Consider the following 57370-nt stretch of genomic DNA (forward strand, 5'->3'; position numbering starts at 1 on the left):
CCCCGGCCCCCTGGGTTTTTACGACCCCCGGGGGCGGGGGGGCCGGCCCCCGCGCCCCCGCCCGGGTGCTACCCCGCCCGGGCGGGGGCCCGACCCCTGTTGGCCCCCCCCCGCCTCTCCTACGTTTTCGCGTGGGCTGGTGCCCGTGCTGATCGCGGTGCGGCTCGCGTGTCGCCATGGTCCCGTTCGCGCAGTTCCCCGCGCCCCCTATAAACGCGGACCTCGACTAAACGCGGACCTCGACCGACTTCGCCACCCGGTCGTGCAGGCCGCGGCCGTCGCGGTCCCAGATCAGCGCCGGGATGGCGACGCACAGCAGCACCGAGCGGGCCAGCACCCGGCCGAATCCGACGCGTCCGCCGGCCTCGGAGACGACCCGCAGGCCGAAGAGGCGCTTGCCGGGCGTGCAGCCGATGGTGCCGACCGTGAGCACGCTCATGGCGAAGAAGATGAGCAGCGCCCAGTTCCCCGTCGCCTGGTTGTAGCCGTGCGTGACCAGGCCGTATGCGATCAGCATGCACAGCGCCCAGTCGACGACGAGGGCTCCGATGCGACGGCCGGGGCGCGCGATGGAGCCGGGTCCGTGCTCGGGCAGGCCGAGCTGTTCACCGCGGTAACCGAAGTCGGCGCCCGCCTGTTCCATGGCCTCACGAGGCCCGGACAGCCACGATCCCATTGCTTCCCTGTTGTCCACGCGTCAACGGTACTGCGCCTCGCTCCTGATGCGGTCCCGGCCCCCGCTCCGGTTAACTTGGGCGAAACAAATGGGTCATGCTTGAGAAATCACGCCTGCATATCGTCGGGTCCCAGCGTGTGCCACCGCACTGGTCGCGCGATCGAGCTGCCAAGAGCTGCAACCCCGCCCCTCCCCGGGTGGGAGTAGGAGGAGTTGGATGTTCCAGAACGCCGATGACGCCAAGAAATTCCTCGCGGACGAGGACGTCAAGTTCGTCGACGTTCGCTTCTGCGACCTGCCGGGTGTGATGCAGCACTTCACGGTGCCGGCGGAGGCGTTCGACCCCACGGAGGAGCTGGCCTTCGACGGCTCGTCGATCCGCGGCTTCCAGGCCATCCACGAGTCCGACATGGCGCTGCGCGCGGACCTCTCCACCGCTCGTGTGGACCCCTTCCGCCGCGACAAGACGCTGAACGTCAACTTCTTCATCCACGACCCGATCACGGGCGAGCAGTACTCCCGTGACCCGCGCAACGTGGCGAAGAAGGCCGAGGCGTACCTCGCCTCCACCGGCATCGCCGACACCGCGTTCTTCGGCCCCGAGGCCGAGTTCTACGTCTTCGACTCGGTGCGCTTCGAGACCTCCGCGAACCGCTCGCTGTACGAGATCGACTCCGAGGCGGGCGCCTGGAACACCGGCGCCGTCGAGAACAACCGCGGTTACAAGGTCCGCTACAAGGGCGGTTACTTCCCGGCCCCGCCGGTCGACCACTTCGCCGACCTGCGCGCCGAGATCTCCCTCGAGCTGGACAAGCAGGGCCTCAAGGTCGAGCGCCAGCACCACGAGGTCGGCACGGCCGGCCAGGCGGAGATCAACTACAAGTTCAACACGCTGCTCGCCGCGGCCGACGACCTGATGCTCTTCAAGTACATCGTGAAGAACGTCGCCTGGCGCAACGGCAAGACCGCGACCTTCATGCCGAAGCCGATCTTCGGTGACAACGGCTCGGGCATGCACGTCCACCAGTCCCTGTGGAACGGTGGCGAGCCCCTCTTCTACGACGAGCAGGGCTACGCGGGCCTCTCGGACATCGCCCGCTACTACATCGGCGGCATCCTCAAGCACGCCCCGTCGCTGCTCGCCTTCACCAACCCGACGGTGAACTCGTACCACCGCCTGGTGCCCGGCTTCGAGGCCCCGGTCAACATGGTGTACTCGCAGCGCAACCGCTCCGCGGCCATGCGTATCCCGATCACGGGCTCGAACCCGAAGGCCAAGCGCGTCGAGTTCCGCGCGCCGGACCCGTCCTCGAACCCGTACCTCGCCTTCTCGGCGCTCCTGATGGCCGGCCTCGACGGCGTCAAGAACAAGATCGAGCCGGCCGAGCCGATCGACAAGGACCTGTACGAGCTGGCTCCCGAGGAGCACGCCAACGTCCAGCAGGTCCCGACCTCGCTCCCCGCGGTCCTCGACGCCCTGGAGGCGGACAACGAGTACCTGCAGGCCGGCGGCGTCTTCACGTCCGACCTGATCGAGACGTGGATCGACTACAAGCGCACGAACGAGATCGCCCCGATCCAGCTGCGCCCGCACCCGCACGAGTTCGAGCTGTACTTCGACATCTAAGCCGTCCCGTAACCCCGGACGCGCTCGTCGTCGAGGGCCCGGTCTCCCCCATCAGGGAGGCCGGGCCCTCGGGCGTTTCGGGAGGCGGTGGGTCATGTCGGGGGCGGGTGAAGCTCGCCGGGCGGGAAACGGGTAAACGCCTTAAACTCGGGCAAGTCGCACACGCTGACAAGCCTCGGAGGAGTGCCGTCATGAGCAATCTGTTCGTCGTCGCCTATAACGACCTCGCCACCGCCGACCAGGTCCGCAACCGGCTTCTGGAGATGTCCAAGGAGCACCTCGTCGAGCTCGAGGACATCGTCGTCGTCGAGCGTCGGGAGTCCGACGGGAAGATCAAGCTGCATCAGGCCGTGAACCACACCGCGATGGGCGCCACGGGCGGCGCGCTGTGGGGCAGTGTCATCGGCATGCTGTTCCTCGTGCCGTTCCTGGGGGCCGCCGTGGGCGCCGCGGCGGGAGCCGCCGGCGGGGCCGTCACGGACACCGGGATCAACGACAACTTCATGAAGGAACTCAGCCAGAACCTGCGGCCCGGCGCCGCCGCGCTGTTCGTCCTCGTCAAGCAGGCCGCCAAGGACAAGGTCGTGCCCGAGATCGCCACGTACGGCGGTCAGCTGGTGCAGACCTCGCTGAGCAACGACGACGAGGAGGCGCTGCGCGAGATGCTGCAGAAGAGCCAGTCGAAGGCCGAGGCGCCTGCCTAGGCGTAGGCGTCGGTCACTGGGCGAGGAGTTCGGGCAGTCGGCCCTCGGTGACCTCGCGGGCCACGTCGGCCAGCTTGCGCCGGTGGGAGCGCGCGTAGCCGCGCAGGCCCGCGAACGCCTCGTCCAGTGACAGTCCGTGCCGGGCGGCGAGGATGCCCTTGGCCTGCTCCACGACGACCCGGCTGGACAGCGCGTGCTCCAACTGGCCCGCGAGGAGCTGCGTCTCGCTCAGTTCACGCTGCAGCGTGAGGGTGTGCCCCGCGACCTCGGCGAAGCGCCGGACCAGAGCGAGGGCCTCCTCGTCCAGCGACTTGTCCGGCGCGGTGAACAGCACCAGCGCACCGATCTCCCCTTCCCTGCCGTGCAGCGGAAGCGCGGTGGCCCGGCCGAAGCCGAGGGCCTGGGCCCGGGGGGACCAGCGCGGCCAGCGCAGCTGGGCGGAGCGCGTGGTCACATCGACGTCCACGAGGGCGCAGCCCGTCGTACGGGCGTCGTAGCCCGCGCCCTCCCCCCAGCGGGCGGCATCGGCGGCGAGGGCGCCGAGCGAGGGATCCGTGCCGTCGGTGAGGACGGGCGCGCGGCCGCCGGGCACGTACACCACCAGCGCCCCGCGCGCGTGGAACAGCCGCCTGCCCCCTTCGGCGAGGGTGGCCAGCAGTGCCTGCGTGTCCAAGGGTTCGCGAGCGGCTCCGCCCGTCAACTCGGCGAATACCGCGGCGACTTCCTGCTCTCGCAGTGTCACGGTGGGGACCTCTCAGCCGAGTTGGAGTCGTCCCTGAACGATATCCTGAGCGACGTCGCCGATGGGACGGCTGTCCACGAAGGCGCGTGCTTTGACCAGTTCCAGCGCGTCCGGTATGCGACAGCCGAGCTGGACGGCCACCATGCCCGCGGCCTGGTGGACCTCGGCGCGGTAGTCGATTCCTCCGAACAGGCCGGGTACCGCGTCCGCGCCCAGGAAAACGTTCCGCGTCAGGGAATCTGCGACCTGAGTGACGGTCGCGGTGGACATGGCGTCCGCGCGCACACCGAAGGCGGCCAGAGCACCGATGCAGCTGTCGGCGGACCGCAGGGGAACCGCGAGGACGTGGCCGATTCCGAGCCCCTCGGCCGCGGGACCGTAGCCCGGCCAGCGGTCCGTCAGTCCGGTCCCCGAGGCGGCGACCGGGCAGCGGCCCTGCACCGCGTCCCGCGCCGGGCCCTCGCCGAGGATGTACTCCAGGTCCTGCGCGCCGCGCGAGGGCTCGTCCGACGAGGCGGTCGCGATCTGGTTCCGGTCGAGGTCGACGAGGGTGACGGCGGCACTGACGGTCCCGCAGGCCTCCGCGACCCCCGTCATGAACAGCGGAGGCCGACCTCCGGTGGCCGCCCAGCTGGCGGCGCGCCGGGCATGGGATTCGAGGAGCTCCGCGGTCACCTCGTGCCGCTTCGCGCTCGTCCGGTGGATCTGCGCCAGGCGGTCGTGCAGGTCGCCGCCGCTCTCCCGGGCCAAGTTCTCGCACTTGCGCACAAGGCTCAGCTCGCGGTCCGCGCGCTCGCGAGCGCGGGCCGCACGCCGCCAGACGGCCGCCGCCTGTTCCGCCGAACTCCCCCCGAGGGTCATGCCCTCAGCGTACGCCCAGGTACCGGATCACGAGGCTCCGTTGCTCCGACCGCCCTCCTCCATCAGCAGCACGACGCCGCCGTGGTGCCCGCCGAACGGGCTGCAGTTGATGGTGCAGTTGATGCTGCGGCCGAGGCGGTTGACGGCGGCGATCATCACCGGCTCGCTGCGGCTGCGGGTCCTGAGGCACTCCTCAACGGCCTCCCGCAGCGGCCGGGTGGGCAGCCCGAAGTCGAGGTCGAAGAAGGCCTCGTCGACCGCCTCGTCCTGGCGCAGCCCCCACAGGTCGCTCGCGCCCCGGTTCCAGCTCTTGACCCTGAGGCTCTTGTCGAGGACGACGACGGCGGCCGCGATGGAGGTGAGGACACCCTCCAGGAAGGCGCGGGTCTCGTCGAGCTCGTCGCTGCGGATCCGCATTTCCTCGTTCATCGTCTCCAGTTCCTCGTTACCGGACTGGAGTTCCTCGTTCGTGGTCTCCAACTCCTCGTTCGTGGACTGGAGTTCCTCGTTGGTCGTCTCCAACTCCTCGATGGAGGACTGGAGTTCCTCGTTGGTCGTCTCCAACTCTTCGTTCGTGGACTGGAGTTCCTCGTAGGCTGTCTCCAGATCCTCACGCACGCGCTTGACCTCCGCCTTGAGCTGGGTGGCCACGGTCACGTCGGTGAACGAGATGTGGGTGGCCGCCGGCACTCCCCCGACGCCGATCAGCGGCTGGACGACGATGTCGAAGAACTGCACGTCCTCGCCGACCCGGCGCTGCGCCCCGTTGACCCGAAGCGTGCGGCGCTCGTGCGTGGCCTGGTCGATCAGTGAGCGCAGCTCGACGGGCCGGTAGGAGATCTCGAGGTCTCTGAAGGGGCGGCCGATGTCGTTCGTTGTGAGGGAGAACTGCACGCGTGCCTGGTTGTTGATGAGGACGACGATGCCCTCGGGGTCCACGGCGAGGGCGGCGCCGGGCGAGGCGTCGAGGACCAGGTCGCGCAGCTGGCGGTTGCGGGCCAGGCTCTGCGACTCCCCGCTCTGGCTGCTGCGCAGCTTCACCGGGGCCGGCTGGTAGGTCGTCGTCGCGCCGCCCGGTCGGCGGCGGAAGATGCGCTGGCGCATGCTGATGACGTCGAACCGGTCCGCGTCGTTGAGCAGCATCTCGGCCTTGCCGAGGAAGAGGAAGCCGCCCTCGCGCAGCGCGAAGTGGAACCGGTCGACGATCTGGGTCTGCGCCTCGACGTTGAAGTACATCAGGGCGTTGCGGCAGACCAGCAGGTCGAGCCGGGAGATGGGGGCGTCGCGGGTGATGTCGTGGCGGCCGAAGATGACACGGCGGCGCAGGTCGGAGCGGAAGCTGAACTGCGAGCCGTTCTGCTCGAAGTACTTCTCGCGCAGTTCGGCGCTGAGCGGCTCCAACGCCTTGGCCGGGTAGAGGCCGGAGCGGGCGTCGCGCAGCGCCTCGTCATCGACGTCGGTGCCGTAGATCTTGACGCGGTTGAGGGCCTCCTCGAGGCCGAGCGCCTCCGCGAACATGATCGCGAGGGAGTACGCCTCCTCGCCGCTGGAGCAGCCCGCGCTCCACACCCGGACCTCCTCCTCCGGGCCGAGCTGGGCCAGGAGCTCGGGGACCACCTCGTGCTGCAGATACGTCCAGGCGTCCGCGTCCCGGAAGATGGAGGTGACGTTGATCAGGATGGTGTTGAAGAGGGCGCTGAATTCGTCGGCGTTCGTCTCCAACTGGTCGCGGTAGTCGGCGTACGAGTCGATGCCCACGTCACTCATGCGTTTGCGGATGCGGCGCCCCAGGGAGGTGCGCTTGTATCCGGTGAAGTCGAAGCCGCGGGCGTCCCTCAGGAACCGGAGCAGTTCCTCCAGTTCCTCGTCGGTCTCCGCGTCGCGCGGCGCCTCGCTCATCGTCCGTCCTACCTACTGCCTCTTGTGTCGACGAGTCCGCGGATCAGCGCGGAGATTTCCTCCAGAGGTAGCACGAAGTCCACCGCCCCCGTACCCACCGCGGCCTCCGGCATGCCCGTGAACTCCGCGGTCTCCGGGTCCTGCGCGATCACGGTACCGCCCTGCGCCTTGACGGCGTCGACGCCCTTGGCGCCGTCGCTGCCCGTGCCGCTCAGGACGACGACGACGGCACGGACCCCGTAGGCGTCGGCGACGGATTCGAAGAGCGGGTCCGCGGACGGCCGCAGGAAGTGCACCCGGTCCCCCAGGGTGAGGCCGAGGGTGCCGTCACGGTCCACGACGAGGTGGCGGTCGGGTGGCGCGATGTGGACGGTGCCGGGCCGGACCGACTCGCCCGCTTCGGCGAGTTTGACGTGCAGGGCGGTGCGGCGGTCAAGGATGTCCGCGAGGACGGTGCGGTGGTGTGGGTCCAGGTGCTGGACGACGAGGACGGGCACGGGCAGGTCCGCCCCGAGCCCGCCGAGAACGGTGACAAGGGCATGGATGCCGCCCGCGGACGCGGCGACGGCGACGACGCCGAAACTGTCGTCCGTACGGTCGGCACTGATCGGTGACGGCACATCATTGACCCTAAACGCCCGACAGGCCTGCGGCTATGGATACAGGCCGGGCCGGCCCGTCAGGCGCCGGGCGTTGCCGTCAGCACCCCGGCCGATATCGCGGAGCGCAGCACCGCGTGGTCCCGGTCGGTCTGCTCGGCGTAATGCATCGCGAACGCGGCGACCGCCCGGTCGAAGACGTCCTTGCCACCGAGGTAGGCCGCGAGGGCGATGCGGTCGCCGGAGCGGGCGTGCGCGCGGGCGAGGGCGGCGCCGCACAGCCGGGCGTAGGCGAGGAGTTCGTCGGGCGGCATGGCGGTGACGTCGGCGGAGCCCTTCATGTCGCGCAGTTGACGCCAGTAGAAAGAGCGGCCCTGGGGTCCCGTCATCCAGCCGAGGAAGATGTCGCCCGCCGCCTGGAGGAGGCGCTGTCCCGACACGACGCGGTGGCCGGGATGGATGTACGGGCCGTGGTTCGGGATGTGCTCCTCGACGACGGACCGGGTGGCCTCCTTGATCTGGAGGAACAGCGGGTCGTCCGCGTCGCGCCCGGCGAGCAGCACGATGAAGCAGCGGGTGCCGACGCTGCCGACGCCGACCACCTTGCGGGCCGCGTCGACGAAGCGGTAGCGGTCGAGGAGCCGGCGGCGTTCCTCGGCGAGCGTGGAGCGGTAGTCGCCGAACATCTTGCGGACGGCGGCGGCGTCGGAGATCCCGGCCGGTTCGAGGAGCGGCGGGTCGTACGCGATGCGGCGGCGGCCGTCGGGGGTGGTCTCGGTGAGCTTGCCGAGGGCGTGCAGGCTGGTACGGCGGGTGGCCTGGGCGAGGGTGTGCTCGACGCGGCGGCGGTGGCGCGTGGAGCGGATGAGCGGGAGCAGTGCGTGGGCGTCGATGCGCTCGTACCAGACGGCGAGTTCGCCGAGCCCCGCCAGTCGGCGCATGTTGTCGCGGTACGCGGTGACGGAGGTGAGGGCGGCGTGGTGGGCCTGCTTGTCGGAGTGGCCGTTGTCGCGGGCGGCGACGGCTATGGAGGCGGCGAGGCGTTTGACGTCCCACTCGAAGGGTCCCGGGTACGTCTCGTCGAAGTCGTTGAGGTCGAAGAGCAGGGCGCGGTCCGGCGCGGCGAACAGGCCGAAGTTCAACAGGTGCGCGTCGCCGCAGAGTTGAACGGTGAGGCCCGAGTGGGGTGTCGCCGCGAGGTCGCCCGTCATCACGGCGGCGGCGCCGCGCAGGAAGGCGAACGGGCTCGCCGCCATCCGCCCGTAGCGGATGGGCAGCAGGTCGCGGAGCCGGTCGGCGCCCTGCCGTTCCAGGGTCACGACGGGGTCGGGGCGGTCGGCGGACGGGATCCACGGGCCGTGCGAGGAGCGGGGGCTGTGCTTGCGGGCCCGTCTGCCCTGGTCGGCGCGTTCGGCGGGGCTGCTCATGGCGGGCGCCCCTTCGGTCAATGACGCAGGGCGCGGGAGACCTCGGCGGTGATGTCACCGTCGAGCGAGTGGGTGCTGCGGGCGGTCGCGTCCTTGGAGTCGCCGCCCCGCACATCGTTCACGTTGAGCACGACGGTGTCCACCAGCTTGTCGTCGCCGTTCCTGAAGCCGACCTGGACGACGTACGACTTGGTGTCCGACGTGCCGTTGCTGACGGTGACCGGAACCGTGGTGCGGTCGCCGTCGGATTTCACGTCGCCGAGCTTCACGTCGCCCTTGGCGTCGACGCCGTCCTTGAAGTCGTTGAACTTCTGCTGCGCCTCCGCGGTCGCCGACGCCACCACGTCCGCGCCCCTGGACGCGGCCGAGGACGCGGCGGAGGCGGCCTTCGACGCGGCGCTGGAGGGGCCGTCGCCGTCGTCCGAGCAGCCGGCCGCGGCCACGGTCAGGGCCGCCGCGCACAGGGCCGCGGCGACCGCCCGTACGCCTCGTGAGCCTCGTCGTACGTCCGCCATCGCCGACTCCTCCGCTCGACCACCACTGCAGGTTGCCTCAGTCAACGTTGGGGCAGGGGTGGGGCGCATGCCAAGGGGGGCAAACAGGTGACCTTCGCGGCGGCGCGGCGGGCAGGATGTGCCGCATGAACACGAAGAGCACAGGGACCGTGCGGCACATCGGTGACGACGAGCGGCGCGCCCGGCTCGCCCGCGCGCACCGCCTCGCCCCTTCGGCGCGTGCGGACCGCGCCGAGGACGTCGCGCGCTCGCTCGTGGCGCTGCACGGCACGGATCCGGCGACCGTGTATCTGGCGGTGGGGGCGCGGCTCGCGGAGCCTTCCGGGACGGTCGCGGACGTCGAGCGGGCGCTGTACGAGGACGGCAGCCTGGTGCGGATGCACGGGATGCGGCACACGGTGTTCACGTTCCCGACGGAGCTGGCGGCGACGGTGCACGCGTCGACCGGGCTCGCGGTGGCGGCGAAGGCGCGGGCAGGGCTGCTCAAGGACATCGCGGGCGGCAGCGACGGGCGCCTCACGCCCGAGTGGCTGGCGGAGGTGGAGGCGTCGGCGCTGGCCGCGCTCGAGCGGCGCGGGGAGGCGACGGTGACCGAACTCGTGGCGGACGAGCCGCGGTTGAGGGAGCAGTTCACGTACGGCAGGGGCAAGAGCTACGAGGCCGAGCAGACCGTGTCGTCGCGGCTCATGCGGGTGCTCGGGGTGGAGGGGCGGGTCGTACGGGGCCGGCCGCTCGGCTCGTGGACCTCGACGCAGTTCCGGTGGGCGGTCGCGCCGCCGCATCCGGAGCTGCCGGTCGCCGAGGCGCAGGCGGAGCTGCTCCGGCTGTGGCTGGGGGCGTGCGGGCCCGCCACGGAGGGGGACCTCAAGTGGTGGACGGGGTGGAAGGTCACGGACGTACGCAAGGCGCTCGCCGCGGTGGGGGCGGTGGCGGTGTCCCTGGACGGCGGTGGCACGGGGTACGTGCTGGCGGACCAAGTGGACGCGCCCGAGAGCGACTTGGAGCCGTGGGCGGCGCTGCTGCCGGGCCTCGACCCTACGTCGATGGGGTGGCAGGAGCGCGACTGGTACTGCCCGCCGGAGCTGCGCCCCGCGCTCTTCGACGGCAGCGGGAACATCGGGCCGACCGTGTGGTGGGGCGGGCGGATCGTGGGTGGGTGGGGGCAGGGTGCGGACGGTGGGGTGGTGTGGCGGTTGTTGGATACCTCCGGCGGCCGGAAGGCGGAACGGGCGGTTGCCGCGGAAGCGGAGCGCCTCGCGGCGTGGCTGGGTGGGACTCGGGTCACGCCGCGGTTTCGTACGCCGCTGGAGAAGGAGTTGAGCACTTTAAGCCCCTGCGGCGATTGAGCAGCGGGGTCCGGGGCGGAGCCCCGCGGCGTGGGGAGCCGCCCCGGACACCGATATCAGCGGCTGTAACGCATCAACGCCCGCACCATGTGGCACGTCGTGTCCGACGGCGGATGGATGCCGACACGTTCGGCCGTCGCGCGGATCTTGCGGTTGTGGGCCTGGTTGGGGAGGTAGACGCCGGAGTCGAGCAGGGCTATCGCCAGGCGCATGGCCTTCAGACGGCGGTTGTGGGTGATGTACCAGTCGCGGGGGCGCCCCGGCGGGAGCGGCCTCTTCGCGAGTGGTGTGTACGGCAGATCGAACAGCAGCGGAGCGGCGGCAGCGGGCACAGGCATCCTCCTGTCGCGGACGTCCGAGAGCCCCCGTAGCCCTCGAACACTGCTTCTATTCTACTGCCGACCACTGACAAAAGCCGCTGGCCAGAGCCCAGTTGAGGGCCGCCGCACGACTTCACTCGCGTACCGTTGACCCCATGGAGATCTGGATCAACCCGGCCTGCTCGAAGTGCCGCAGCGCGCTCACCCTGCTCGACGCGGAGGGCGCCGACTACACGGTGCGCCGCTACCTGGAGGACGTGCCCACGCCCGACGAGATCCGCGCCGTGCTCGGCCGGCTCGGCCTCGAACCGTGGGACATCACCCGCACCCAGGAGGCCGACGCGAAGGAGCTCGGCCTGAAGGACTGGGCGCGCGACGCGGACAGCCGTGAGCAGTGGATCGAGGCGCTCGCCGCCCACCCGAAGCTGATCCAGCGCCCGATCATCACGGCCGAGGACGGCACGGCGGTCGTGGGCCGCAGCGAGGAGTCGGTGCGCGAGGCGATGTCGCGGCGCTGAGCCGAGCGACAGACTCCGGCGTTGAGCGTTCGGGTTCGACTGCTCGTACGTAACGGCGTGCGCAACAACGTGCATCTCACGACAGGAGGCGCGCATGTCACGCAGGAGAACTCTCGGCCCGAAGAAGCGGCTCGCCCTCACGACGGCCGCGGCGGTGGTCGCGGGCGGCGGGGCGTTCGCCCTCGCGGCCACGAGCAACGCGTCGCAGGTGGACCAGGGGGCCCAGGGCGGTGCGCAGAGCTCGGTCGCGTGCGACGGACTGACCACCGCGCTCGCCAACAACCAGAAGTTCATCGACGGGCAGAAGGCGAACCCCGACGCCCAGTCCGAGGCCCGGATCGCCAACCGCGAAGCGGTGATCGCGGAGATCAAACGGAAACAGGAGGCCTCCGGATGCGATACGGGGGCGGAGACATCCGCCCCCGCGTCAGCCTCCGCTTCCGCCCCCGCTTCAGCCTCCGCCTCTGCTTCCGCACCGGATGCCTCCGCGCCGGAGGCCTCCGACCAGGCCGCCGCCTCCGGTGAGCAAGTGTGTGCCGGGCAGCAGGTCACGCTCTCCGGAGAGGGCGGGGCACCGGCCGCGTCCAGCGATCAGTTCCCGGTGGGCACGCAGCTGAAGGTGACCAACCTCGACAACGACAAGTCCACGACCGTCGAGGTCACCGCCACGTCGGGGTCCTGCGCGCTGCTCAACAACGCCGCGTTCGAACAGGTACGGGAGCCCGGCAAGTTCCTGATCCGCAACGCCCGCATCGAGAAGGTGGGGTAACGGCACCAGCGCGTATCGCATACAGGCTCACGGGCCACGTCCCGCTCCACGCGGCTCAGGTAACACGGGGTTCACAAACGAGCAACGGCCGAGAAACCCCCTGGTGACAGAGTTCCCGGCAGTTCGAGACCCGCGTGAATGAGGAAGTGGCCCGTGACCTTCAAGGCTGAGTACATCTGGATCGACGGCACCCAGCCGACGGCCAAGCTCCGTTCGAAGACCAAGATAATCGCGGGCTCGCCGCAGGGCCTGGACACGCTTCCGGTCTGGGGCTTCGACGGCTCCTCCACCAACCAGGCCGAGGGCCACGCCTCCGACCTCGTGCTCCGCCCCGTCGCCCAGTACCCGGACCCGATCCGCGGCGGCGACGACATCCTCGTCATGTGCGAGGTCCTGAACATCGACATGACGCCGCACCACTCCAACACGCGTGCCGCGCTCGCCGAGGTCGAGGAGAAGTTCGGCTCGCAGGAGCCGATCTTCGGCATCGAGCAGGAGTACACCTTCTTCGAGGGCGACCGCCCGCTCGGCTTCCCGGTCGGCGGCTTCCCCGCCGCGCAGGGCGGCTACTACTGCGGCGTCGGCACCGACGAGATCCACGGCCGTGACATCGTCGAGCAGCACCTCGAGAACTGCCTGAAGGCGGGTCTCGCCATCTCCGGCATCAACGCCGAGGTCATGCCCGGCCAGTGGGAGTTCCAGGTCGGCCCCGTGGGTCCGCTCCAGGTCTCCGACGAGCTGTGGATCGCCCGCTGGCTGCTCTACCGCACCGCCGAGGACTTCAAGGTCTCCGCGACCCTCGACCCCAAGCCGGTCAAGGGCGACTGGAACGGCGCGGGTGCGCACACCAACTTCTCCACGAAGGCGATGCGCGAGGGCTACGACGCGATCATCACCGCGTGCGAGTCGCTCGGCGAGGGCTCCAAGCCGCTCGACCACGTGAAGAACTACGGCGCCGGCATCGACGACCGCCTCACCGGTCTGCACGAGACCGCCCCGTGGGACGAGTACAAGTACGGCGTCTCCGACCGCGGCGCCTCGGTCCGCATCCCCTGGCAGGTCGAGAAGGACCGCAAGGGCTACATCGAGGACCGCCGCCCGAACGCCAACGTCGACCCGTACGTCGTGACGCGGCTGCTCGTCGACACCTGCTGCACCGCGCTGGAGAAGGCCGGCCAGGTCTGACCGCGCCGGCCGGGTCCGAATCCGGCCATCCGCTTCGGGAGGGTGTCCACATTGTGTGGGCGCCCTCTCGTATCCGTGACGCATCTGTTTCAATGAGGGCATGGCCAGTCTTTACCGGAACAGCAGCTCGTGGGGTCGTCGGCACGACCTCGAGCCGTTCTGGCCGTCCCGCCAGCACCACGATTTCGACCGTGTGTGTCGCCGCGTGAGGAACGCGCGGGCCCTCTAAAGCCGTCGCCCCGGCCGCCCCGGCCTTCGGCCCGCGCGCATGACGTACGTCCCGCTCCCCGACGTCCTCTCGCGCGAAAAGAGTTTCATCATGGCTCCTGCCCTTCTGACCGACCCGCTCATCTCCGTCGACACCGCCTGCCGCACGGTGCACGTCGCGGGCCGCCAACTCGACCTCACCTACCTGGAGTTCGAGCTGCTCGCCCATCTCGTCGGGCATCCGCACCGCGTGCACACCCGCGACACCCTCGTCCACACCGTGTGGGGATACGGGCATGTGGGCGACGGCCGCACCGTCGACGTCCATGTCGCCCGGCTGCGCAGGAAGCTCGGCGCCGAGTACCGGGACACCATCCGTACGGTGCGCCGAGTCGGCTACAAGTACACGCCACCCACCGGCAGTTGAGGTGAATTCCGGGGGCCGATTGAACAGGGTCGGCCCCCGTTGCGTACGTAGTCCCATGGGACGCACCTCACGCAAACGGCGCTCATCGCTGGCGACGCGCATGACCATCGCGTCGGCCGCACTGCTCCTGGGCGGAGGTGGGCTGGTCGCGGTCAACGTGTACGCGTCGGCCCACGAGGACTCGGCCGACGGGCAGGACGCGGGCAGCGGGACGCAACAGACACAGCAGACGCAACAAGTGGCCACCATCGACTGTCCGGACGTGGGCACCGAACTGTCCGACGTTCCGGACGGCGCTCGCGACGAGGTCGACGGTGAACTCGCCACTCTGGACAGCCAGATCACTCAGGCCTACAAGCGGCTCGCCTCGACGCGGGACGCCGCCGCACGGGACCCGCAGTTCGTACAGAACAGCATCATGGATCCGCTGAAGAAGAACCGGGGCGCCATCCTCGAGCGCATCCGCCTGGAGATGGAGCGCCGCGGCGGACAGGCCCCCGACGGCATGAACGACATGGCCGAGTGCACGGCCCAGCCCCAGGAGGGCGAGCAGCAGCCCCCGGACGGGCAGGACGACGGCTCGGACCAGGGCGGCGGTGACCAGACCGGCGGCGACGACCAGGCCGGCGGGGACCAGGGCGGCGACGACCAGCAACAGGGCAACGGCGGACAGGCCGGCAATGGCCCCGCGGCCGCCGACTTCGCCGACATCACCAAGGTCCAGCCCAACGTCCAGAAACCCCAGAACGGCGACAACGCCTCCACCGGCACCTTCACCACCCGCTGCGGCGTCAACGACAACAAGAAGTTCAACACCGACAACCTCATCGTGGCGCCCGGCGTGACCAACGGCGCGCACCACCTGCACGACTACGTGGGCAACCAGGACAACGACGCCTTCTCCAGCAACGACGACCTGGCGAACGCCGACACCACCTGCCAGAACCAGGGCGACAAGTCGACGTACTACTGGCCGGTGCTGCGCGTGCAGGACGGCACGGAGGAGTTCGACGCCGACAAGGACGGCGGCGGCAAGGAAGGCAACGTCGGCAAGGTCCTTCAGGCCCAGAAGGCGAGCATCAAGTTCGTCGGGAGCCCGCAGAGCGACGTCGTCGCGATGCCGAAGTTCCTGCGCATCATCACCGGTGACGCCAAGGCCTTCACCAACGGCACGGCGAACGCCAACGCGCACTGGAGCTGCACCGGCTTCGAGGACCGTCAGCTGACGGACAAGTACCCGCTGTGCCCCGACGGTTCGAAGGTCGTGCGCAGCTTCGCGTTCCAGAGCTGCTGGGACGGGCAGAACATCGACAGTGCCAACCATCGCACTCACGTGGCATTCGCCGACCAGGCCGGTAACTGCCCGCAGAATTTCAAGGCCATCCCGCAGCTGAAGATGCGCCTGGTGTACGACGTGCAGACGCCGACCATCGAGAACGGACAGGTGAAGAACCCGTTCGCCGTGGACGGCTTCCCCGAGCAGCTGCACAAGCCGATCACGGATCATGACGACTTCATCAACGTCTTCGACGACGACACCATGCAGACGGTCGTGGACTGCATCAACAAGGGCGATCGCTGCGACTGAGCGATCGCCCCACCCCGGCCGCTGCGCGGCCGGCTCAGCGGCGACCCTCGTACCCGGAGAGCCCACCCGCCTCGTGACCCCCACCACCACTACTCCCCGTGTGGTGCGAGGCGGGCTTCTCCAGGGTCCCGCCGAGCCGGCCGCGCAGCTTCGTGAGCTGTGCGGCGCCGCCGACCGCGATCCACTTGGGTCCGACGAGGTAGACGCCGCCGTAGTCGTTGGCCTGGTCGAACCACTGGGCCTGGCCCTTGTCGGTGGTGAAGGTGGCGAGGACGTAACGGCCGCCTCCAGCACCGCAGTTGGCCTGCCGGATGTCGGCCGCATCGGTCTGGATGTCGGGGCGGCAGCCCGCCTCCTTCGCGAGGTGTTCCAGGCTTCCGGAGGCCGTACGGGGGATCTTCGGCCTGTCGTCCTTCGGGGCGCCGTCGGAGCCGCCCGAGCCGCATCCGGTCGCGGCCGCGAGCAGTACGGCCGCCGCCACCAGCTTTTTCCTCATTGCGTTCTCCTGTCCCGTACGTTCCGTTGCTACCGTGCGCCGCACCAACCGCGACGCAAGGGGGGTACACGTATGTCCGCACCATCGCGACGCACTGTTCTCGGCACGACGGCCGCCATCGGCCTCGGCACGGCCCTGGGGGCCGGTGCCCCGGCCGCCCAGGCGGCTCCGCGGCCGACCGCCGCGGGGAAGGTGCCCGTTCTTGATACGGCTGAGGCGCGCGCGGCACTCAACCGTCAACTGCCGCACCACGCGGACCAGTTCCGTCTCAGACTGATGGCCGCGAGCGGCACGGAGGACCGTTTCCGGGTGACCGGGACGCAGGGCCGCATCACGGTGTACGCGACGACCCCGGCGACGCTTCTCGCCGGGGTCCACTGGTTTCTGAAGTACGAGTGCGGGGCGCACATCGCCTGGAACGGCTCCCAGCTCGACCTGCCGGACCGCCTCCCGGCGCCCTCGAAAACGCTGGAGCGCAGCACCCGGCTCCCCCACCGCTTCGCACTGAACGACACCAACGACGGCTATACGGCGCCCTTCGCCGACTGGTCGTACTGGGAGCGCGAGATCGACATCCTCGCACTGCACGGCTGCAACGAGGTGCTGGTCATCGCGGGCATGGAGGCCGTCTACCACCGCCTCCTGAAGGACTTCGGCTACAGCGACGAGGAGGCGCGGGCCTGGCTGCCCGCCCCGTCCCACCAGCCGTGGTGGCTGCTGCAGAACCTCTCCTCGTACGGGGGTCCGCTCTCGTCCGAACTCATCGAGAGACGCGCCGAGTTGGGGCGAAGAATCGTCGACCGGCTTCGTGCGCTCGGCATGAAGCCGGTGATGCCCGGCTACTACGGGCACGTCCCGAAGGAGTTCGTGGCGCGCAACGGCGGGGACGCGCACGTCGTACCGCAGGGGGTGTGGCACGGCTTCGAGCGTCCCGACTGGCTCGACCCGCGCACCGCGTCCTTCGCCCAGGTCGCGAAGTCGTTCTACGGGCACCAGAAGGACCTGTTCGGCGAGATCGGCGCGTTCAAGATGGACCTGCTGCACGAAGGCGGCACGGCCGGTGACGTGCCGGTCCCTGACGCGGCGCGCGGTGTCGAGGCGGCGCTCCAGAAGAACCGGCCGGGGGCGACGTGGGTGATCCTCGGCTGGGAGGCGAACCCGCTGCCCGAGCTGATCGACGCGATCGACAAGAAGAAGATGCTGATCGTGGACGGGGTGTCCGACCGGTTCACCTCGGTCACGGACCGCGAGAAGGACTGGGGCGGCACGCCGTACGCGTTCGGCACGATCCCCAACTTCGGTGGCCGTACGACGATCGGGGCCCGCGCGCACATCTGGGAGCAGAAGTTCTTCGCGTGGCGCGACAAGGCGAACAGTGCGCTGGCCGGTACGGCGTACATGCCGGAGGGCACCGACCGGGACCCGGCGGCGTTCGAGCTGTGGTCCGAACTCGCGTGGATGGACCAGAAGTTGGACCGGGCGGCCTGGTTCGCCTCGTACGCCGACTTCCGCTACGGGCGCCGCGACAAGGCCGCCCGCGCCGCCTGGCAGGCGCTGCACGAGACGGCGTACCAGCACAAGGCGGTCGAGCGCTCGGACCCGCACGACTCGCTCTTCGCGGCCCGCCCCGACCTCGCGGCCGACCGCGCCTCCTACTACGGGCCGCGCGCCCTCGCCTACGACCCGGGCCGCTTCGACGCGGCGCTCGCCGGACTCCTGGGCGTGAGCGGGAAGTCGCGAGGCAGCGCGGCCTACAAGTACGACCTCGTCGACGTGACGCGGCAGGCCCTCGCGCACCGCAGCCGACAGCTCCTGCCGCAGCTGAAGGCGGCCTACGCCGACAAGGACCGGGCCACCTTCACAGCGCTGGCGACGCTGTGGCTGAAGCTGATGCGGCTCTCGGACGACGTGACGGGCACCAACTCGGCTTTCCTGCTGGGCCCTTGGATCCAGGACGCCCGCAATCTCGCCACGAACGACGCCGAGCGCGCCGAGTTCGAGCGCTGCGCGAAGGTGCTGATCACGGTGTGGGGCGACCGGGCCACGTCCGATCCGGGCAACCTCCACGAGTACGCCAACCGCGACTGGCAGGGGCTGATCGCCGACTTCTATCTGCCGCGCTGGCAGAAGTGGCTCGACGAGCTGTCCGACGCGCTGGCCGCGGGCCGGGAGCCCGCCAAGGTCGACTGGTTCGCGTTCGAGGAACCGTGGACGCGCGAGCGCAAGGACTATCCGCTGCGGGCGTACGGAGACCCGTACCGGACGGCGTCGCGGGCCCGCGACGTCCTCGCGCGCGCCCCGTACCAGGGCTCCGTGACGGTCACCGCCGATCCGCCCGCCTTCCCGCCTGGCGGGCACGCGCGCGTGGCGGCCACGTTCCGCAACGTCAACGGGCTGCGCGCGACGGGCCGCGTCGACTTCGAGCTCAAGGGCATCGACGCCGAGCCCACGGGCGACACATCCCTGCCGGGCGTGGCGCCGGCCGGGGAGTCCACGGTGACCTGGCAGGCGAGCGCGCCCGGCACCCCGCTCGACAAGCCGCTGCGTCCGCTCCCGTACACGATCGACGTCCGGTACGGTCCGGCCGGTGAGCAGCGGGTCACCCACGTCCACAAGGGCACGCTGTTCGAGGCCGGGCCACTCGCCGACATCTGGCGGACGTACAGCAACAACGCGGCGGTCTTCGGGCAGCTCGACGAGCGGTTCGCGATCGACGGCGGCGGCGCCGACCTGTGGAAGGGCACCGCGGAGTTCGGCGCGCTGTACCGCGCGAACGCGTTCCGGGACGGTTCGGTGGCGGTGGTGCGGGTGGACGCGCAGGCGGTGACGGGTCCGTGGGCGCGCGCCGGGATCATGGTGAGCAACTCCATCGGCGACCCGAAGTCCCTCGGCTTCGCGAACCTGTCGGTCACGCCCGCCAACGGCGTCGTCCTCTCCTACGACAGCAACGGGGACGGCACCCTCGACACGTACAAGCGGATCACCGGGATCAAGGCGCCGGTGCTGCTGCGGCTGTCCCGGGCGGGCGACTCGTACACCGGGGAGTGCTCGACGGACGACGGCGCCACGTGGCGGACGGTCGCGACCGTGCCGTCGCCGAGGCTCGCCTCCGCGCAGGGCGTGGGCATGTTCATGAGCGCGACGAACGGCGGGAACGGGACGCGGGGCACGGTGGAGTTCAGCGGCTGGAAGCTGAGCTGATCCGGCCCTCGTAACTCCGGTGACACCGGGGCGCCGCTGTGTGAGAGTGCCCCGGTGAGCACCGAGAGCAGTGACTGGGAAGAGCGGATCGCGGCCGCGTGGGGGACGATCGACACCTACGGCGAGGCCGGCGCGGGCGAGTTCCGCGCGCTCATCGACGGGCTCGCCGCGGAGCTGCCCGCCGACAGCCCCGTCGCCCCGTTCGAGCGGGCCTCGGCCTTCGACTCGACCGGACACTCCGACAAGGCGGTCCCGCTGTACCAGGAGGCGCTGCGTCTCGGCCTGAGCGGCTACCGGGGGCGCCGTACGAAGATTCAACTGGCCAGCTCACTGCGGAACATGGGGCGCGCGGAAGAGGGCGTCGCGCTGCTCGAACCGGAATTGACCGCTCCTGGCGACGAGTTGGACGACGCGGTGCGGGCGTGTCTGGCCCTGTGCCTGTCGAGTCTCGGCCGCGACAGGGAGGGCCTTGCCCTGGTGCTCGGCGCGCTGGCGCCCCATCTGCCCCGATACCAGCGGTCGATGGCGAACTACGCGAAGGCACTGGTCGTGTCCGAATAGGCCCGTGCGGGGAGTGACGGCTGTGACCATCCCACGATTCGCTCGTTCAGCTGAACGTGCAGTCAAAGGTGCAGCAGCAATCAACGCCCCCGTCCGCAGCGCCGGCCGCCGTCATCGACGTCGAGCAGGCCGAGGCCGCCCTGGTCGAGCACTACCCACGACTGGTACGGCTCGCGTACCTCGTGCTGCCGCCGGGCCTCGGTCGCAACCGCCGCGTGCTGACCGCCCACTCGATCGTGCAGCGGGCCCTCCCCCGCGGCCGCACCGCGGACGCGCCCGCGCCGATCCCGGCCCAGCGCGACTCCGCGGGCCGCACCGGCGACCCCGGCTTCGCCTACGTACGCCTGAAGGTGCTGCGCGGCGCCCTTGAGGCGGGGCTTCCGCTGCGGCGCATGGCCTGGCCCAAGCGGGCGCAGCTGCCGCCGCTGCTGCCGCAGGTGTGGGGCCTGCGGCTGTTCCCGAAGTCGGGCGGCGCCGATGAACTCGCCCTGGATCAGCAGCTTTCCACGCTGAGTGGCCCCGCCCGCGCGGCCTACGTGCTGCGCGGTCTTGAGCGTCTCGACGACGCCGCCGTCCGCGCGGTTCTCATGGAGGCGGGCTGCTCGCAGGAGGGCGCGGCGGCGGCCCTCGCCGAGGCGCGCGGCCTGGCGGCCGACGCCGGGTCCTGCACGGAGCTCCTGGAGTCCCCCGAGTTCGACCCGTGCTCCCTGCACGCGCGGCCCACCGATCTGATGCGCCGCCGCCAGCACCTGAAGGCGGCGATCGCGGCGGTCGCGGCGACCCTCGTGTGCGGGGCGCTGCTCGGGCTGCCGGGCGAGGGCTGGGCCCCGGACGGCGCGGCGGCCCCGCCGTACGCGAAGAACCCGGCGGGGCAGGCGGCCCTGAATCCGGCGAAGCTGCGGAAGGTTTCGCCGTCCGCGTGGAAGACGTCGGCCCGCACCGACTTCTCGGTGTGGCCCGCGCGCGGCTCGCTCACCGGGGACAAGGAGCTGCTGCGCAGGGCGCTCGCCGTGTGGGCGCGGCCCGGCGGCTCCGTGAAGGTCTCGGCGACACCGGGCACCCCGGCGGGCGCACCGCCCGGACCGCCGCAGCTGCTGTACGCGGGCGAGCTCGACCAGGCCCGTGTGGTGCTGCTCTACGACGGGTTGCGCATCGTGCGCTACGCCGAGCCGAAGAGCGGCACGAGCGGCGCCGCGCTCGACTTCGCGCGGGTCGACGGGGCGGCGGACGCGCAGTCGAGCGCCGTGGTGATGGACCGGTCCGACGGCAACGTCCGCTATCTGACCGCCCCTTGGGTGGCCAGGGCCGCCACCCGCGACCTCCTGAAGCCGACCGCGGGGGCGCGGGCCCTGTCGCGCACGAAGGACGGGGTGACGGCGCCGTTCCCGAGCCCGGCGCTCGCGACGTCCTGCACGTCGTGGAACGCGCTCGCGCTGACCGACTCGACCGGCACCCGGCTCACCACCGACCTCGGCGAGCTCGTCCCCGCGCACCTCACCTCCGGCAGCCCCGCCGAGCCCCGCGAGGCGCGGCCCGCGGACTGGGCGACGACGGCGTGCTCACTCGCGGCGGCGCGCTCGCACGGGGTGCGCTCGGTCAACTCCTGGGCGTACGCGCGTCAGGCGCTGCCGGCGGCGAACGGGACGGCCGAGTGGTGGTGCACGCGGGCCGACACCTGGCGGGGCGGCGGACCGCGCACCCTCGCGCTGTTCCGGGCGCCGGGGGCGGACGCGGCCGTCGTCGCGGCGAAGTCGCAGTCGTCGCCCGCATGCGGGTCGCGGGATCCGCAGGTGCTCGCGGGTGTGCGGTGGAAGTCGCGGGAGGGGGCGTGGTACCTGGTTGCCGCGGGCAGCGCGGGGGTGAACTCGGTGACCGCGGCGGGGCGGTCGTCCTCGGGGCGGATGCTTGCGGTGCGGGTGGCGCGGGGCGCGGATGTGTCGTTGTCGGGGCGGACGGCCCAGGGAGCGAAGGTTCAGCCCTTGAGGTAGCTCACGTCGCGGGGCTCTGCCCCGGAGGCATCGTCGCTTGCTGACGATCACGTAAAGAAAGTCGCGTACGAGGGGTGTCCACCCGTCCTACCCGTCAGTACATTGACGCCATGTCTAATACGCGCGTCCCGTTGAAGGCACGCCAGGTGTCGTTCGCCTGGGACAAGACGCCCCTGCACTGGCTGCCGGACGACCCGTTCAGCACGCACACCATCAACGTCCTGCACCTCCTGCTGCCGGCCGGCGAACGCTGGTTCGTGCACGTCTACAAGCAGGTGCTGCCGTACATCACGGACGAGCGGCTGCGCGAGGACGTCATCGGGTTCATCGGCCAGGAGGCCATGCACTCGCAGGCGCACGACGAGGTGCTTCCGCACCTGCGCGAGCAGGGGCTCGACCCGACGCCGTACACCGCCCAAGTCGACTGGTTCTTCGAGAAGTTGCTCGCCGACCGGACGCTGCCGCCGGGCAGGGCGCGGCAGTGGTGGCTGATGGAGCGGGTCGCGCTGATCGCGGCGATCGAGCACTACACCGCGTTCCTCGGCAACTGGGTGCTGAACGCGGAGGAGTTGGACCGGCGCGGCGCCGACCCCACGATGCTGGACCTGCTGCGCTGGCACGGCGCGGAGGAGGTCGAGCACCGGGCGGTGGCCTTCGAGCTGTTCGAGCACCTCGACGGCAGCTACCGGCGCCGGGTGCGCACCTGGGCCACCGCCTTCACCGCGCTCGTCTTCCTGTGGCAGCGCGGCGCACGGTTCTTCATGGAGAACGACCCGACGCTGCTCGACGGCAAGGCCACCTGGAAGGACTTCTACCGCAGCGGCAAGCGGGGCGTGCTGCCGACGACCGGGGCCATGGCGCGGTCCATCCCCCGCTATCTGAGCCGGAGTTACCACCCCGACCAGGAGGGCGACACCGAGCAGGCCGTCGCCTATCTCGCCTCGTCGCCCGCGGCCACCGCCGCCGAAACCCGTACAGGAGCCGCTCGATGAACGGCCGTACGCTGCGCAAGGCCGTGGTCGTCGCCGGGGCCGCGTACGTCGTGCGCCGGGCCATGCGGCGGCGTGTGCAGCGCTCGCCCCTGTGGCCGATGCCCGCGCTGGAGGAGCCGACGTCGGGCCGGCCGCGGGCCCGCGCGCTGAGCCTGCTCGTCACGCGGCACGAGCAGGTGGCCGATGGCGTCGTACAACTCCGCCTGGAGGGACGGGACTTGCCTCCATGGCGACCGGGCGCACACCTCGATCTCGTACTCCCCTCCGGGCTCGTACGGCAATACTCGCTGTGCGGCGACCCCGAGGACACGTCGTCGTACACCGTCGCCACGCGGATCGTCCCGGCGGACGAGGGCGGGCGCGGCGGGTCGCGCGAGGTGCACGAGCAGGTGCGCGAGGGCATGGAGGTCGAGGTGCGCGGGCCGCGCAACCGCTTCCCGCTCGACGCGGAGGCACCCACGTACGTGTTCGTCGCGGGCGGCATCGGCATCACCCCGATCCTGCCGATGCTGCGGGAGGCCGCGGCGCGGGGCGCCGACTGGAAGCTGCTGTACGGGGGCAGGTCGCGGGCCTCGATGCCGTTCGTGGAGGACGTGGAGAAGCTGGGCGGCGGGGCCGCGGGCCGGGTCACGGTCGTGGCGGAGGACGAGGACGGGCGGCCCGACCTCGCCGCCGCGCTCGCGGACACCGCGCCCGGCACGGCCGTGTACTGCTGCGGACCCGAGGGCCTGATGGCGGCGGTGGAAGCGACCCTCCCCAAACACTGCACTCTGCACAGCGAACGGTTCACGCCACGCAATTCGACCGAGGGCAACGGCCCGTTCGAGGTCGAGCTGCGCCGCAGCGGCAAAGTGGTGGACGTCTCCGCCGACACGACGGTGCTCGCCGCGGTCCGCTCGGCCGTGCCCGCGACCCCGTACTCCTGCGAGCAGGGCTTCTGCGGAACGTGCCAACAGCGCGTCCTGGAAGGGGAGATCGAGCATCGCGACGAGTTGCTCACGGATGCCGAGCGCGCCGACTCGATGCTGATCTGCGTTTCGCGGGCCCGCGGCGGGCGTCTGGTTCTCGACCTCTAGTGCGGTCGGGCGGGGGCGGTGCGCGGGGGGCGGTTGGCAGGCCGGAATCGCTCGGTAGAGTGTTCGGCATGACTACCGGGGTGCGGCGCAGGATGGGAGTCGAGGAGCGGCGGCAACAGTTGATCGGGGTCGCACTCGAACTGTTCAGCAACCGCTCCCCCGATGACGTCTCCATCGACGAGATAGCGGCCGCAGCGGGCATCTCGCGGCCGCTGGTCTACCACTACTTCCCGGGCAAACTCAGCCTGTACGAGGCCGCGTTGAGGCGGGCGGCGCAGGATCTCGCCGAGCGGTTCGAGGAGCCGCAGGAGGGGCCGCTCGGGGCGCGGCTGCTGCGTGTGATGGGCCGCTACTTCGACTTCGTGGATCAGCACGGGCCGGGGTTCTCCGCGTTGATGCGGGGTGGGCCCGCGGTCGGCTCGTCGGCGACGAACGCGCTGATCGACTCCGTCCGGCAGGCGGCGTACGTGCAGATCCTCGCGCATCTGCGGGTGGCGGTGCCCTCCGCCCGCCTCGAACTCGTCGTCCGGTCCTGGATATCGCTCGCCGAGTCGACGGCGTTGATCTGGTTGGACGGGCGGCGGATTCCGCGCTCGGAGCTGCAGCTTCAGCTCGTCCATGACTTCGCGGCGCTTGCGGCGGTGAGTGCGGCGTACGACGAGGAGATGGCGGGTCTCCTGCGCCACATCCTCGCGGATGAGCCGGTGGACGGCCCCTTCGCGGCCCTCATCACCCGCCTCGCGGCGCTGGCTCCGTCCCCCGGGGTCCCTGCGGCGGCGGGCTGAGCCCGACCTCCCCGGGTAGCCGCACCGGGGCCGTGCCGTGGTCGACGTCGTCCCGCCGTTGCGCGGGGCATGACCGTGCCGTGGTCGACGTCATCCCCACCCTTACGCGGCACCGGGGTCTGACCGTGCCGTGGTCGGCGCCTCCCGTCCTGGGTGCGCGGCACCGGGTTTTGGGGCTTTGCCGGGGTGGGCGCCCTTGCATTCGGCGCGCGGCACCGGTCCTTGTCCGGCTGCGCCGGGGTAGGCACCCTCGCAGTCGGCGCACGGCACCGGAGCCTTCCGGCTGCACCGGTGCCCGCTCATCTCCCACCCACCCGCCCCCTCCGGGGGCTTCGGCCCGTCCCGGGGCCCGGTCGCTGAACCGGGGCCAGGCCCGTCGTAAGGGGTACGCGGCACCGGGTCTTGGGGCTTTGCCGGGGTGGGCGCCCCTGCATTCGATGCGCGGCGCCGGTCCTTGTCCGGCTGCGCCGGGGCGGACGCCCTCGCGCTCAGCGCACGGCACCGGCCCCTGTCCGGCTGCGCCGGTGCCCGGTCATCTCCCACCCACCCGCCTCCTACGGGACTTCGGCCCGTCCGGGGTCCGGGGACGGTACTTGGGCTCGGGTCGTTGCGGGGTCAGGCGTCTGCGGGGCTGGTCCGCGGAGCCGTCCCGTGTCCGGCTGTGCCGGTCCCTGCTCACCTCCCACCGCCCGCCCCCTCCGGGGACTTCGGCCCGTCCGGGGCCCCCTCGCTGTGCCGGGGTCGGGCCCGTCGTAAGGGGTGCGCTGCACCGGGGCGCCGCCTTGCCCACCCTGCCGCCCCAGGCGGCAGATTGCCCAAGGCGACGACGGCCGACCGCAGAGGGTGGGGAGCCGGGGTCGGCGTTACCCCGAGCCGGTGGGCGTCGACCGTCACGGGTGGGGAACCGGGGTTGAGGCGGATCGCCCAAGGCAAGTTGCGGTCAACCGCCAGGGGTGGGGAGCCGTGGCTGACGGTTACCCAAGGCGGGGTGCGGCGTCGACCGCGACGGGTGGGGGGCTGGGGTTGCCGTTACCCCGAGTCGGCGGGCGTCGACCGTAATGGGTGGGGAGCCGCGCTTGCGGTGGATTGCCCGAGGCGCGTGCGGTCGACCGCAGAGGGCGGGGAACCGTGGTGGCGTTACCCAAGGCGGGGCGGCGTCGAACCGCTGCGGGTGGGGAGCCGCGGCTGGCGGAGGTTGGGGCGGCGTCGGCCACGGCAGGGCGGGGGCCATGGCCGACGGCGGATCACCCAAGGCGGTGGCGGCACCCCGTCGGGCCGATGCCCCCGGAGGGGGCGGGTGGGTGGGAGATGGGCGGGAGCTGGGCGATCACCGACGGGTGGCGGGGCATTCAACCCCCGCGGCAGGTGGGCCAATCAAGCCCCTGCGGCGTTTGAGCAGCGGGGTCCGGGGCGGAGCCCCGTGGCGTAGGAACGGGTAGCCCGCTCCCGACGTCAGGCGCCAACCGCGGAGCGGTACGTCGGCTCCAAGTCCCGCACCTCGGCAGAGAAATGCACGCCCGCCGGCTCCTTGACGTGCACCGGAAGCGCCGCCAGAACCGCCTCGACGAGCGCCGTCTTCGCCTCCTCCGTACGCCCCGCCAACAGCGCGATCTCCACGTGCACGAGGGAGGCGGGCCCCTCCCCGACCACCGTGGTCCCGACCTCGCGGAACCGCGTCTTGCACGCGGGGATGCGCGCGGCCACGGTGTCGACGGCCGCCTGGTGCACGGCCGCGGCGAGCCCGGCCCGGTCGAGGCGGTCGTCGAGGTCCGCGGAGTGGTCGACGGTGATCTGCGGCATGGGGCCCTCCGAGGTGTCGTGGTGCGTGCGCGCACGCGTGTCGGCGCCAACCTTCACCCGGAAGCCCCCGACCGCACAATCACGTCCCGCTCAGCGGACGCACCGCCGCACACCGCGAAGCACACCGCACCACCGAACACCGCGAATCACGCCACACCCCCGAACACCCGGCACCCGGCCCCCGGACACCCCGAAGCGCACCGCACCGCAGAGCACACCGCACCGCTGGACACCCGACACCCGGACACCTCGAAGCACGCCACACCCCCGAACACCCGGCCCCCGCTCACCCCAGAACACGCCACGCCCCCAAACACCCGGCCCCCGCGCACCTCGAAGCACGCCACACCCCCAAACACCCGGCCCCGCCACCCGCTCACCCCGGAACACCCCACACCCCCGAACACCCGCCCCCCCGGCCCCCGGCCCCCAGCCGCCCCTCACCCCACCCCCCGCCGCACCGCCAACAACGCAATGTCATCCGCCCGATCACGCCCGAACCTCGCGAGGAGCGCATCGCACAGGGCGCCCGGCGCGGCAGGCGCGTCCGCGGCGGCGAGGCGCAGTTCCTCCATGGAGACGGACAGGTCGATGCCGCGGGTCTCGACGAGGCCGTCGGTGACCATGAGGAGGCGGGCGCCGGGCGCGAGGTCGAGCACGGTGGGTTCGGGGTGCGGCAGGCCGAGCCCGAGCAGCGGCCCCGCCGCGTCCGCGTACCGCGCCGCGCCGCCGACCGGCACGATCAGCGGCGGGATGTGCCCCGCGTTGGCCACCCTCGTACGGCCCGTCGCGGGGTCGACGAGGGCGAGGCACAGCGTGGCGGTGAGCTGCGGGTGGTAGTGCTGGAGCAGCCGGTCGAGGCGGGTCGCCAGGTGGGCGGGGCGCGGGTCCTCCAGGCAGTAGGCGCGCAGCGCGTGCCGGAGCTCGACCATCACCGTGGCCGCGTCGAGCGAGTGCCCCACGACATCGCCGACGGCGACGAGCACGCCCTCGGGGGTGGGCAGCGCCGCGTAGAAGTCGCCGCCCATCTCGACCTCCTGGGAGGCGGGTTCGTAGCGGAAGTCGACGTCGAGGCCGGCGAAGGCGGGCAACACCGAGGGCAGGAATTTCTGTTGCAGCGTGTGGGCGACATGCCGCTCCTGCTCGTACATGACGAGGGGTTCCGCGGCGAGCGCGATGGCGCGGGCGAGCTGGGCGACGAGCGGCCCCGTCCTGCCGTCCGGGTCGGCGAAGTCGGGCGTGGCCAGACAGACGGGGAGCCGGCCGTCGCGGGTGCGGGAGAGGGTGAGCCGGGCGCCGCCGGGCCCGAAGTACGCCTGCGGCCAAGCGGCCCCGAGCCTCAGCGTGGTGCGCACGCCGCCGGGCCCGCAGCTGATCCGCCGCACCAGCTCGACGGCCCGCTCGCGCGCCGCGGCGTCGGGTCCCGCGGGCGCCGCCACGCTCCGGGACAGGCCCGTGTGCACCGCGCCGCGGTCCCCGAGGACGAAGACGGCGGCGTCGCCCCCGGTGAGCCGGGCCGTCGCGGCGGCCGCCGTCCGGGCGAGGTCGGCGAGGTCGCGGGCGCCCTGCACTTCGAGGACGACCCGGGAGAGCAGCGTGAGGTGGTCGAACTGGGCCTGGGTGTCGGTGAGTTCGCGGGCCCCGCGGATCGCGGCACGCACGACGGCGCGGATCTCCTCCGGTTCGGCGGGCACCGTCAGATAGGCCTCGCCGCCCGCGTCGAGCGCCCGGCAGCGGTCCACCGGCGCGGAGGGCCGGGCGGAGAAGTGCACGACGGGGATCCCGGCGAGCGAGGGCAGCGCCTTGACCCTGCGGCACAGCTCGAACCCGCTGAGGTCGGGAAGGCCCACGTCCACGAGCGCCACATCGGGCAGCTCCCCCGCGCGCAACCGCACGTCGAGCTCGACGAGGGCCTCGCCCGCGGAGCCGACCGGGACGACGACATGCCCCGCCCGGCTCAGGACGGCGCCCAGCGCGTACCGACTTGCGGCACTGTCGTCGACCACCAGGACGGTGCAGCCGACGTCGGTCCCAGGTCTCTGAACCTTGGCGTTCACGAGCAGGCCCCTCGGGGAAACGGAGCGGCGCGGGCCCCCCTAGGGCCCTTCCGACGGGTCTTTCCGGAGTCGCGGGGGGCCCGACACCCGTTCGGATCCCGCTCGCCGACACCGAACACGTGCGGCCACCCGCATCCGGTCCGACCCGTCAGAAGGACCCTCGGCTCGCCGGAACAAACTACCGCCGGACAACCCCTCCGCGACCTGCCCTTCGTCCGGTTCACCGTTCCGGGTGGCGGTGGCCCAACCCGGCTTGCCCGCCCGGTACTTCCCGTTCGGTGGGCAATGCGGCGAGTGACGGGTAAGGTCGCGTCCCGTGACCGCACGCCTTGCCGACATCGCAGCACAAGCGGGGGTCAGCGAAGCGACCGTCAGCCGTGTGCTCAACGGGAAGGCGGGGGTCGCCGCGGCCACCCGCCAGTCCGTCCTCGCCGCCCTCGACGTGCTCGGCTACGAGCGCCCCGTACGCCTCAAGCAGCGCAGCGCGGGTCTCGTGGGACTGATCACCCCGGAACTCGAGAACCCGATCTTCCCCGCCCTCGCCCAGGTCGTGGTGCAGGCCCTGACCAGGCAGGGTTACACGCCGGTCCTGGCCACCCAGACCCCCGGCGGCTCCACCGAGGACGAGCTCACGGAGATGCTCGTCGACCGCGACGTCAGCGGCATCATCTACGTCTCCGGGCTGCACGCCGACACCACCGCCGACCCGCAGCGCTACGAACGCCTTCGCGGCCAGGGCGTCCCCTTCGTACTCGTCGACGGGTACGCGCCGACGGTCGCGGCGCCCTTCATCTCGCCGGACGACCGGGCCGCGTCGCGGCTCGCCGTGACGCATCTGCTCTCGCTCGGCCACACCCGGATCGGCCTGGCCGTGGGTCCGCGCCGCTTCGTGCCGGTACAGCGGAAGATCGAGGGCTTCGTACGCACGATGGCGGAGCGGCTGGACCTGCCCGAGGACGAGATAGAGCACGACTTCGTCCAGCATTCCCTCTACACACTGGAGGGCGGGCAGGCCGCGACCTCCGCGCTGCTCGACCGGGGCTGCACCGCGGTGGTCTGCGCGAGCGACATGATGGCGCTCGGCGCGATCAGGGCGGTGCGGGAGCGCGGCATGGACGTGCCGAAGGACGTCTCCGTGGTCGGTTTCGACGACTCTCCGCTGATCGCGTTCACCGATCCGCCGCTGACCACGATCCGTAAGCCGGTGCACGCGATGGGTCAGGCGGCGGTGCACACGCTGCTCGAAGAGGTCGGCGGCACGCCCGCACCTCGATGCGAATTCGTATTCATGCCGGAGCTGGTGGTGCGGGGGTCCACGGCCGCGTCAGCAGCGGTGTCCGTAGGGGTTCGGCCTCGTCCGTAGGGCGTAGCGGGTGCGCCCGTGACCCGCCCAAGGGATGATCGGTCGGGGGGTCGGAATCTGGCAGACTCTGTGCCTATGGGTGAATCGACCGTGACGACACGTGAAGGCCGAAAAAAGGCCACACCGTCACCCATCGCGGAAGACCGCGCCGGGCGTCGCCTTCGGGTGCCGCGGCGTCCGCGGCTCTGGTTCGAGATCCTGCTGATCGCGGTGAGTTACTACACGTACTCCCTGATCCGTAACGCGGTCCCGGAGCAGAAGGCACAGGCGCTGCGCAATGCCGACTGGATCTGGCGGGCCGAGCACAGTCTCGGCATCGCCGTCGAGCAGGCAGTCAACCATGCCGCGAATTCGGTGAGTTGGCTCATCGTCGGCATGAACTACTACTACGCGACACTGCACTTCGTCATCACGTTGGGCGTGCTGGTGTGGCTGTTCCGCTGCCATCCCGGCCGCTACGCGGCGACCCGTCTCGCGCTGTTCGCAACGACGGCGGTCGCCCTCGTCGGTTACTACTTCTATCCGCTGGCGCCGCCGCGCCTGATGAACGGCGCCGGCTTCATCGACACGGTCGCCGTCCACCAGACCTGGGGCTCGATGGCCTCGGGCAACCTGAAGAACATGTCGAACCAGTACGCGGCGATGCCGTCGATGCACATCGGCTGGTCGCTGTGGTGCGGCATGACGATCTTCGCGCTGGCCTCGGTGCCGTGGGTGCGGGTCCTCGGGCTCGCGTACCCGGTACTGACCCTGGTGGTCATCGTGGCGACCGCGAACCACTTCTGGCTGGACGCGGTGGGCGGCGTGCTGTGCCTGGCGTTCGGGTTCGCGGTGGCGCGGGCCTGGTACGGGGCGCTGCCTTACGCGCTGCCCCGGCTCGTGGCGCCACCACTGATGCCGGTCAAGGCGTAGGGAACGGGGGCGCTGGGCGCCCCCGTTCCTTTGGGCTCAGGCGCCCCGGTGCGTGATCCGGCCGTCCGTCATGGTGAGGACGACGGGGGCCTCGGCTACCTCGTCCGCGGGGGCGGTGACCGGGTCGAGGCCGAGCACGGTGAGGTCCGCGCGCAGGCCGACCGCGATACGTCCACCTTCCGCCGCCTGACCTGCGGCGATCGCCGCGTGCGAGGTGACGCCCTCCAGCGCTTCGAGGCCGGTGAGCCCCTGTGCGGGCCCGGCCGCGCCCTCCGGCACGCGCGCCATGGCGAGCACCTTCCGGGCGTCGTAGTGGGCGATCGGCCAGTCCGAGCCGAGCGCGAGCACGGCGCCCGCGTCCCGCAGGTCACGGGTGCGCCAGGCACGGGCGGCGCGCGCGTCACCGAGCCGCTTGGACCACTCGTCGCTGTGGTCGCCCTTCGTGTACGCGGTGTGCGGGGGCTGCATCGACGCGGCGACGCCGAGCGCGGCGAACCGCGGGATCGTGTCGTCGGGCACGGACTCGATGTGCTCGATGCGGTGCGCGTCCCGGCCGCTCGCGCCGAGCGCCTCGATGGTGTCGAGGGCGTGCCGTACGGCGGCGTCACCGATGGCGTGCGTCGCGGTGCGTACGGCGGCCGCGTGCAGGTGACGTACGGCGGCGCTGTACGCGGCCGGGTCCGGCCAGAACGCGTCCGTCCCCTGCCCGTGGCAGTCGGCGTGCTCCAGCCAGGCGGTGCCGCCCTCGACGGTGCCGTCCATGAAGAACTTGACGCCGCCGACCGTCCAGCGCCGCCCGCCCCGCTTCTGCAACTCGACGAGCTCGTCGAGCCCGGCCCGGTCCACGCCCGGCATGCACCACGGCGAGACGGTGAGCCGCATCGGCAGCTCCGTCTCCTCCTCGACGGCGGCGAGCAGATCGAGCCCCGACCCGTCCATGACGTGGGCGCCGGTCAGGCCGGTGGCGGCCATGGTGCTCAGCAGCTCGACGAGGCCGGCGCGGCGGTCCTGGTCCGAGGCCCGGGGCGCGACCTCGTACACGAGGTCCATGGCGGCGTGCTCGACGAGGTACCCGGTGGGCCGCCCCTCGCCGTCGCAGACGACCTCGGCCCGCTGGGCGAAGGACCGTGGCCCGGTGATCCCGGCGGCGTCCAGGGCGGCGCCGCTGACCAGCGCGGAGTGGCCGTCGTACAGGCGCAGGAAGGCGGGCGCGCCGCCGAGCACGTCCTCGATCAGCTCGCGGTGGATGGGCCGGCCCTCGAAGGCGTTGTGGTCGAGCCCCCACCCGACGACCCATCCGCCGAGCCGGTCCGCTGTGCGCAGGGCGGTTCGGAGTGCGTCGAGGTCCTGTACGCCGCTGAGGTCGACGCCGGTCGCCATCTCCAGGCCCCAGACGGGGTGACTGTGGGAGTCGACGAGGCCGGGCACCACGTGGGCGCCTTCGAGGTTCAGCCGTTCCGTGGCCGGGCCCGACCAGTCCCGTACGAGGTCGTCCGTGTCACCGACCGCCGCGATACGGCCGTCCACCACGGCCAGGGCGGTTGCCTCCGGCTGGGTGGGGTCGAGGGTGCGGATGTGGGTGTTGGTGAGGAGGAGGTCGGCGGATGGCATGGTGCGGGTGACTCCGTTCGGTTTCGGGGTGCGCAGGGGCGGGTGGGAGGTGCGGTTCGCGTCGGCGGGTGCGGTTCTGGTTGCGGCCGGGTCTTTTGCGCAGTTCCCCGCACCCCTATCGAAGTGCTGTCGCGCCTGCGGGTGCGGGTTTCGCTGTGGCTGGGTTTTTTGCGCAGTTCGCCGCGCCCCTAACCAGGTGCTGTCGCGTCTGCAGGTGCGGTTCTGGCTGTGGCCGGGTCTTTGCGCAGTTCCCCGCGCCCCTATCGAAGTGCCGTTCGCGTGCGCGGGTGCGGTCTTGGCTGTGGCTGGGTTTTTTGCGCAGTTCCCCGCGCCCCTGAAAAGCAGATCCCTGCGGGGCGGGTGGGCGTTTCGAGTCGCGCTTGGGGCGAGACTCGTGGGGCCGGGGCGGAGACCCGTTCTTTTCAGCCCCGCCGGCGATTGAGGCGCGGGGTCCGGGGCGGAGCCCCGATCTTTCAGCCCCGCCGGCGATTGAGGCGCGGGGTCCGGGGCGGAGCCCCGTGGGCGCAACGCCGTCACTGGCCGAAGCGGGCGTAGACCTCCGGGCGGGAGCGGCGTAGGCGCCAGGCCAGGGCCAGGCCTAGGACGAAGACCGCGGGGGCCACTGCCAGGAGGATCCAGTTGATCAGGGGGGACGCGCCCGTGAAGAGGTCGATGTGGGTGGCGACCAACCCGATCGCCACTGCCAGGAGCAGCGTCGCCACGACCGGCGCGGCCACCGTTCGCAGCGCGCCCTCCTGGTGCGTGATCCGGCGGAAGAAGAACGGGACCGCGAGCGCCGCGAGGAGTTGGAGGGCCATCAGGCCCAGCATTCCCGGGGTGTTGACCCACAGGAGGAGCTGGTCGTACGGGTCCGCCCCGGCCGCCCAGAACCCGAGCACGACGACCGCGCCGAGAACGGTCTGCGCGAGCCCGGCGACGTACGGCGAGCGGTGCTTGGGGTGGATGCGGGCGACGGCGCGCGGCAGCACGCCCTCGTCGGCGAGAGCAAGGGCGTACCGGTTGATCGCGTTGTGGAAGGCGAGGAGCGAGGCGATGACGCTGGTGACGATGAAGACGTGCATCAGGTCCGCCGCCCAGCCGCCGACGAACGTGGTGATCGCGGTGAAGAAGAGGTTCGCCGGGTCGCTGCCGGCCGCCTTGACGACCTCCGCGTCGCCGAAGGACTGGATGGCGATCCAGACGGTGAACGCGTAGAAGAGGCCGAGGAACGCCACCGCGATGTACGTGGCGCGGGGCACGGTACGGTCCGGGTCGCGGGCCTCGCGCCGGTAGATGACGGTCGACTCGAACCCGGTGAACGCGGCGAACGCGAAGGCGAGGACGGCGGCCGTGCCGGGCACGAGGACGTTGCCGGGCGCGAAGGAGGCCAGGGAGAGTCCGTGCGCGCCACCCTTGAGGAGCACGCCGCCCGCGAGCAGGACCAGGATGCCCGTCTCCGCGACCAACAGGACGCCCAGCACCTTGGCGCCGAAGTCGATCGAGCGGAAACCGCCGTACCAGATCAGGACCAGGCCCACGAGGGAGACCGGCAGCCAGGGCACGTCCGCGCCGAACAGGGAGTGCACGGTGTCCTGGGTCGCCGAGCCGAGGAGCCCGTAGACGCCGATCTCCATGCCGTTGTAGCCGACCATCGCGAGCAGCGCCGCCCCGATTCCGGCCGGCCGGCCGAGGCCCTGCGTGATGTACGAGTAGAAGGCGCCGCCGCCGGTGACGTGGCGGCTCATCGCGGTGAAGCCGATGGCGAAGACGGCGAGGGTGATGCCGGCGAGCAGGTATCCGGCGGGCGCTCCGACGCCGCCGAGGGAGATGGCGATGGGCGCGACGCCCGCCATGACGGTGAGCGGGGCGGCGGCGGAGATCACGAAGAACGAGATGTCGGACGTGCCGAGGGTGCCGGTGCGAAGGCCGGTCGGCGCGCTCGGCGGTGCGGTCTTCGTCCGCGTCTTCGTCTTCGTCTTCGTCTTCGGGGAGGTCACGGGCATGCGGCAGGAAGCCCCTCTGGAGGACGGCCCGCACTGCGGCGGACGGGCGTAAATCTAAAGGCTTTTGATTTTCGAAATGTAACCTCCCGTTGGGCATACGGGAAGACCCGATTTTGTGGAGCCACTGAGGAGGGATCTGGATGGGGCGGCCGCGCACACCCCTCCTCGACCGGGAGCGGATCACCACGGCGGCGCTCGGCATCGTCGACGAGAACGGCGAGTTCAGCGTGCCGCAGGTGGCGCGCAGGCTCGGCGTACAGGCGGGCTCGCTCTACCACCACGTGGAGGGCCGCGACGGCATCGTGGAGCTGCTGCGCGAGCGGATCTGCTCCGCGATCGACGAGACGCCGCTGACCTCGGGCCTCCCGTGGGACGAGGCGATCGCCGGGTGGGCCCGCTCCTACCGTGCCGCGTTCGCCGCGCACCCCAAGGCGATCCCGCTCCTGACGACGCACCCGGTGCGGGCGCCCCGGGTGCTCGCGCAGTACGAGCTGGCGGTGGCGCTGCTGCTCGACGCGGGGTTCGCGCTGCCGGACGTGATGCCGGTGATCATCGCCCTGGACAACATGGTGCTTGGTTCGGCGCTGGACATGGCGGCGCCCGACGCGATGTGGGAGCCGACTGAGGAGGGGCTGACCCCGCTGCTCGAACGGGCCCTGGGCGCGGGGCCCGAGGGGCGCACGGACGCGGCGTTCGAGCTGGCGCTCACCGGGTTCGTGGCGCGGTGCCGGGTACTGCTGGACGCGTAGGGCGCGTGTAGGGGTCGTGTAGGGCGGCGGGACGTTCGTCCCGCGGGTTCACGACCGATGGCATCTGCCGTCGCGGCCCGTCCGAGGGGATCGTCGGAGGTCCAGACCTCGACGGTACGGATGGAGGGCCGGTTTCATGGCAACGGCAACGGTACGCAAGGGCACGGCGGGCGCGAGGGTGGCGGCTCCGGGCGACGAGTCCCACCCCTTCGGCGCACTGCAGCGCAAGCACGCGCCCGACGACGAGGTGACGGCCGCGGCGATGGCGCGCGCCCACCGGGGGCCTTCCGGCCTGCCGTGGCTGTCGGCGACAACGTCGGCGAAGGTAGCGTAACCGGGCCGCCCGCTCCACCACTGGGCCCCGCCGCCTTGGGCAATCTGCCGCCAAGGGCGGCAGGGTGGGCAAGGCGGCACCCCGGCGCCGGGCAGGCGCTACGCGAGGCCCCCGCCCCGGCCCGCCCAATCACCCGGTCCCGCCCAGCCACCCGGCCCGCCCCGGCGCCGCCGACCGTCACCCGCCGTAGAACCGCTCCTCCATCACGGCCCGCGCGCGCCGCGTCGTACGCCGATAGTCGTCGAGCATGTCCCCGACGTGCCCGGGGTCGTACCCCAAGTACCTCCCCACGGCCCCGAGTTCACGCCCGTCCGAGGGAAACGTGTCGCCGGGCCTGCCGCGCACCAGCATCACCGCGTTGCGCACACGCGCGGCAAGGACCCACGCCTCGTCGAGGATCGCCGCGTCCTCGGCGGGGATCAGCTCGGCGGCGCACGCCGCGGCGAGGGCCTCGCGGGTGCGCGTGGTGCGCAGGCCCGGTTCCACCCAGCCGTGCCGCAGCTGGAGCAGCTGCACCGTCCATTCGACGTCGGAAAGACCCCCGCGGCCCAGCTTCGTGTGGAGCGTGGGGTCGGCGCCGCGCGGCATCCGCTCGGACTCCATGCGGGCCTTGAGCCGGCGGATCTCCAGTACGGCGTCGTCGCCGAGGCCCTCGGCGGGGTAGCGCAGCGGGTCGATCAGCTCGATGAACGACCGGCCCAACTCCTCGTCCCCGGCCACGTATTGCGCCCGCAGCAGCGCCTGCGACTCCCAGACCAGGGACCAACGGCGGTAGTACGCCTCGTAGGACTTGAGCGTGCGCACCAGCGGCCCCGACTTGCCCTCGGGGCGCAGGTCCGCGTCGATGAGCAGCGGCGGATCGGCGCTCGGCAGGGCGAGGAGCCTGCGCACCTCGGAGACGACCTTGTTGGCGGCCTGCGCGGCCTCGTGGTCGTCGACGCCCTCGCGGGGTTCGTGCACGAACAGCACGTCGGCGTCGGAGCCGTAGCTCAGCTCGTGCCCGCCGAAGCGGCCCATGGCGATGATGGCGAAGCGGGTGGGCAGGGTGTCGCCCCAGCCGTCGCGGACCACGGCGCGCAGCGTCCCGGCGAGCGTGGCGGCCGTCAAGTCCGAGACCGCGGAGCCCACTTGGTCCACCAGCGCGCCCTGGTCGGCGACCGCGGGGGTGTCCTCGGTGCCGTACGAGGCGATGATGTCGGCGGCTGCCGTGCGCAGCAGCTCGCGTCGGCGCACCGCGCGCGCCGAGGTGACCGCCTGCTCGCCGGTGTCCGCGCGCCGCACCGCCGCGAGCGCCTCCTGCTCCAACTGGGCGTGCCCGCGCGGCTCCAGGCCCCGCTCGTCGCCGAGCAGCGCCACCGCTTCGGGGGCGCGCATCAGGAGGTCGGGGGCGAGGCGTCCCGCGGACAGGATCCGCGCCAGGTTCTCGGCGGCCGCGCCCTCGTCGCGCAGCAGCCGCAGATACCAGGGCGTCTTGCCCAACGCGTCCGACACGTTGCGGAAGTTGAGGAGTCCCGCGTCGGGATTGGCCGAGTCCGCGAACCAGCCGAGCAGCACCGGGAGCAGCGTCCGCTGGATGGCGGCCTTGCGGCTGACCCCGGAGGCCAGCGCTTCCAGGTGGCGCATCGCGGCGCTCGGGTCGGCGTAGCCGAGTGCGACGAGCCGCTCGCGGGCCGCGTCGGCGCGCAACCTGGTCTCGCCGGGGGCGAGTTGGGCGACGGCGTCGAGCAGCGGCCGGTAGAACAGCTTCTCGTGCAGCCGGCGGACGACGGAGGTGTGCCGCCGCCAGGCCCGCTTGAGGTCCGTGATGGGTTCCGTGCGCATGCCCATGGAGCGGCCGATGCGGCGCAGGTCGGCATCGTCCTCAGGCACCAGGTGGGTGCGCCGCAACTTGTAGAGCTGGATGCGGTGTTCGAGGGTGCGCAGGAACCGGTAGGCGTCGTCCATCTGCACGGCGTCGACCCGGCCCACGTATCCGCCGTCGGCGAGTGCGGCGAGCGCCTTCAGGGTCGTACCGCTGCGCAGCGCGGAGTCCGAGCGGCCGTGCACCAACTGCAGCAGCTGGACGGCGAATTCGACGTCGCGCAGGCCGCCGGGACCGAGCTTCAGCTCGCGGTCCACGTCGCCGACGGGGATGTTGGCCACGACCCGCTTGCGCATCTTCTGCACGTCGGGCACGAAGTTCTCCCGCTCGGACACCTGCCACACCATCGGCGACACGGCCGCGACGTACTCCTCGCCGAGTTCCAGGTCGCCCGCGACCGGGCGGGCCTTGAGCAGCGCCTGGAACTCCCAGGTCTTGGCCCAGCGCTGGTAGTAGGCGAGGTGCGAGGACAGGGTGCGTACGAGCGGACCGTTGCGCCCTTCCGGCCGCAGATTGGCGTCGACGGGCCAGATGGTGCCCTCGACCGTGGTGTCGGAGCAGATCCGCATCATGTGCGAGGCGAGCCGGGTCGCGGCCTGGATCGCCTTCCCCTCGTCGGCGGATCCGTCGGCGGGCTCCCCGACGAAGATGACGTCGACATCGGACACGTAATTCAGCTCGTGGCCACCGCACTTGCCCATCGCGATCACGGAGAGCCGGCACAGCGCGGCGTCGGCGGGGGACGCCGCGCGGGCGATGGCGAGGGCCGCGCGCAGCGTCGCCGTGGCCAGGTCGGCGAGTTCGGCGGCGGTCTCGGTGATGTCGGTCGTGCCGCACACGTCGCGGGCGGCGATGGACAGCAGGCAGCGCCGGTAGGCGACGCGCAGCGACACCTCGTCGGTGGCCTCGGCGAGCCCCTGTTCGAACTCCTCCACGCCGGGGTGCAGATCGCCGGACTCGTACGTGACCAGGGCCCGCCAGTCCTTCGAGTGCCGGGCGAGGTGGTCGGCGAGCGCCTCGGAGGAGCCGAGGACGCCGAGCAGCCGGTCGCGCAGCGGCTTCGCCGCGACGAGCGTGTCGAGCAGCTCGCGCCGCGCCGTCTCGTCCTCCTGCGCCTCGACCAGCCGGACGAGGCCGAGGAGCGCCAGGTCCGGGTCGGCGGCGCCGCCGAGCGCGTCCAGGAGCAGCGGGTCGGCGCGCACGGGGGACAGGGCGGGGGCGTCGAGCAGCCGTTCGGCGGTGGACGGATCGGTGAAGCCGAGTCGCAGCAGCCGGGTGAAGGTGCTGCTCCTGCGGCCGCCCGTCCACCCTCCCCCTTCGTGCGGCACCGACGTCATTGCCCGGCCTCCTGTTCGATCTACGGTGGCCTTGAGCCTACTGCGCTCCGGGCTGCACCGATGAGTTGTGCGGCCGCGGCAGGTCCCCACTGGTGTACGACTGGCCACGTACACGGAGAGGAACGCCCACGATGCCGCACGACGCCCGCACCGGTACGCCGCACACGTCGATCGACCCGCGCTACAGCTCCCCCGGCGCCGAACCCACCCCGTGGGCGGCGGCCGAACGGCTGCTGACCGACTCCGAACTCTTCTGGATCTCCACGGTGCGCCCCGACGGCCGCCCCCACGTCACACCCCTCCTCGCCCTCTGGCAGGACGGATCCCTCCACTTCACGACCGGCGCCCACGAACGCAAGTCCCTCAACCTCGCCGCGAACCCAGAGGTCGCCCTCACCACCGGCACGAACACCTGGGCGGCGGGCTTCGACGTGGTGGTGGAGGGTCCGGCGACACGCGTCACGGAGCCGGAACGCCTCCACGCCCTCGCCAAGGCCTGGGAGGAGAAATACGGCCCGGCCTGGCACTTCGAGGTCCACCCCGACGGAGCATTCCAGGGCCAGCAAGGCCCATCGCTCGTCTTCTCGGTCACCCCGACCACGGTCTTCGGCTTCGGCAAGGGCGAGGAGTTCACCCAGACCCGCTGGCAATTCGGGTGACCACCCGGCGCCGGTGGGCCGGAACCGACAATTCGCCCCTACCTTTACCTCCATGGACATGACCCTGGAAGTGCTCACCATCCCGGTCTCGGACATCGACCGCGCCAAGGCTTTCTACGTCGACAAGGTCGGCTTCCACTGCGACATCGACGCCGAAGTGATGCCGGGCGCCCGCATCGTCCAGCTCACGCCCCCGGGATCCGGCTGCTCCATCGCCCTCGCCTCCGGCATCCCGAGCCCCACGGGCACGGCGGCCCCCGGCACGTACCACGGCATGCAGCTGTGCGTCACCGACATCAAGGCGGCCCACGAGGAACTCCGCGCCCGCGGCCTCGACGTCTCCGAACCGATCCAGTACGCCCCCGACGACGGCGGCACCTTCATGCACTTCACGGACCCGGACGGCAACGGCTGGGCCATCCAGGAATACCGCAAACGCTCCACGGTCCCCCTGCGAGACACGTTGTGACCAAAGGGGCGCGCGTCACCACTGCGCGCCCCCTACAGCGCCCTACAGCACCGGCAGGTTCTTCCGCAGTTCGAAGGCCGTGACCTCGCTGCGGTACTCCTCCCACTCCTGCTTCTTGTTGCGCAGGAAGAAGTCGTAGACGTGCTCCCCCAGCGTCTCGGCGACGAGTTCGCTGCGTTCCATCAGGGCGATCGCCTCGCCGAGGTTCTGCGGGAGGGGCTCGATGCCCATGGCGCGGCGTTCGGCGTCGGAGAGGGCCCAGACGTCGTCGTCGGCGCCCGGAGGGAGTTCGTAGCCCTCTTCGATGCCCTTGAGGCCGGCCGCGAGGAGGACCGCGTAGGTGAGGTACGGGTTGGCGCCGGAGTCGATGGAGCGGACCTCGACGCGGGCCGAGCCCGTCTTGCCGGGCTTGTACATCGGGACGCGGATGAGGGCCGAGCGGTTGTTGTGGCCCCAGCAGATGTAGGACGGGGCCTCGCCGCCGGCGCCCGCCGTGCGCTCCGAGCCGCCCCAGATGCGCTTGTAGGAGTTCACCCACTGGTTCGTGACCGCCGAGATCTCCGCCGCGTGGCGCAGCAGGCCCGCGATGAAGGAGCGGCCGACCTTGGAGAGCTGGTACTCGGCGCCCGACTCGTAGAACGCGTTCCTGTCGCCCTCGAAGAGCGAGAGGTGCGTGTGCATGCCGCTGCCCGGGTGCTCCGAGAACGGCTTCGGCATGAAGGTGGCCTGGACTCCCTGTTCCAGTGCCACCTGCTTCATGACCAGGCGGAACGTCATGATGTTGTCCGCCGTGGAGAGCGCGTCCGCGTAACGGAGGTCGATCTCCTGCTGGCCCGGCGCGCCCTCGTGGTGGCTGAACTCGACCGAGATGCCCATCGACTCGAGCATGGTGATCGCCTGACGGCGGAAGTCCATGCCCACGTTCTGCGGGGTGTGGTCGAAGTAGCCGGACGTGTCCGCGGGCACCGGCCGGGTGCCGTCCAGCGGCTTGTCCTTGAGCAGGAAGAACTCGATCTCGGGGTGGGTGTAGAAGGTGAAGCCGAGGTCGGAGGTCTTGGCCAGGGCCCGCTTCAGGACGTAGCGCGGGTCGGCGAAGGACGGCGAGCCGTCGGGCATCAGGATGTCGCAGAACATGCGCGCCGTGCCGGGGGCCTCCGCCCGCCACGGCAGGACCTGGAAGGTGCCCGGGTCCGGCTTGGCGATCATGTCGGACTCGTAGACCCGGGCGAAGCCCTCGATCGCCGAGCCGTCGAAGCCAATACCCTCATCGAACGCCTGTTCCAGCTCGGCCGGAGCCACGGCCACCGACTTGAGGAAGCCCAGCACGTCCGTGAACCACAGACGTACGAACCGGATGTCGCGCTCCTCAAGGGTACGGAGCACGAATTCCTGCTGCTTGTCCATCTCTCGCTTCCACCCATCCTTGCTGGTCAGGCCTGCTGCTCCCATGCCGCCCAGAGGGCCTGGTCACATCCCACCACACGACCGTTTCCGACGCGTTGCCGACCTTGATCGTCACTGATCGGCCGGTGATGTGTTCATAGTGCCTGTCGAACGCCCCAGGGTCATAGTGCCCGCCCTACGAGCCGTGCTGCCCGGTGGCCGACGCGGCACCGCACGACGGGCGGCGGACCGCCCCCTGATGCCCCCAAATCGGCCTATCGCGAACGTAGTTGAGCCGACTTGACGTCTTCTTGATCGTCTCATTTCCCCCGCGTGAACGGTTGTTGGCAAGAGTGGGCCTTTCTACGTGTGCATTACACATGCACCTCGGCGTCTCCAGCACCTCTATCCAGGGGGGACCACATGAGATCCAACCGCGGCACACGCCGCACCCGGGCAGGCCTGAGCATCGCGGCCACCCTTCCGCTGCTCGCCGGCGCCCTCGCCCTCGCCGCCCCGGCCCACGCCGACCCGCACAGCCGCGACACCCTCTCCGGCACCAAGCCGCTGTGGGCCACCGGCGCCGCCGACAAGGGCGACACCGCGGACGGCGGCAAGGTCACCGCGCGCGTCTACCTCGCCGGCCGGGACGCGAAGGGCCTCGCCGCGTACGCGAAGTCCGTGGCCGACCCGTCGTCCGCGCAGTACCAGAAGTATCTGAGCGCCAAGGAGGCACGCAGCCGCTTCGGGGCGACGAAAGAGCAGATATCCGAGGTCACGGCCTGGCTGAAGTCCGCGGGCCTGACCGTGACCGGCTCCACCGCGCACTACCTCTCCGTGTCGGGCGACGTCGCCGCCACCGAGAAGGCCTTCGGCACCGAGCTGCACGACTACACCAAGGGCGGGCACACCTACCGCGCCCCGTCCGGCACCGCCTCCGTGCCCGCATCGCTCGACGGCGCCGTGCTCACCGTCACCGGCCTGGACAGCGCCCCGCACAAGGCGACGAAGCAGGACCAGCTGCCGCCGCCGAGCGCCGTCTTCCGCAACGCGGGCCCGTTCTCCACGTACTACGGCTCCAAGACCGCGACCACGCTCCCGGACGCGTACGGCACCAAGGTCCCGTACGCGGTGAAGGGCTACACCGGCAAGCAGCTGCGCGCCGCGTACGGCGCCGGCAAGGCGACCGGCAAGGGTGTGAAGGTCGCGATCACCGACGCGTACGCCTCGCCGACCATCGCCAAGGACGCGGCGACGTACGCGAAGAAGCACGGTGACGCGCCTTACAACACGCGGCAGTTGAAGCAGGTGCTGCCGAAGAAGTACACGAAGACCAAGGAGTGCGACGCGGCCGGCTGGTACGGCGAGGAGACCCTCGACGTCGAGGCCGTGCACGCGGTGGCGCCGGACGCCGACATCACGTACGTGGGCGCGGCCTCCTGCTACGACGACGATCTGCTCGACTCGCTCGGCAAGGTCGTCGACGACCACCTCGCCGACATCGTCTCCAACTCCTGGGGCGACATCGAGGCCAACCAGACGCCCGAACTGGCCGCCGCGTACGACCAGGTGTTCCAGCTGGGCGCCGTCGAGGGCATCGGCTTCTACTTCTCGTCCGGCGACAACGGCGACAACGTCGCGTCGACGGGTACGAAGCAGGTCGACACGCCCGCCAACTCGGCGTGGGTGACGGCGGTCGGCGGTACCTCCCTTGCCGTCGGCAAGGGCGACACGTACCAGTGGGAGACCGGCTGGGGCACGCTGAAGTCCAACTTGGCGGCGGACGGCAAGAGTTGGACCGACTTCCCGGGCGCGTACAACTCGGGCGCGGGCGGCGGCACCAGCAAGACGGTCGCGCAGCCCGACTACCAGAAGGGCGTCGTGCCGGACACGCTGGCGGGCGCCAACGGCGGCAAGAACCGCGTCGTCCCGGACATCTCCGCCATCGCCGACCCCAACACCGGCTTCCTGGTGGGCCAGACGCAGACGCTGCCCGACGGCACGCAGGGCTACGACGAGTACCGCATCGGCGGCACCTCGCTGGCCGCTCCCGTGGTCGCCGGTGTGCAGGCGCTGGCGCAGCAGACGGGCGGCGGCAAGGCGCTCGGCTTCGCGAACCCGGCGATCTACGACCGGTACGGTTCGGCGAAGTACCACGACGTGGTGGACCAGCCGACCGGCAAGGACCTCGCCGTGGCGCGCGTCGACTTCGCGAACAGCTACGACGCGTCGGAGGGCCTGCTCACCTCGGTGCGCAGCCTCGGCAAGGACGCCTCGCTGAAGGCCGTCAGGGGCTACGACGACGTGACGGGGGTCGGCTCGCCGGCTCCGGGTTACGTGAACTCGTACCGCCGCTGATCCAAGGACGCCTCGGCGGCGGGTGGGCGCTCACCTCGCCGCCGGGGCTCAGCCCTGTTCTCCGATGGCCGGGTCCCGGTGGTCCGGGTGGATCCAGCTCGGCTTGCGGAACTTGAGGAACGCGACCGGCGCCGCGATGCCGAGGACGAGCAGACCGCCGCCGACGATCAGCAGATAGCGCCACAGCGGCCCGGTGTCGTACTGGTCCGGCGGTACGAAGCCGATCACGAGCGCCAGCACCGAGGCCACGAACCCGACGCCCGCGACGGCGGTGACGGCCGGGACGACGAAGCCGCGCGGCACGTCCGGCTGCGAGCGCCGCAGCCGCACCACTGCCACGAACATCAGCAGATACGCGACCAGATAGATCTGGATCGTGATGACGGAGAACATCCAGTACTGGCTGGAGACGTTGTCGCTGAACGCGTAGAGGACGCCGATGAGGGTCGTCAGCACGCCCTGGGCGATCATCACGTTCTGCGGCACGCCGTACTTGTTGAACTTCTGCAGGACCGGCGGCAGATACCCCTCCTGCCGGGACAGCAGCACGAGCCCCTTGGCCGGCCCGGCGAGCCACGTCAGCATGCCGCCGAGCGCCGCGCACACCAGCATCACGCCGACGATCCTCGTCATCCAGCCGACCCCGAAGTGGTCGAAGAACGCCTGGAACGCCTGCATGAGCCCCGCGGTCAGGCTGAGTTGCTTCGCGGGCATGACCCAGCTGATGGCGAGGGCGGGCAGGATGAAGATCAGGAGTACGAGTCCGGTGGCGAGGAAGATCGAGCGCGGGTACTCGGCGCGCGGGCTGCGCAGCGACGACACGTGGACGCCGTTCATCTCCATGCCCGCGTAGGACAGGAAGTTGTTGACGATGAGCACGAGGCTGGCGAGGCCGGTCCACGGCGGCAGCCAGTGGCTGGAGTCCATGGGGGCGGCGGACGGATTGCCCTGCCCGAGGAAGACGATCCCGAGCACGACGAGCACGACGCCGGGGATGAGCGTGCCGATGATGAGCCCGAGGGACGACAGGCCCGCGATGGTCTTCGTCCCGCGTGAACTCACGTACACACCGGCCCAGTACAGGACGACGATGCAGATCGCGACGTACAGGCCGTTCTCGGCGAGGCTCGGGTGGATGACGTACGCGAAGGTGGACGCCACGTAGGCGAGCAGGCTCGGGTAGTACGCGATGGTCATGGCGAACTGGCACCACACGGCGATGAACCCGAGCGGCTTGCCGAGCGCCTCGCTGACCCAGCGGTAGATGCCGCCGGTCCAGCCCGAGGCCAGTTCGGCGCCGACGAGGGCGGTGGGCAGCAGGAAGACGACGGCCGGGAGCAGGTAGAGGAAGACCGCGGCGAGCCCGTACAGCGCCATGGAGGGCGAGGGCCGCAGGCTGGCGACGGAGGCCGTGGTCATCAGGCCGAGGGTGACCCAGGAGATGCTGTTCTTCCCGGGGGTACCCCCCGGACCCCCGCGCCGGCGGGTACCGTCGTCCGCAGCCTGACCTCTTTGACCTGACTCGTCCGCAGTTGTCATGGGCCAATGATCGACGCAGGAAGGGGAGGGCGCACGTCGCGCCATACCGGGTGGGGGTAAGGTGCCGGGCATGGTGAGGACGAGGAGCGGCACGGGGCGGTGGCAGCAGTTGCTGCTGTTCGCCGCGCTGCTCTTCGGGATCGTGGTGATGCATACGTTGGGGCATCCGTCGGGACATCCGTCGGGGCACGACGGGGCGATGCCGATGGGGAGCGCGCACGTCGCGATGGCCGAGCACGGCTCCCCGCACGGTTCCGCCGCCACCACGGTTCACGAGCGCCCCGACTCCCCCGGTCACGGCGGCATGGATCCGCTGAACGTATGCCTGGCCGTGCTCGGCTCGTTCACGCTGCTGTTGCTGACGGCGGCGGTGCTGCGCCCGCTGCTCGTGGCGGCGGCTCCGGGACCGCGCGCCCGCGGACTCTCCTTCGCCCAGCGGCCCAACCCGCCCCCTCCCCGGGAACTCCTCTCCCGGCTGTCGGTGCTGCGCATTTAGGCCTGCGCACGCTTTCGCGCGCCTGAATCGCACCACACCCATCAACACCGACTGTTGAGGTACTCACCCATGCGCAAGCAGTCCCTTCCGCATGCCCCGGCCCGGCGCACCTTGCTTGGTGCGGCGATCGCCGTCGCCGGCACAGGAGCCCTGACCGCCTGCTCCTCCGGCGCTTCGTCCGGCCACAACGGCCACGGCGCGTCCGGATCCGCACCCGGATCCGCGTCCGGCGGCTACGTCGACCCGGCGGGCAAGGAAGTCGCCGCCGCCGAGAAGAAGCGCTCCGCCGACGGCCGGGTCCGCGAGGTCCGGCTCACGGCCGCCGCGACCCGGCTCGACCTGGGCGACCGCACCGTCAAGTCCTGGTCGTACGGCGGCGACCTGCCCGGCAAGGAGGTCAGGGTCACGGCCGGCGACACCCTCGCCCTCACCCTCGCCAACCACCTCCCCGAGCCCACATCGATGCACTGGCACGGCATCGCGCTGCGCAACGACATGGACGGCGTACCGGGCCTGACCCAGAAGTCCGTCGCGCCGGGCGCCGACTTCACGTATCGCTTCAAGGTCGCGCACCCCGGCACGTACTGGTTCCACCCGCACTCGGGCACGCAGCAGGACCGCGGCCTGTACGCGCCACTGATCGTGGAGGACCCGAAGGAGCCGCTCTCCTACGACAAGGAGTGGGTGGTCGTCCTCGACGACTGGGTCGACGGGGTGGCCGGCTCGACGCCGGACGCGGTGCTCAAGGAGCTGCGCTCGGGGATGGACCACGGAGACGGCTCCGACGGAGGCATGGACCACTCCGGCCACGACATGCCGGGGATGGAGGGCATGTCGATGCACTCCGCGAAGTCGTCCCCCGCGCCCTCCACGGAGGGCCCGTCCCGCATGATGATGGGCGCGAAGAGCGACCTGCTTGGCGGCGACGCGGGTGACGTGAAGTACCCGCACTACCTCGTCAACGGCCGTACGCCCGCGGCCCCTTCATCGTTCAAGGCCCGCCCCGGCGACCGCATCCGGATCCGGTTCATCAACGCGGGCGGCGACACGGCGTTCCGCGTCGCGCTCGGCGGCCACGAGATGACGGTGACGCACACGGACGGCTTCCCGGTGCGGCACGCGAAGACGGAGGCGCTGCTGCTCGGGATGGGCGAGCGGTACGACGTGCTGGTCACGGCGGGCGACGGGGTGTTCCCGCTGACGGCGCTGGCGGAAGGCAAGAAGGCGTCGGGGATGGCGGTCCTGCGCACGGGCTCGGGTTCGACGCCGAAGGCCACGTCCCGCCCCAAGGAGTTGGACGGCCGCCTCCTCACGGCGGACAAGCTCCGCTCGGCCGAGTCGGTGGCCCTCCCCTCCCGCAAGCCGGACCGCACGATCAGGCTCCGGCTGACCGGCGGGATGGCCAAGTACGACTGGGCGTTCAACAAGAAGCCGTACGACCCGGACGAGCGCTACCCGGTGCGCGCAGGCGAGCGGGTCCGCCTGGTCTTCGCCAACACGACGTCGATGTGGCACCCGGTCCACCTGCACGGCCACACGTTCTCCCTGCCGAACGGCCCCCGCAAGGACACGGCCGTCGTCCTCCCGAACCGCACCCTGACGGCCGACTTCGACGCGGACAACCCCGGCCTGTGGATGCTCCACTGCCACAACGTCTACCACTCGGAGGCAGGCATGATGACGGTCCTGGGCTACCGCGCCTGACCACCACACACGACTGAGGGGCGGGACACACGCGTGTGTCCCGCCCCTTGGCGGTGCCGTTGGCGGCGCCCGTCAGCGCCGCACCGTCTCCTGCTCCGTCGGGACGTGGGACGCCACCAAGCGGCCCGGTGTCGCTGTGGCGCGGCCGCGGTCCACCGCGTAGGCGATCGAGGCGACGCCCACGCCGAGGACGGCGAGGGCGGCGCCTGCGAGGGCCGGGGAGGTGACCGCGAAGCCGGCGGCGAGGGTGAGGCCGCCGATCCAGGCGCCGCCGGCGTTGGCCAGGTTGAAGGCTGCCTGGTTGGCGGACGAGGCGAGGGAGGGGGCCGCGGAGGCCTTCTCCATCACGATCAGCTGGAGCGGGGAGCCCGTCGTGAACGCCGCCATGCCGAGGAGGAAGACCGCGAGCGCCGCGCTCCACTCCGTACGCATGAGGAGCGGGAAGAGGGCGAGGACCACGGCCAGTGAGGTCAGGCCGCCGAAGAGGGTGCGGCGCAGGGAGTGGTCCGCGAGGCGGCCGCCCATCAGGTTGCCGATCGTGGCGCCGAGGCCGAAGAGCGCGAGCAGCAGCGTCACGGACGCGTCCGCGAAGCCCGCCGCGTCCGTGAGCATCGGCGTGATGTAGCTGTACGCGGCGAAGAGCGCGCCGAAGCCGGCGACCGTCGTGCCGAGCGCGAGCCAGACCGGGAGGGACTTCAGGGCACGCAGTTCGCCCCGCAGACCCGCGGCCGTCTCGCCGTGGCCGTGGTCCGCGGGCACCAGCGCGAGGAGCGCCGCGATCGCGACGAGCCCGATCGCGCTGACCGCGAGGAACGTGGCGCGCCAGCCCAGCTGCTGCCCCATCGCCGTCGCGGCGGGCACGCCGACGACGTTGGCGATGGTCAGGCCGAGGAACATGAGCGAGACCGAGCGGGCCTTGCGCTCCGGCGCGACGAGCGACGTCGCCACCACCGCGCCGACGCCGAAGAACGCTCCGTGCGGCAGCCCGCTCACGAAGCGGGCGAGCATGAGCGAGTGGTAGTCGGGGGCCGCCGCCGAGACCGCGTTGCCGACGACGAACAGCGCCATCAGGCCGATGAGGACGCGACGGCGCGGCATCCGCGCGGTGACCGCGGCGAGCAGCGGCGCGCCGATGACCACACCGAGCGCGTACGCGGAGACGAGGTGTCCGGCATCCGGGATCGATATGTGCAGGTCGTCGGCGACATTGGGCAGCAGGCCCATGATGACGAACTCGGTCGTGCCGATGCCGAAGGCGCCCACGGCGAGCGCGAGCAGGGCGAGGGGCATGGAGGAACTTTCGGGTAGCGAGGGGGGAGGTACGTAAGTTTACGTACGGAACAAAGCCTCGCCCACCGACTATTCCGTGAGGTTAAGGCGCCGTGACGAGCGGTGAACCGCTGAACGTCACAGGTCGACGCGCGCCGCGATCGGCAGATGGTCGCTCCCGGTCCCCGGCAGCGTCCACGACGTGACCGGCTCCACACCCTTGACCATGATCTGGTCGATGCGCGCCATCGGGAATGAGGCCGGCCAGGTGAACCCGAAGCCGCTGCCCGCCGCGCCCTGCGTGGACCGCATCTGCGCGGTGACCCCGTTCAGCGCGCGGTCGTTCATGGTGCCGTTCAGGTCGCCGAGGAGGACGACCTTGTCCAGCGGCTCGTCGGCGATCGCCTCACCGAGCGCGTCCGCGCTCTTGTCGCGCTGGCTGGCGGTGAACCCGGAGTTGAGCTTCACGCGCACCGACGGCAGATGCGCGACGTACACGGCGACCTTGCCCTGCGGCGTCGCGACGGTCGTGCGCAGCGCCCGCGTCCAGCCCAGCTTGATGTCGACGGCCTGGGTGTCGGAGAGCGGGTACTTGCTCCACAGCCCGACCGTGCCCTTGACCGCGTGGTACGGGTAGGCCTCCGCGAGCGCGTCCCGGTACGACGGCAGCGCCTGCGTCGTCACCTCTTCCAGCGCGATGACCTGCGCGCCGGACGCGGCGACGTCCTTCGCGGTGCCCGCCGGATCGGCGTTCTCCGCGTTCACGTTGTGCGTGACGACGGTCAGATCGCCGCCGCTGCCCGTCTTGTCGTTGAGCAGCCCGCCGAAGAGGTTGAACCAGACGATCGCCGGGGCCAGCACCGCGATCACCGCGGTCGCCGACCTCCGTACGAGGCCCAGGACGAGCAGCACCGGAATGAAGACGCCCAGCCACGGCAGGAACGTCTCGGTCAGGGAGCCGAGGTTGCCGACGGTGTTGGGGATCTGCGCGTGCAGCAGCATGACGAGCGCGAGCAGGATCGCGAGCACCGCGAGGACGATTCCGCGCCGCCAGTAACCGCGGCCGGCCGGCGGACGGCCGCCCTGAGGTCGCAGCCGGGCCGCCCCCGGTCCGGTGGACCCGGTTCCGCTGCCGTCGCCGCCCTTGTACGCCTGCGCCATGCCGTCGTCGCCTCACTGCCTGCCGTGCCCGCTGCCCCCGCCAAACAGTAGGCGATGAGCAGCGGCTTTCCGTTCCGTCACGCCCGCGCTGCCGAGCGCGGACGTCAACGTCTCTACGACCACGGGGACGTACGCGGTGGTGTGCTGAGTTCCGTACGACCGGCCCGGAAGGGACGCTGTGACGAAACCCGCACATAGGCCCCCTGACATCGACACCCGGCGACATCGACACCCGGCACGGATGCCCGGCGTCAGTGGCCCGCGCGCAACCCCGCCAGCACCGTATCGACGATCCGCTCCGCCAGATCCTCCGCCAGCGGCGCGTCGGACCGCATGACCGTGCGCAGCAGCATCGGCCCGGTGAACAGATCCGCGGCGAACTCGACGTCCGTACCGGCCGGCAGCTCCCCGTCGGCGACCCCGCGCCGCACCACCTCGTGCGTCGCGCGCCGCCGAGGGTCCACGACGAGCTCGTGGTACGCGTCCCAGAGCCTCGGCAGGGTCTTCATCTGCGCGAGGACGTTGTGCAGCAGGGCGGAGGTGCGCATGCTGAGGCCGCGCCTGCGCATGTGCTCCAGGATCCGGACGAGGTCGTCGCGCATCGAGGTGCCGGGCAGTTCGGAGTCCGGTTCCTCGATGGAGGCGACGACGTCGACGAAGAGGGCCTCCTTGCCGCTCCAGCGCCGGTAGATGGTTGCCTTGCCGACGCCTGCGGTGCGGGCGATCCGCTCGATGGACAGCTCGGTGAGCGGCACGCCCTGCTCGAGGAGTCCGATGACGCCCTCGATGATCGCCTGCTCGACGGCCTCGCTGCGCGGCCGTCCGCGCGCGGGGGCGGACGGTGACGGTGTCGGGGCCCCGGGGATCCTTCGCCGCCGCGTCTGCCCCTCGGCCCGTTCCGTGCCCGCGTCCACCACGCTCCGCCTTTCACCTGCTGCCCTTTTGCCACGACCCCGGCGCATTCTCTCAACCAGCGGCTCAGTGGCGGATCAGTGGCCGCCCGCGCCGACCTTCTCCGACCGCCCGCCGCTCTGCTCGGCCGGCGGATCCTTGGGCTTGCGCGGCAGGAACAGACCGGTGAGGACGGCGCTGAGCACGGCGACGCCCGCACCGCACAGCGCGGTGATGTGCATGGCGTGCACGAACGACTCATGGGCGGCCCCCACCAGCGCCTCGCCGCGCGGCCCGAGCTTCTCGGCGACGCCGAGCGTGGCCTCGATGGACGCGCCCGCCGCGTCCCGGAGCCCGGCGGGCAGCGGCAGCAGCTGGTCCTCGATCCCGTTCTTGTACGCGGTGGCCAGCACCGAGCCGAGCACGGCGATGCCGAGCGCGCCGCCGACCTGACGGAAGGTGTTGCTGAGCGCGGAGGCCGAACCCGCCTTCTCCCGCGGCAGCGACTGCATGATGACGACGCTGGTCGGCGTCATGACGTGGGCCATGCCCGTACCCATGAAGAAGAAGACGACCTCCATGATCCACATCGGGCTGTCCTCGTCGAGCAGGGTGAACGCGGCGAGCATGGCCGCGAGCAGCACCAGGCCCCCGGTCGTGGTGACGCGCACGCCGAGCCTGTCGACGACGAGCCGGGCACGCGGCGCGAAGATCAACTGGGCGGCGGCGAGCGGCAGCAGGAACGCGCCGGTCTGCAACGGCGAGTAGCCGCGCACGCTCTGGATGTAGAAGGACGCGAAGAACGTGACGCCCATCATCGCGAAGAAGACGAGCGCGATGGCCGCCATCGCGGACGAGAACACCTTGTCCTTGAAGTAGTTGATGTCGAACGACGGGTGGTCGCTGCGCTTCTCGTACAGCACGAAGGCGACCAGGACGGCGAGGCCCGCGGCGATGGTGGCGAGCACCTGGGGGCTGGTGAAGTCGCCCTCGTCGCCGCCCTTGATGATCCCGTAGACGAGCAGCACGAGACCGACGATGGACAGCACGACGCCGACGAGGTCGACCCGGCCGGGCTTCGGGTCCCTGGAGTCCGGCACGAGCGCGAGCATCAGCGCGATGGCGATGATCACGATCGGCACGTTCACGAGGAAGACCGAGCCCCACCAGAAGTGGTCGAGGAGCAGTCCGCCGGTGATCGGCCCGATCGCGATGGCGAGCCCCACGCCCCCGGCCCAGATGCCGATGGCCTTCGGCTGCTCGTCCCGCTCGAAGACGTTCATCAGGACGGCGAGCGTGGCCGGCATGACGAAGGCGGCGCCGAGCCCCATCAACGCGCGGAACGCGATGAGTTGGGCCGGCGTACCGGACTCCGCGGCGAGCGCGGACCCGAGCCCGAAGACGACGAGGCCGCCGATGAGGACCTTCTTGCGGCCGATGCGGTCGCCGAGCAGTCCCGCCGTGAACAGCAGGCCCGCGAAGACGAGCGTGTACGCGTTGATGGCCCACTCGAGCTCGCTCTGCGAGGCGCCGATACCTACGGGCTCGGGGGTCGAGATCGTCTTGATCGCGACGTTCAGGATCGAGTTGTCGAGGACGACGATCAGCAGGCTCAGCATGAGCACGCCGAGGATCACCCATCGACGGCGGTGCACGGACTCGGGCACGCGGGAACCCTGGAAGTCCTGAGGGGCGTCAGGAGTGGTCATGCGACCGACCCTAGCCCCATTCCGATACGGAACCGTCTCGTATTTAAAGTCACACGGAAAGCCTTGCCGAGGCTTTACGTGGACGGGGCACGGGTTCGGAAGGGGGCCTGGCGCGGGGGCGGCACGCGGTGCCACCATGGAGGTGATCCGGGGACGCCGTCAGGGCGCCTCGAGACGACATGAAGGAGCCGTTGCGATGACGCAACCCACAGAGCTTTCGGCTGCCCAGAAGACCCAGCAGACATCGAACGACCAGGCCGCCCAGAACGCCCAGAAGTCCACCGTGCTGTACGGGGGCAAGGGCTCGCGGCGGGTCACGGTCCGGGACATCGGCCTCGCCAAGGAGCGGGGCGAGAAGTGGCCCATGCTCACCGCGTACGACGCGATGACGGCGTCGGTCTTCGACGAGGCGGGCATCCCCGTGATGCTGGTCGGCGACTCGGCGGGCAACTGCCACCTCGGGTACGAGACGACGGTGCCGGTGACGATGGACCAGATGGTCATGCTGTCGGCGGCGGTGGTACGCGGCACGTCCCGCGCGCTGATCGTCGGCGATCTGCCCTTCGGGTCCTACCAGGAAGGGCCTACGCAGGCGCTGCGCTCGGCGATGCGGCTGGTGAAGGAGGCCGGGGTCGGAGCGGTGAAGCTGGAGGGCGGCGAGCGCTCGCACGACCAGATCAAGCTGCTGGTCGACGCCGGGATCCCGGTCATGGCGCACATCGGCCTGACCCCGCAGTCGGTCAACACGCAGGGCTACCGGGTCCAGGGGCGCGGCGAGGAGGCGGCGCAGCAGTTGCTGCGCGATGCCAAGGCCGTGCAGGACGCGGGTGCGTTCGCGGTCGTCCTGGAGCTGGTTCCCGCGGAGCTGGCGGCCGAGGTGACGCGTGTCCTGCACATCCCGACCGTGGGCATCGGGGCCGGGGCCGGTACGGACGCGCAGGTCCTGGTCTGGACGGACGCGCTCGGCCTCACCGGCGGGAAGATGCCGCGCTTCGTGAAGCAGTACGCGGATCTGCGGGGCGTGATGTCCGACGCGGCGAAGGCGTTTGCGGAGGACGTCATCGGCGGAACGTTCCCTCAGGAGGAACACTCCGTCCACTGAGCCAACCCGGTACGACCGCGGCCCGCCGAACTTCCCCCATCGGCGGGCCGCGCTGCGCTCCGCGGGTGACCAGGGGGGTGGTGCCGCGGGGGCGTACGGGGGGCCGTCCGGGGTGGGGCGCCCGCCGGGGCGGGGCGGTGGCGCGGGGCGGCGCCAGTCGACGGCGCGGGGACTTACGGGGAGGGGTGCGGGGCGTTGGCGCGGGGCGGTGTCGGGGTGGGGTGGCTGCGGAGGCCGGGGCGGACGGGGCCGTGAGAAGTGACGGTGTCCCGGGGCGCTGGGCGGTTTCTCGCCGCTGAGCGACTCTTCGTTCCCGTTCCCGTTCCCGTCCCCTCCGCGCTTGCCTCCTCTCCTCCGCCCATCTCCTCTCCGCCGCCTATCTCCCACCCACCCGCCCCCTCCGGGGGCGTCGGCCACACGGTGCTCGGCCTGACACCGGGACCGCTCCCCCGGCCCCGGCAGAGTTGCGCCCACGGGGCTCCGCGAGTCTCGTCCCAAAGCGGGGCTTGGCTTGCCCCGCCCTTCCGGGGCATCAATCTCACAGGGCGCCGCTACCCTGCCCTGGGCAACTTGGCTTCCCCCACCCCTCCGGGACGCCGACCTCACAGGGCACCACCACCCCACCTCGGGTAACTCGATTTGCCCCACCCCACCGGAACGCCAGCCTCACGGGGTGCCGCCACTCGCCTTGGGCAATCTGCCGCCTGGGGCGGCAGGGCGGGCAAGGCGGCCCACGGTGCCGCGCACCCATCACCAAGGGCGCCGACCCCGGCACCGCCCCCGGGCCCGGACGGGCCGAAGTCCCCGGAAGGGGGCGGGCGGCGGGAGATGACCGGGCACCGGCACAGCCAGACACGGGACGGTGCCGGGAACCACTCCCGCAGACGCCCACCCCGGCAACGGCCGGAACCCAAGCACCGATCCGCCTCGGCAAACCGCCACCCCGGACCCCGGACAGGCCGAAGCCCCTGGAGAGGGCGGGCGGCGGGAGAAGGGCGGGGACCGGCACAGCCGGACACGGGACGGTGCCGCGGATCAGTGCCACAGGCGCCCACGCCGGCAACGGCCCGAGCCCACGCACCGCCCCGCCTCGGCAATGGCCCGAGCCCACGCACCGCCCCGCCCCGGCAAACCGCCACCCCAGGCCCCCGCGGGCAGGTGGGGCGGTGCCGCGTGCCGGTGCCGCAGGCGTCCACCCCGGCCCGCCCGAACCCCGGCGCAGCCGGACCAGGGGGGCGGTGCCGCGGACCAGTGACGTAGGCGTCCACCCCGACCCGCCCGAACCCCCGGCGCAGCCCACCCCTGTCGGCGCCGTGTCGGCAGCGGCCGCCCGTTGTCGGTTCCGTGTCGGTGGGTTGTCGGTGGGGGCTGGCACCTTGAGGGCATGACGCGAATCGACAAGAACTCCGTGAGCGACCGACCGGTCGCCGTATCCGTGAGGGGACTGGTCAAGCACTACGGCGCGACCAAGGCCCTGGACGGCGTGGACCTGGACGTGCACGAGGGCACCGTCATGGGCGTCCTCGGTCCGAACGGCGCCGGCAAGACCACCCTCGTCCGCTGCCTGTCCACCCTCATCACCCCCGACGCCGGCACGGCGATCGTGGCGGGCTACGACGCGGTGCGCCAGCCCCGCCAGCTGCGCCGCGTGATCGGCCTCACCGGCCAGTACGCCTCGGTCGACGAGAAGATCTCCGGCCGCGAGAACCTGTACATGATCGGGCGGCTGCTCGACCTGTCCAGGAAGGACGCCAAGGCCCGCGCCGACGCCCTGCTGGAGCGCTTCTCGCTCACGGACGCCGCCGGCCGCCCCGCGAAGACGTACTCCGGCGGTATGCGCCGCCGCCTCGACCTCGCGGCGTCGATGATCGGCCGCCCGCACGTCCTCTACCTGGACGAGCCGACGACCGGCCTCGACCCCCGTACCCGTAACGAGGTGTGGGACGAGGTGCAGAGCATGGTGCGCGACGGCGTCACCGTCCTGCTCACCACCCAGTACATGGAGGAGGCCGAGCAACTGGCCTCCGAGCTCACCGTCGTCGACCACGGCAAGGTCATCGCGCGTGGCGGCATCGAGGAGCTCAAGGCGAAGGTCGGCGGCCGCACCCTGCGGATCCGCCCGGCCGACGAGCTGGAGCTGCGCCCACTGGCGCACGCGATAGACGACATGGGGCTCACGGGCCTCGCCACCACCACCGTGGACACCCGGTCCGGGTCCGTCCTGGTCCCCGTACTCAGTGACGAGCAGCTCACCGCCGTGGTGGGCGCGGTCACCGCGCGGGGCATCACGATCGGCTCCATCACCACCGAACTGCCCAGCCTGGACGAGGTGTTCCTCTCCATCACCGGCCACAAGGCCTCCGCCCCGCAGGACGCCAGGCCCGAACTCGAGGAGGCCGCCGTATGAGTGCCACCACCCTCAGCCCCACTGCGGCCCCCACGATCACCGTCGAGGCCGACCCCAAGATCGGCCTGAGCGGCCATCTGCGTCACACGGGCGCGCTGATCCGCCGCAACCTGCTGTGGATCCGCAACGACCCGGAGTCGATGTTCGACGCGGTCCTCATGCCGATCATCTTCACGCTCCTGTTCGTGTACGTCTTCGGCGGCTCGATCGGCTCCGCGATGGGCGGCGGCCAGGAAGCGTACGTCCAGTACGTGATCCCCGGCATGGTCGCGATGATGAGCATGAACATCGCGCAGGGCGTCGGCACCGGCTTCAACGAGGACTTCCAGAAGGGCATCATGGACCGCTTCCGGTCCCTGCCCATCGGCCGCGGCTCGGTGCTCATGGCCAAGGTGGTCGTCGAGATGCTGCGCCTCCTCGTCGCCACCACGGTCCTGATGATCGTCGCGCTGCTCGTCGGCTTCGACATCACCAGCTGGGCCGGTCTGCTCGGCGCCATCGGCCTGACCGCGCTGTTCGGCTCCGCCCTCATGTGGATCTTCCTGACGCTCGGCGTGACCATGAAGAGCGCGCAGGCCGTGCAGGCCATGGGCTTCCTGGTGATGATGCCGCTGCAGTTCGGCTCGTCGATCTTCGCGCCGACCGAGTCGATGCCGGGCTGGCTGCAGGCCTTCACCGACTGGAACCCGATCTCGTCCCTCGCTGACGCCTGCCGCGGAATGATGGTCGGCGGCCCGGTCACGCACGACCTGTGGGTGACCCTCGGGTGGACGGCAGTGATCACGGCCGTCATGGCCCCGATCGCGATCCGTAAGTTCACCACCAAGAGCTGACCCTGCGCGGAACGGGTCCGGGCGACCGGGTCGATTCGCGTCGGTCGTCAGTCGTCCAACAGGGCGGTGGCCTCCTCCAGGGAGAGGCCGCCGCCCTCTGCGTGTGCCCGTTCGTACGTCGCCTCGTCGAGCAGCGCGCGGACCGCCGCCTCGGCGTCCGTGCGCCAATTGCGTTCCAGGAGCGCCGGTCTGTGCCCCTCGGGCGTCGCCGCGTCGGCCGCGCCCATGAGCCGTGCGGCGGCCACCGCGTCGCCCTCCCCGCCCCGCTGGGCGACGGCCCGGGCCGCCGTGCACAGATGGATCCCCACCAGCTGCGGCATGACGAGCGCGGACAGTGGATTGCCCGCGATGTCGAGGCAGCGCCGCAGATGCGCGAGGGCGTCCTCGGTGTGCCCGTCGACGACGTCGATCATCGCCTCCATGCCGACGGTCATGCCGTGGAAGAACCCGATCTGCGCCACCTTGAACTCGCCGCGCAGCAGCGCGAGTTGCTCACGGGCCTCGCCGGTGCGGCCGGTGTACGCGAGGTGGGAGACGAGGAAGAGGCGGGCGGCGGGCCGGGACTCGTTGGTGTGCCGGCGACCGTCCGCGAGCGACTCCCACAGCAGCGCCTCGCCCTCCTCGACGTCCCCCTGCTCGATGCGCGCCTGGCCGAGCCTGACCTGAAGGATCGCGGCCTGCGAGTGGGCGCCCATGCTCTGCGCGACCTCACGGGCGCGCGTGTAGTCGGCGGCGGCGCCCTCGAAGTCGCCGAGCTTCTCGCGCGCCTCGCCGCGCGCGGACAGCGCCTCGGCCGTCCCCCACTCGTCGCCGAGCCGGCTGAACAGCTCCAGCGACTCGTCGGCGTACGCGAG

General features: G+C 71.3%; 45 protein-coding genes and 2 pseudogenes (1 of these 47 cut by a window edge). 26 read left to right on the forward strand and 21 right to left on the reverse strand.

Going from position 1 to position 57370, the window contains the following annotated elements; translation table 11 throughout:
* Positions 1-226: 226 nt before the first annotated feature.
* Positions 227-694: an RDD family protein gene (locus tag ACYSUO_RS37215; RefSeq protein ID WP_461780628.1), complete on the reverse strand. Its 468-nt coding sequence runs from the start codon at positions 692-694 to the stop codon at positions 227-229.
* Positions 695-893: 199 nt separating this feature from the next.
* Between ACYSUO_RS37215 and glnA the strand changes: the two genes are divergently transcribed.
* Together glnA and ACYSUO_RS37225 are read left to right on the forward strand one after the other, a co-directional pair.
* The gene (gene glnA / locus ACYSUO_RS37220) at positions 894-2303 is read left to right on the forward strand and encodes a type I glutamate--ammonia ligase (protein ID WP_426903984.1); all 1410 of its coding nucleotides are present in this window, start codon (positions 894-896) and stop codon (positions 2301-2303) included.
* Between the two features lie 191 nt (positions 2304-2494).
* Positions 2495-3007: a DUF1269 domain-containing protein gene (locus tag ACYSUO_RS37225; RefSeq protein ID WP_461780629.1), complete on the forward strand. Its 513-nt coding sequence runs from the start codon at positions 2495-2497 to the stop codon at positions 3005-3007.
* A gap of 13 nt (positions 3008-3020) precedes the next feature.
* Here the strand turns inward: ACYSUO_RS37225 and ACYSUO_RS37230 are convergent, their stop codons facing one another.
* The 6 genes from ACYSUO_RS37230 to ACYSUO_RS37255 are packed head-to-tail and all read right to left on the reverse strand — an operon-like array spanning position 3021 to position 9050.
* Positions 3021-3749 (reverse strand): GAF and ANTAR domain-containing protein, encoded by a 729-nt coding sequence (locus ACYSUO_RS37230; RefSeq protein ID WP_461780630.1) that lies wholly within the window; start codon positions 3747-3749, stop codon positions 3021-3023.
* 12 nt (positions 3750-3761) lie between these two features.
* Positions 3762-4610, reverse strand: a complete 849-nt coding sequence (locus tag ACYSUO_RS37235; protein WP_461780631.1) for a GAF and ANTAR domain-containing protein — start codon at positions 4608-4610, stop codon at positions 3762-3764.
* A 27-nt stretch (positions 4611-4637) separates the two neighbouring features.
* On the reverse strand, positions 4638-6509 hold the full coding sequence (locus ACYSUO_RS37240; protein ID WP_461780632.1) for a CheR family methyltransferase: 1872 nt from the start codon (positions 6507-6509) through the stop codon (positions 4638-4640).
* 8 nt (positions 6510-6517) lie between these two features.
* Positions 6518-7129, reverse strand: coding sequence for a chemotaxis protein CheB (locus ACYSUO_RS37245; RefSeq protein WP_461780633.1), 612 nt, complete (start codon positions 7127-7129; stop codon positions 6518-6520).
* Between the two features lie 59 nt (positions 7130-7188).
* A complete protein-coding gene (locus ACYSUO_RS37250) occupies positions 7189-8535 on the reverse strand; it encodes a DUF2252 domain-containing protein (protein WP_461780634.1) in 1347 nt (448 codons plus the stop codon).
* A 17-nt stretch (positions 8536-8552) separates the two neighbouring features.
* Complete coding sequence (locus ACYSUO_RS37255) at positions 8553-9050, reverse strand: hypothetical protein (protein WP_461780635.1); 498 nt, start codon at positions 9048-9050, stop codon at positions 8553-8555.
* A gap of 125 nt (positions 9051-9175) precedes the next feature.
* On the opposite strand from ACYSUO_RS37255, the gene ACYSUO_RS37260 reads away from it, so the two are divergent.
* A complete protein-coding gene (locus ACYSUO_RS37260) occupies positions 9176-10396 on the forward strand; it encodes a winged helix DNA-binding domain-containing protein (RefSeq protein ID WP_461780636.1) in 1221 nt (406 codons plus the stop codon).
* A 56-nt stretch (positions 10397-10452) separates the two neighbouring features.
* On the opposite strand, the gene ACYSUO_RS37265 is transcribed toward ACYSUO_RS37260, so the two are convergent.
* Positions 10453-10734 (reverse strand): hypothetical protein, encoded by a 282-nt coding sequence (locus ACYSUO_RS37265; RefSeq protein ID WP_426903975.1) that lies wholly within the window; start codon positions 10732-10734, stop codon positions 10453-10455.
* A gap of 137 nt (positions 10735-10871) precedes the next feature.
* Here ACYSUO_RS37265 and ACYSUO_RS37270 point away from each other — a divergent pair, with 137 nt between their 5' ends.
* The 5 genes and pseudogenes from ACYSUO_RS37270 to ACYSUO_RS37290 all read left to right on the forward strand — a co-directional run bounded on the left by ACYSUO_RS37270 (position 10872) and on the right by ACYSUO_RS37290 (position 15410).
* Positions 10872-11234, forward strand: a complete 363-nt coding sequence (locus ACYSUO_RS37270) for an arsenate reductase family protein (RefSeq protein WP_461780637.1) — start codon at positions 10872-10874, stop codon at positions 11232-11234.
* Positions 11235-11328: 94 nt separating this feature from the next.
* On the forward strand, positions 11329-12003 hold the full coding sequence (locus tag ACYSUO_RS37275; RefSeq protein ID WP_461780638.1) for a hypothetical protein: 675 nt from the start codon (positions 11329-11331) through the stop codon (positions 12001-12003).
* A gap of 153 nt (positions 12004-12156) precedes the next feature.
* Positions 12157-13188 carry a glutamine synthetase gene (gene glnII, locus ACYSUO_RS37280; protein WP_461780639.1) on the forward strand — a complete coding sequence of 344 codons (1032 nt, stop codon included), beginning with the start codon at positions 12157-12159 and terminating at the stop codon, positions 13186-13188.
* 343 nt (positions 13189-13531) lie between these two features.
* Positions 13532-13822, forward strand: a pseudogene (locus ACYSUO_RS37285) (winged helix-turn-helix domain-containing protein); the annotation flags it as partial.
* A 55-nt stretch (positions 13823-13877) separates the two neighbouring features.
* Entirely contained in the window at positions 13878-15410 is a 1533-nt protein-coding gene (locus ACYSUO_RS37290; protein ID WP_461780640.1) for a DUF1996 domain-containing protein, read from the forward strand.
* A 34-nt stretch (positions 15411-15444) separates the two neighbouring features.
* Here ACYSUO_RS37290 and ACYSUO_RS37295 read toward each other — a convergent pair whose 3' ends face one another.
* Positions 15445-15906, reverse strand: a complete 462-nt coding sequence (locus tag ACYSUO_RS37295) for a hypothetical protein (RefSeq protein WP_461780641.1) — start codon at positions 15904-15906, stop codon at positions 15445-15447.
* A gap of 72 nt (positions 15907-15978) precedes the next feature.
* Between ACYSUO_RS37295 and ACYSUO_RS37300 the strand changes: the two genes are divergently transcribed.
* The 6 genes from ACYSUO_RS37300 (at position 15979) to ACYSUO_RS37325 (ending at position 24509) form a co-directional block, all read left to right on the forward strand.
* Positions 15979-19107 (forward strand): alpha-N-acetylglucosaminidase, encoded by a 3129-nt coding sequence (locus tag ACYSUO_RS37300; RefSeq protein WP_461780642.1) that lies wholly within the window; start codon positions 15979-15981, stop codon positions 19105-19107.
* A 54-nt stretch (positions 19108-19161) separates the two neighbouring features.
* A complete protein-coding gene (locus tag ACYSUO_RS37305; protein ID WP_461780643.1) occupies positions 19162-19668 on the forward strand; it encodes a tetratricopeptide repeat protein in 507 nt (168 codons plus the stop codon).
* A 68-nt stretch (positions 19669-19736) separates the two neighbouring features.
* Positions 19737-21656, forward strand: a complete 1920-nt coding sequence (locus tag ACYSUO_RS37310; RefSeq protein WP_461780644.1) for a hypothetical protein — start codon at positions 19737-19739, stop codon at positions 21654-21656.
* 110 nt (positions 21657-21766) lie between these two features.
* Positions 21767-22648, forward strand: a complete 882-nt coding sequence (locus ACYSUO_RS37315) for a metal-dependent hydrolase (RefSeq protein ID WP_461780645.1) — start codon at positions 21767-21769, stop codon at positions 22646-22648.
* The gene (locus ACYSUO_RS37320; RefSeq protein WP_461780646.1) at positions 22645-23724 is read left to right on the forward strand and encodes a PDR/VanB family oxidoreductase; all 1080 of its coding nucleotides are present in this window, start codon (positions 22645-22647) and stop codon (positions 23722-23724) included. The genes ACYSUO_RS37315 and ACYSUO_RS37320 overlap by 4 nt, the downstream gene beginning before the upstream one ends.
* A 68-nt stretch (positions 23725-23792) precedes the next feature.
* A complete protein-coding gene (locus ACYSUO_RS37325) occupies positions 23793-24509 on the forward strand; it encodes a TetR/AcrR family transcriptional regulator (protein WP_461780647.1) in 717 nt (238 codons plus the stop codon).
* 1452 nt (positions 24510-25961) lie between these two features.
* Here ACYSUO_RS37325 and ACYSUO_RS37330 read toward each other — a convergent pair.
* A complete protein-coding gene (locus ACYSUO_RS37330; protein WP_461780648.1) occupies positions 25962-26309 on the reverse strand; it encodes a 5-carboxymethyl-2-hydroxymuconate Delta-isomerase in 348 nt (115 codons plus the stop codon).
* A gap of 440 nt (positions 26310-26749) precedes the next feature.
* On the reverse strand, positions 26750-28366 hold the full coding sequence (locus ACYSUO_RS37335; protein ID WP_461780649.1) for a SpoIIE family protein phosphatase: 1617 nt from the start codon (positions 28364-28366) through the stop codon (positions 26750-26752).
* 316 nt (positions 28367-28682) lie between these two features.
* On the opposite strand from ACYSUO_RS37335, the gene ACYSUO_RS37340 reads away from it, so the two are divergent.
* Positions 28683-29729, forward strand: a complete 1047-nt coding sequence (locus ACYSUO_RS37340) for a LacI family DNA-binding transcriptional regulator (protein ID WP_461780650.1) — start codon at positions 28683-28685, stop codon at positions 29727-29729.
* A gap of 75 nt (positions 29730-29804) precedes the next feature.
* Positions 29805-30641 carry a phosphatase PAP2 family protein gene (locus tag ACYSUO_RS37345; RefSeq protein ID WP_461780651.1) on the forward strand — a complete coding sequence of 279 codons (837 nt, stop codon included), beginning with the start codon at positions 29805-29807 and terminating at the stop codon, positions 30639-30641.
* Between the two features lie 36 nt (positions 30642-30677).
* Here ACYSUO_RS37345 and ACYSUO_RS37350 read toward each other — a convergent pair whose 3' ends face one another.
* Complete coding sequence (locus tag ACYSUO_RS37350) at positions 30678-32252, reverse strand: amidohydrolase (RefSeq protein ID WP_461780652.1); 1575 nt, start codon at positions 32250-32252, stop codon at positions 30678-30680.
* Between the two features lie 533 nt (positions 32253-32785).
* On the reverse strand, positions 32786-34255 hold the full coding sequence (locus ACYSUO_RS37355) for an APC family permease (protein ID WP_461780653.1): 1470 nt from the start codon (positions 34253-34255) through the stop codon (positions 32786-32788).
* Between the two features lie 140 nt (positions 34256-34395).
* Here ACYSUO_RS37355 and ACYSUO_RS37360 point away from each other — a divergent pair, with 140 nt between their 5' ends.
* Together ACYSUO_RS37360 and ACYSUO_RS37365 are read left to right on the forward strand one after the other, a co-directional pair.
* Positions 34396-35004 carry a TetR/AcrR family transcriptional regulator gene (locus ACYSUO_RS37360; protein ID WP_461780654.1) on the forward strand — a complete coding sequence of 203 codons (609 nt, stop codon included), beginning with the start codon at positions 34396-34398 and terminating at the stop codon, positions 35002-35004.
* Positions 35005-35140: 136 nt separating this feature from the next.
* Positions 35141-35338, forward strand: a complete 198-nt coding sequence (locus ACYSUO_RS37365; protein WP_461780655.1) for a hypothetical protein — start codon at positions 35141-35143, stop codon at positions 35336-35338.
* 177 nt (positions 35339-35515) lie between these two features.
* Here the strand turns inward: ACYSUO_RS37365 and ACYSUO_RS37370 are convergent, their stop codons facing one another.
* On the reverse strand, positions 35516-38536 hold the full coding sequence (locus tag ACYSUO_RS37370; protein ID WP_461780656.1) for a bifunctional [glutamine synthetase] adenylyltransferase/[glutamine synthetase]-adenylyl-L-tyrosine phosphorylase: 3021 nt from the start codon (positions 38534-38536) through the stop codon (positions 35516-35518).
* Positions 38537-38667: 131 nt separating this feature from the next.
* Here ACYSUO_RS37370 and ACYSUO_RS37375 point away from each other — a divergent pair, with 131 nt between their 5' ends.
* Together ACYSUO_RS37375 and ACYSUO_RS37380 are read left to right on the forward strand one after the other, a co-directional pair.
* On the forward strand, positions 38668-39195 hold the full coding sequence (locus ACYSUO_RS37375; protein ID WP_461780657.1) for a pyridoxamine 5'-phosphate oxidase family protein: 528 nt from the start codon (positions 38668-38670) through the stop codon (positions 39193-39195).
* Positions 39196-39247: 52 nt separating this feature from the next.
* Complete coding sequence (locus ACYSUO_RS37380; RefSeq protein ID WP_461780658.1) at positions 39248-39664, forward strand: VOC family protein; 417 nt, start codon at positions 39248-39250, stop codon at positions 39662-39664.
* Positions 39665-39706: 42 nt separating this feature from the next.
* On the opposite strand, the gene ACYSUO_RS37385 is transcribed toward ACYSUO_RS37380, so the two are convergent.
* Positions 39707-41068, reverse strand: a complete 1362-nt coding sequence (locus ACYSUO_RS37385) for a glutamine synthetase family protein (protein WP_385768450.1) — start codon at positions 41066-41068, stop codon at positions 39707-39709.
* Positions 41069-41470: 402 nt separating this feature from the next.
* Between ACYSUO_RS37385 and ACYSUO_RS37390 the strand changes: the two genes are divergently transcribed.
* On the forward strand, positions 41471-43405 hold the full coding sequence (locus ACYSUO_RS37390) for a S53 family peptidase (protein ID WP_461780659.1): 1935 nt from the start codon (positions 41471-41473) through the stop codon (positions 43403-43405).
* A 48-nt stretch (positions 43406-43453) separates the two neighbouring features.
* Here the strand turns inward: ACYSUO_RS37390 and ACYSUO_RS37395 are convergent, their stop codons facing one another.
* Complete coding sequence (locus ACYSUO_RS37395) at positions 43454-44944, reverse strand: APC family permease (RefSeq protein WP_461780660.1); 1491 nt, start codon at positions 44942-44944, stop codon at positions 43454-43456.
* A gap of 70 nt (positions 44945-45014) precedes the next feature.
* Between ACYSUO_RS37395 and ACYSUO_RS37400 the strand changes: the two genes are divergently transcribed.
* Positions 45015-45440 (forward strand): DUF6153 family protein, encoded by a 426-nt coding sequence (locus ACYSUO_RS37400; RefSeq protein WP_461780661.1) that lies wholly within the window; start codon positions 45015-45017, stop codon positions 45438-45440.
* Positions 45441-45509: 69 nt separating this feature from the next.
* Positions 45510-47144, forward strand: coding sequence for a multicopper oxidase family protein (locus ACYSUO_RS37405; protein WP_461780662.1), 1635 nt, complete (start codon positions 45510-45512; stop codon positions 47142-47144).
* A gap of 72 nt (positions 47145-47216) precedes the next feature.
* Here ACYSUO_RS37405 and ACYSUO_RS37410 read toward each other — a convergent pair whose 3' ends face one another.
* The 4 genes and pseudogenes from ACYSUO_RS37410 to ACYSUO_RS37425 all read right to left on the reverse strand — a co-directional run bounded on the left by ACYSUO_RS37410 (position 47217) and on the right by ACYSUO_RS37425 (position 52174).
* Positions 47217-48434 carry an MFS transporter gene (locus ACYSUO_RS37410; protein ID WP_461780663.1) on the reverse strand — a complete coding sequence of 406 codons (1218 nt, stop codon included), beginning with the start codon at positions 48432-48434 and terminating at the stop codon, positions 47217-47219.
* 117 nt (positions 48435-48551) lie between these two features.
* Positions 48552-49590, reverse strand: a pseudogene (locus ACYSUO_RS37415) (endonuclease/exonuclease/phosphatase family protein).
* Positions 49591-49825: 235 nt separating this feature from the next.
* On the reverse strand, positions 49826-50536 hold the full coding sequence (locus ACYSUO_RS37420; RefSeq protein WP_461780664.1) for a TetR/AcrR family transcriptional regulator: 711 nt from the start codon (positions 50534-50536) through the stop codon (positions 49826-49828).
* A gap of 27 nt (positions 50537-50563) precedes the next feature.
* Positions 50564-52174 carry a DHA2 family efflux MFS transporter permease subunit gene (locus ACYSUO_RS37425; protein WP_461780665.1) on the reverse strand — a complete coding sequence of 537 codons (1611 nt, stop codon included), beginning with the start codon at positions 52172-52174 and terminating at the stop codon, positions 50564-50566.
* A 196-nt stretch (positions 52175-52370) separates the two neighbouring features.
* Between ACYSUO_RS37425 and panB the strand changes: the two genes are divergently transcribed.
* The 3 genes from panB to ACYSUO_RS37440 all read left to right on the forward strand — a co-directional run bounded on the left by panB (position 52371) and on the right by ACYSUO_RS37440 (position 56516).
* The gene (gene panB / locus ACYSUO_RS37430) at positions 52371-53276 is read left to right on the forward strand and encodes a 3-methyl-2-oxobutanoate hydroxymethyltransferase (RefSeq protein WP_461780666.1); all 906 of its coding nucleotides are present in this window, start codon (positions 52371-52373) and stop codon (positions 53274-53276) included.
* A gap of 1384 nt (positions 53277-54660) precedes the next feature.
* Positions 54661-55683: an ATP-binding cassette domain-containing protein gene (locus tag ACYSUO_RS37435; RefSeq protein WP_461780667.1), complete on the forward strand. Its 1023-nt coding sequence runs from the start codon at positions 54661-54663 to the stop codon at positions 55681-55683.
* Entirely contained in the window at positions 55680-56516 is an 837-nt protein-coding gene (locus ACYSUO_RS37440; protein ID WP_461780668.1) for an ABC transporter permease, read from the forward strand. The genes ACYSUO_RS37435 and ACYSUO_RS37440 overlap by 4 nt, the downstream gene beginning before the upstream one ends.
* A gap of 47 nt (positions 56517-56563) precedes the next feature.
* Here ACYSUO_RS37440 and ACYSUO_RS37445 read toward each other — a convergent pair whose 3' ends face one another.
* A protein-coding gene (locus tag ACYSUO_RS37445) for an AfsR/SARP family transcriptional regulator (RefSeq protein WP_461780669.1) crosses the window boundary here: on the reverse strand, positions 56564-57370 show its 3' portion. 2589 nt of this gene lie beyond the right edge of the window; 807 of the gene's 3396 nt are visible here — the last part of the coding sequence; its start codon lies beyond the right edge, outside the window; its stop codon occupies positions 56564-56566.

The sequence above is a fragment of the Streptomyces sp. UC4497 genome, from assembly GCF_054871485.1.

What these genes read in the sequence shown, in the direction of transcription:
- glnA (WP_426903984.1), top strand. Translation starts at nt 894, where the DNA reads ATGTTCCAGAACGCCGATGACGCCAAGAAATTCCTCGCGGACGAGGAC.
- ACYSUO_RS37225 (WP_461780629.1), top strand. Translation starts at nt 2,495, where the DNA reads ATGAGCAATCTGTTCGTCGTCGCCTATAACGACCTCGCCACCGCCGAC.
- ACYSUO_RS37235 (WP_461780631.1), bottom strand. Translation starts at nt 4,610, where the DNA reads ATGACCCTCGGGGGGAGTTCGGCGGAACAGGCGGCGGCCGTCTGGCGG.
- ACYSUO_RS37240 (WP_461780632.1), bottom strand. Translation starts at nt 6,509, where the DNA reads ATGAGCGAGGCGCCGCGCGACGCGGAGACCGACGAGGAACTGGAGGAA.
- ACYSUO_RS37250 (WP_461780634.1), bottom strand. Translation starts at nt 8,535, where the DNA reads ATGAGCAGCCCCGCCGAACGCGCCGACCAGGGCAGACGGGCCCGCAAG.
- ACYSUO_RS37255 (WP_461780635.1), bottom strand. Translation starts at nt 9,050, where the DNA reads ATGGCGGACGTACGACGAGGCTCACGAGGCGTACGGGCGGTCGCCGCG.
- ACYSUO_RS37260 (WP_461780636.1), top strand. Translation starts at nt 9,176, where the DNA reads ATGAACACGAAGAGCACAGGGACCGTGCGGCACATCGGTGACGACGAG.
- ACYSUO_RS37265 (WP_426903975.1), bottom strand. Translation starts at nt 10,734, where the DNA reads ATGCCTGTGCCCGCTGCCGCCGCTCCGCTGCTGTTCGATCTGCCGTAC.
- ACYSUO_RS37270 (WP_461780637.1), top strand. Translation starts at nt 10,872, where the DNA reads ATGGAGATCTGGATCAACCCGGCCTGCTCGAAGTGCCGCAGCGCGCTC.
- ACYSUO_RS37275 (WP_461780638.1), top strand. Translation starts at nt 11,329, where the DNA reads ATGTCACGCAGGAGAACTCTCGGCCCGAAGAAGCGGCTCGCCCTCACG.
- ACYSUO_RS37290 (WP_461780640.1), top strand. Translation starts at nt 13,878, where the DNA reads ATGGGACGCACCTCACGCAAACGGCGCTCATCGCTGGCGACGCGCATG.
- ACYSUO_RS37295 (WP_461780641.1), bottom strand. Translation starts at nt 15,906, where the DNA reads ATGAGGAAAAAGCTGGTGGCGGCGGCCGTACTGCTCGCGGCCGCGACC.
- ACYSUO_RS37300 (WP_461780642.1), top strand. Translation starts at nt 15,979, where the DNA reads ATGTCCGCACCATCGCGACGCACTGTTCTCGGCACGACGGCCGCCATC.
- ACYSUO_RS37315 (WP_461780645.1), top strand. Translation starts at nt 21,767, where the DNA reads ATGTCTAATACGCGCGTCCCGTTGAAGGCACGCCAGGTGTCGTTCGCC.
- ACYSUO_RS37320 (WP_461780646.1), top strand. Translation starts at nt 22,645, where the DNA reads ATGAACGGCCGTACGCTGCGCAAGGCCGTGGTCGTCGCCGGGGCCGCG.
- ACYSUO_RS37325 (WP_461780647.1), top strand. Translation starts at nt 23,793, where the DNA reads ATGACTACCGGGGTGCGGCGCAGGATGGGAGTCGAGGAGCGGCGGCAA.
- ACYSUO_RS37330 (WP_461780648.1), bottom strand. Translation starts at nt 26,309, where the DNA reads ATGCCGCAGATCACCGTCGACCACTCCGCGGACCTCGACGACCGCCTC.
- ACYSUO_RS37345 (WP_461780651.1), top strand. Translation starts at nt 29,805, where the DNA reads ATGGGTGAATCGACCGTGACGACACGTGAAGGCCGAAAAAAGGCCACA.
- ACYSUO_RS37350 (WP_461780652.1), bottom strand. Translation starts at nt 32,252, where the DNA reads ATGCCATCCGCCGACCTCCTCCTCACCAACACCCACATCCGCACCCTC.
- ACYSUO_RS37355 (WP_461780653.1), bottom strand. Translation starts at nt 34,255, where the DNA reads ATGCCCGTGACCTCCCCGAAGACGAAGACGAAGACGAAGACGCGGACG.
- ACYSUO_RS37360 (WP_461780654.1), top strand. Translation starts at nt 34,396, where the DNA reads ATGGGGCGGCCGCGCACACCCCTCCTCGACCGGGAGCGGATCACCACG.
- ACYSUO_RS37365 (WP_461780655.1), top strand. Translation starts at nt 35,141, where the DNA reads ATGGCAACGGCAACGGTACGCAAGGGCACGGCGGGCGCGAGGGTGGCG.
- ACYSUO_RS37370 (WP_461780656.1), bottom strand. Translation starts at nt 38,536, where the DNA reads ATGACGTCGGTGCCGCACGAAGGGGGAGGGTGGACGGGCGGCCGCAGG.
- ACYSUO_RS37375 (WP_461780657.1), top strand. Translation starts at nt 38,668, where the DNA reads ATGCCGCACGACGCCCGCACCGGTACGCCGCACACGTCGATCGACCCG.
- ACYSUO_RS37380 (WP_461780658.1), top strand. Translation starts at nt 39,248, where the DNA reads ATGGACATGACCCTGGAAGTGCTCACCATCCCGGTCTCGGACATCGAC.
- ACYSUO_RS37385 (WP_385768450.1), bottom strand. Translation starts at nt 41,068, where the DNA reads ATGGACAAGCAGCAGGAATTCGTGCTCCGTACCCTTGAGGAGCGCGAC.
- ACYSUO_RS37390 (WP_461780659.1), top strand. Translation starts at nt 41,471, where the DNA reads ATGAGATCCAACCGCGGCACACGCCGCACCCGGGCAGGCCTGAGCATC.
- ACYSUO_RS37395 (WP_461780660.1), bottom strand. Translation starts at nt 44,944, where the DNA reads ATGACAACTGCGGACGAGTCAGGTCAAAGAGGTCAGGCTGCGGACGAC.
- ACYSUO_RS37400 (WP_461780661.1), top strand. Translation starts at nt 45,015, where the DNA reads ATGGTGAGGACGAGGAGCGGCACGGGGCGGTGGCAGCAGTTGCTGCTG.
- ACYSUO_RS37405 (WP_461780662.1), top strand. Translation starts at nt 45,510, where the DNA reads ATGCGCAAGCAGTCCCTTCCGCATGCCCCGGCCCGGCGCACCTTGCTT.
- ACYSUO_RS37410 (WP_461780663.1), bottom strand. Translation starts at nt 48,434, where the DNA reads ATGCCCCTCGCCCTGCTCGCGCTCGCCGTGGGCGCCTTCGGCATCGGC.
- ACYSUO_RS37420 (WP_461780664.1), bottom strand. Translation starts at nt 50,536, where the DNA reads ATGCGCCGGGGTCGTGGCAAAAGGGCAGCAGGTGAAAGGCGGAGCGTG.
- ACYSUO_RS37425 (WP_461780665.1), bottom strand. Translation starts at nt 52,174, where the DNA reads ATGACCACTCCTGACGCCCCTCAGGACTTCCAGGGTTCCCGCGTGCCC.
- panB (WP_461780666.1), top strand. Translation starts at nt 52,371, where the DNA reads ATGACGCAACCCACAGAGCTTTCGGCTGCCCAGAAGACCCAGCAGACA.
- ACYSUO_RS37435 (WP_461780667.1), top strand. Translation starts at nt 54,661, where the DNA reads ATGACGCGAATCGACAAGAACTCCGTGAGCGACCGACCGGTCGCCGTA.
- ACYSUO_RS37440 (WP_461780668.1), top strand. Translation starts at nt 55,680, where the DNA reads ATGAGTGCCACCACCCTCAGCCCCACTGCGGCCCCCACGATCACCGTC.